The following is a 53960-nucleotide window of genomic DNA, read 5'->3' as shown; positions in this document are numbered from 1 at the left end:
AACCGGCCCCACAGTTTCCCCGCCGGCCCCCCCCCCCCCCCAACGACACCCCCCCCCCCCCCCCCCCCCCCCCCCCCCCCCCTGCCCCCCCCCCCCCCCCGGCTCAGCGGATCAGCGAGACGGAGACCCGGTCGAGGTACGCGATCCCGACGGTGAACGCCGCCAGCGCCACCAGCACGCCGAGCGCGATCGCCGGACCGGGCGACACCCCGCCCAACCCGGCGAGAAGCGTGGCGCCGAGCCCGATCAGCAGGGCGGTGACCACGCCGACCAGCGCGGCGGCGGTCAGCAGCAGGTGCCAGCGGCCGGGCCGGGCGCCCACCGCCGCCCAGGCCGCCCGCGCACCGCCCCCGGTGGTCATCGCGTCGGCAAAGAAGTCCTGGTCACCGGCGAACCGCCGGTGGTAGTAGGCGCGGATCCGCTGGATCCGCTGCAGGTCCAGCGAGTTCTCCACCATGTTCTGCGCCAGGCGGGCGAAGGTGAGCAGCCCGGTGACGATCAGGGTCGGCAGCACCGTGCCCAGGTACGGCCGCAGCAGGTGCCCGGTGCCGGAGACGAAGCCCAGCCCGATCAACGCGGCGGAGAGCAGCGACAGAAAGAGCGTGGCCCGCCCCACCGACTCGGCGATGGTGGCTCCGCGCGAGGTCTGGAGCACGAAGTGCTCAGTGGTGAGGGCGGTGAGCAGGGCCTGCTCCCGCGCGTCCTCGTCCATCCCGCGCCCCCTCCGGTCACCGTCACGATAGGGAGCCGGGCGGCGCGGGCGGGCCGGAAACAGGCCTCCATCGCCCGGTCGATCGACTCCAGCTGTCCGATCCCGCGCTGTCCCGGGCCGCCGGACACCGGCAGTACGCCGACCTGGAGTGGATCTTCGCGACCCGGTGCCGGACGCCGGTCGGCGACGGCCGAGAATGGGCCGGGGGCAGTGCGTGGCGGACGCCTGGCGACGGGGGGTGGGACGTGTCGGAGGCGGTGGAGCGGCGGCCGGTGGCCGGGACCGGTCACGAGTTGGCCGCCGACTGCTCGCGCTGCTTTGGGATCTGCTGCGTCGCGCCGGCGTTCGCCGCCTCCGCCGACTTCGCGATCGACAAGCCCGCGGGGCGGCCCTGCCCGAACCTGCGCACCGACTCGCGCTGCGGCATCCACCAGGACCTGCGGGTCCGCGGCTTCCCCGGCTGCACGGTCTTCGACTGCTTCGGCGCGGGCCAGCACCTGTCGCAGGACACCTTCGACGGGCGGGACTGGCGGGAGGACGCGACCACCGCGCAGCGGATGTTCGACACCTTCGCCGTGCTGCGGCCGCTGCACGAGCTGCTCTGGTATCTGACCGAGGCGCTCGCGCTGACCCCGGCCGGCCCGCTCCGGGACGACCTGGCCGCGGCCCTGGCCGAGACCGCGCGGCTCACCGACGGCACCCCGGACGAACTGCTCGCCGTCGACGTCGACGCGCACCGGGGTCGGGTCAACCCGCTGCTCTCCAGGGCCGGCGAGCAGGCCCGGGCCGGCCGGGCGGGCGTGGACCGGCGCGGAGCGGTGCTGATCGGGGTCGACCTGCGTACGGCCGGCCTGGCCGGGGCGAACCTGCGCGGCGCCTGCCTGATCGGCGCGGACCTGCGGGGCGTGGACCTGGGCGCGGCCGACCTGACCGGTGCGGACCTGCGCGGGGCGGACCTGCGCGGGGCCGACCTCGGCCGCTGCCTGTTCGTGCACCAGTCCCAGCTCGACGCGGCCCGCGGCGACCAACGGACCGTCCTGCCGCCCCGGCTGCGCCGCCCGACCCACTGGTCCCTCGCGGTCACCCCGGCCCGCTCCCCCGCCGTCCCGTCGCCGGGCGGCAGGCCGCACCACGCCCGGCCGACGCGCCGCCGCCGCTGACCCCACGCCGCTGTCCCGTCCCGCCGGGTGCTCCACTCCCCTCGAGGCGTCCCCCGGGGCATCGCGCGTCAATGATCGACTCCGGTTGCGGCAAGGCGCCGCGTCCGGGCGCGCCGAGAGCCCGACCTGCCGCAACCCGCCCGGGCCGGGCGCGGGCGACGTTTCGGGGCGGCGGGTCCGGGTAGGCGGCGACACCGCGCGGTGGCACGGACGGGAGGCGGACGGGTGGGATATCGGGCACGACAGAGCGAGCAGCCGCTGGATCCGGAGCACGCCGAGGACGAGGCCGGCCAGGCCCGGCTGGTGCAGGTCGAGGCCGGCACCGACGTGCCGGCGCCGGAGCCGGGCGCGCCGAAACCGGACGAGGTGACCGAGGACGACGGGTCGGGGCTGGCCGGCGGCGCGTCGGGCAGCAGCTCCGGCGGTTCGAGCATGCCGACGCACCCGGACGCCCCCCGCTGAGCGGGGCGTTTGCCCCCGGCGCAGCTGGGCAGGAGGGCCACATGACGAGTGAAGAATCCTTCGGCCGCGCGGCCACCGACGAGCCCGACGGCGCGACCGCGTACGAGGCGTCGCTGCGGCCGCCGGGCGAGTCGCTGCACACCACGGACGACACCGGCGACGACTTCGCCGACCTGCCGGCGGAGGACCGACGTTCGGCCCGCGACATCAGCCGCGCCGGATACGACGTCGACGCGGTCTCCGGCACCACGGACCCGCCGAACGAGCCGGAGGAGATCGAGGAGGGTCGGCCGGAGCGCTAGGCCCCTCCGGCCGGCACGCGCGCCGTCAGCCGGCGGTGGTGACGGCGGCACGCGCCTCCGTCATGCCCCGATTGGCCAGCGCGTCGGCCCGCTCGTTCTCCGGGTGACCGTTGTGGCCCTTCACCCAGAGCCAGGTCACCTCGTGCCGGGCGCAGGCGGCCTCGAGCTGCTGCCACAGGTCGGCGTTCTTGACCGGCTGCTTCGCCGCGGTCACCCAGCCGTTGCGCTTCCAGCCCGCGAGCCAGCCGGTGATGCCGTTGCGGACGTACGTGCTGTCGGTGTGCAGGCGCACGGTGACCGGCCGGGTGAGGCTCTCCAGCGCGCGGATCGCGGCGGTCAACTCCATCCGGTTGTTGGTGGTCGGGGTCGCCTCGCCGCCGCACAGCTCCCGCTCGTGCCCGCCCCAGCGCAGCACCGCGCCCCAGCCGCCGGGACCGGGGTTGCCGCTGCACGCCCCGTCGGTCCAGATCTCCACGACCCTGCCGCTCGCCGCCTCCACCATGCCGGCAACTTACCCGGTACGCCCGGCCGCGGCCCCGTCCCACCCCGCCGGCCGCACCCTCCGGCAGCGGCAGCCAGCCGATCCCCCGATATCCTGCCGGCATGATCAACTCGTATGCGGGCCTGGACGACGCAGGGGTCGCGGTGGCCGCGGCACGTGCCGGCGCGGACGTGGTGCGCGACATGTACGGCCAGCGACTCACCCGCATCGACAAGGGCGCCGGGGACTTCGCCACCGCCGCCGACGTGGCGGCGGAGCAGGCGATCCTCGATGTCATCCGGGCCGCCCGGCCCGACGACGCGGTGCTCGGCGAGGAAGGCGGGCAGCAGGGCGCCGCCGACGCCGGACGCCGGTGGTTGGTCGATCCCCTCTGCGGCACCCTGAACTACGCCGTCGGCAACATGCTGGTGGCCGTCAACGTGGCGCTGCGCGGAGGCGCGGCGGCGGTGGCGGACCCGTTCAGCGGCGAGGTCTTCTTCACCGACGGCGGGACCGCCTGGGTACGGCGCGACGGGACCGACGCCCGGCTGACGCCCACGCCCGACACCCGGCTGGTGGACGTCAACCTGGATCCGCCGTTTCCCGGCGCGCCCGGATTCCGGGCCGTGGACCTGCTGGCCCACCCCGGATTCGTCGCGCGGTTCCGGCCGCGGGTGGTGTCGACGACGCTGGCGCTGGCGTGGGTGGCGGCCGGCAAGCGCGCCGCGTACATCACCGATGGCGGCGACCTGTCCGGCAGCGTGCACTTCGCCGCCGGCATCGCCCTGTGCCGGGCCGCCGGCTGCGCGGTCACCGGGATCGACGGCGGCCCGATCGGGCCGACCGGCCGCGGGCTCGTGGTGGCCGCCGACGCCGAGACGCACGCACTGCTGATGGAGCTGATCCGAAGCCGGAGCTAGCGCGGTGACCGCGCCCGCGGTCTGGTCGGGCGGCGCCCCACCTCGCCCCAGGCGTCAAGGAACTACGCGCCCGGCTGCTCGCCGAGGCGAATTCGCGCGACATCCGGGTGCCGGACCGGCAGAGTGGCTGATCATGGACGAACGCTGGGACGGCCTGCGGGCCGAGGTGCGCGCCACGATCGACGACCTCGTCGCCTCCGGCCGGGAGACCGGCGTGCAGGTGGCCGCCTACCTGGACGGCGTGCCGATCGTCGAGGAGCAGGCAGGCCTGGCCGATCGCACCACCAGCCGGTCGCTCACCGCCGACACCCCGGTCCACGCGGTCTCCACGGGCAAGGGGCTGACCAGCACGGTGGTGCACGTGCTCGCCGAGCAGGGACGGCTCGACCCGGACCTGCGCATCGCCGAGGTGTGGCCGGAGTTCGCCCGGCACGGCAAGGACGGCATCACCCTGCGGCACGCGCTCACCCACACCGCCGGGCTGCCGGCTCTGCCCGCCGACATCACCCCGGAGGACTTCACCCACTGGGACCGGATGTGCGTGCTGCTCGCCGACGCCGAGCCGCTCTGGGCGCCCGGCGAGCGGTTGGCGTACCACGCGTGGACGTTCGGCTGGCTCGTCGGGGAGGTGGTCCGGCGGGTCACCGGCCGGCCGGTCTCGCAGGTCCTCGCAGAGGAGGTGGCGGGACCGCTCGGGGTGGCCGGGGAGCTGTTCCTCGGCGTGCCGGAGGCGAGCCTGCCCCGGCTGGCCCGGCTGGAGGACGCCGGCCTGGCCGCGCTGATGACCTGGGCCGGTGCGAACCTGCCGAACTTCGACGCGGTGGCCCCGCCCGCCGTGCGTCCCGACACGACCATCGGCAGCCACCCGGACGTGCTGCGGGCCGACGTCCGTGACGCGGTGGTCGCGGGACGAGCCTGAACGCACGGTCCCTACTGGAGTGGAGGCACGCCGCCTCCCCCGGGACGCGGGTGGCCGGATCGGCGCTCTCGGCATCCTTGTCGACCACCGGGACGGGCCGGCCGACCGGACGAGAGGTGCGGTCGCACCGATCGGGTGCCGTCCCGCGCCGAGCAGCCGTGTCCGCAATGGTCTGCTCGGATACCGAATCCGGCGGCGAACCGGCCGCCGCCGCACACCGTTCGGCGAGAAATGCCTCCTGAGCCGGAGGACGGGTACCGCGATATTCGTACGGACCGGCTCGTCCGAACGGCCACGCCTGGCTCCGCTGAATCAATTCACCGGCCGTTGCTGTCCGTGAACCCAAATGGCGGCACTGCGGTCGCCCCGCTCCGGCCGAAGCACTGCCTTGCGGCGTTACCCGCAAAGGTTTTCAGCCTGCTTTCAGGTTGACTCCGGGCCACCGGCGGCGGCCGGCCGCACGCCGGCTGAGAGATCACTCAGCGCAACGACGGTGTCGCAGGGGTCGCGCGAGGCGCAGGTGGGCGGGGTGTCGGAACGGCCAGGGTTACGGCACAGCCCTGTCGGTTTCTTGACTGTTCAACTGTTAGACACCTCGCGTTCGCTGTTCGTAAGGTCTGACACACCGCGGCCACCCGCCATTTCCGTCGCGTCCAGACCGACCCGGTCCGGCGCATTTAATTCCGTTCGACTGGCTTCCGTCGCCGTTTCTGAGTTGACCATTCGGCGGCTCGTCACTGTCCGGAACCGCCACTGCTGGAGGGTCGAATGACCGAAGTCGCAAAGGCACCGTCGACTGCCGGGGACGAGGAGGGCGTCGACAATCCGGACGGCGATCTCCAATCGCGCCGGAACGGCTGCGGCCCGCACCTGGCACCCCACTACCTGCGCCGGCCCGGATCGGATCAGCCGCCTCGGTTGAGCGTCGTCGTGCCGACCCGCAACGAGGCGGAGAACGTTCCCACGCTGCTGTCCCGGCTGGCGCCGGCACTCACCGCGCTTCGCGCCGAGATCATCGTGGTGGACGACAGCGACGACGACACGGTGGACGTCCTGACTCGACACGCGGTCGACGCCCCGGTCGCCGTACGCCTGCTGCACCGGCCGCCGAACGCCCGCGCCGGCGGCCTGGGCAGCGCCGTGATGCTCGGCGCGCGGCACGCCCGCGGCCAGTGGGTCCTGGTGATGGACGCGGACCTGCAGCACCCGCCGGAATCGGCCGGCCGACTGGCGGCCGTCGCGATGCGGCACGACGTCGACGTGGTGATCGGCACCCGATACGCCGGGGAGGGCTCCAGCGAGGGGCTGGGCGGCACCGCCCGTACGGCCACCTCGTCGTGGGCGACCCGGCTGGCGAAGAGCCTGTTCCCGCGCCGGCTGACCACCATCACCGACCCGATGAGCGGGCTGTTCGCCTTCCGCCGGGCCGCCGTCGACCTGGATCGGATGAACCCCATCGGTTTCAAGGTGCTGCTGGAGCTGCTCGTCCGCCACCCCGGCGCCCGGGTCGCCGAGGTTGCCTACGAGATGGCGCACCGGCACGCCGGGCGCTCCAAGGCGTCGGTACGGGAGGGACTGACCTTCCTGCGACACCTGTGGCGGCTGCGCAGTCAGCGGCTGGTCGGCCAGATGCGCGAGCGTCCCACCGGGACCCGCGACCGGCTGCGTGAGCTGCTCAGAATGGTCGCCTTCGGGCTGGTCGGGTTGTCCGGGATGGTGGTGAACACGGCCGCCCTGTGGGTCTTCTACGAGCCGGCCGGCCTGCACCACCTGCTGGGCGCCGCGCTGGCGACCCAGCTGTCGACCGCGTGGAACTTCGCTCTCGTGGACCTGCTCGTCTACCGGCGCAACCGGCAGGGCCCGTGGGCCGCACGTGCAGGCCGCTTCCTCCTGCTGAACAACGTGCTGCTCCTGTTGCGCCTACCGGCGCTCCAGGCCCTCATCTGGGCCGGCATCGGCATCCTGACGGCGAACGTCCTGACGCTGGTCGCACTCTTCCTCGTCCGGTTCCTGATCAGTGACCGGGTCATCTACTCCGCCGAACGCACCGGCCGGCGCGACCCGGTTCGCATGCTGGTCAACCTGCGCGCACCCGAAACCGCCGCCACCCCCTCCCGCAAGCGGTACCAGTACCTCGAGTACCGGTACGACGTGGCCGGCGTGGTCACCATCGGTTCCCAGATCATGCTGCCCGAGCTGGAGTTCTTCCGGGCCCAGTGGGTCGCGGACTCGGACGTCGACATCGCCGTGCGGGTCAGCGACGTGGGCAGCCGCGGACCTCGACGGCGGGCCGCCATGACGGAGTACGCCAACGAGTCGGTGCTGCGGTACGAGGAGCACCTGGGCCGGCTCGGCGCGAACTTCCGGGTCCAGCTCGGCTCGCCGATCGACATCCAGGTCGGGCCGCTGCTCGCGCGGTCGCCCCACGTCGTCTACACCAACATCATCGAGGCGCTGCTGCGGTTCGTGCTCGTCTCCCGGGGACACATGCTGCTGCACTCGGCGTGCGTCAACCTCGACGGCGTCGGGGTGATGCTCTCCGCCCTCACCGACACGGGCAAGACCGCCACCGTACTGCGCCTGCTGCGCGACCACGGCGGGCACTTCCTCTCCGACGACATGACCCTGATCAACCCGGACGGCGTCGCGATGTGCTTCCCGAAGCCGCTGACCATCAGCGCCCATACGCTGCGCGCCGTGCAGGCCCAGGATCTGACCCCGGCCGAATGGCGCCGGCTGCAGTTCCAGAGCCGGCTGCACTCCAAGGGCGGCCGCTCGCTGGCGCTCACCCTGAGCCGGTTCAACGTGCCGATCATGGGGATCAACGCCATCACCCAGCGGCTCATCCCGCCGCCCAAGTACAGCGTCGACCGGCTGGTTCCCTGCCGCATCGGCACCAGCACCCGGGTCGAGGAGCTGTTCATCATCGAGCGCGGCACGCCGCGGATCAGCGACCTCGGAAAGGACGAGACGCTGGAGCGGATGATCCAGAACACCGATGACGCGTACGGCTTCCCGCCCTTCCGCTACCTGGCGCCGGCGATCGCCATCGACGGCCAGGGGTACGCGCAGCTGCGCCAGCGGGAGCGGGAGATCCTCACCGGGTTCCTGTCCCACGTCCGCAGCCGCGTACTGGCCTCAGACCGGTTCGGCTGGGCCGACGAGATCCCGCGCCTGTTGCAGGACGAACGGGGCGACCTGTCGACCCCGGAGCAGGTGGTCCTCCCGGCCTGGCCGCGGTGGAGTGGGGCGTTGGCCCCGAGCGGAGCCCGTGCGTGAGTGTGACCCGATCCCCGATCGAGGAGATGGAGCACGACCGTCGAGCCGCGACGGTCGTGCTCCACCCCGTCGGTTCGTCGCCCGAGGCGGCCTCGGGCACCCGACAGGCCGGCCGGGAACGCGGGTGGCGCCGGTGGGCGGCACCCGCCGTCCTCGTCGGCATCGCGGCGCTGGCGTTGCTCCTGCGGGTATGGCGGTTGGACGCGCTCGGTTTCAACAGCGACGAGGCCGTCTACGCCGGACAGGCCGCCTCGCTCGCCGGGAATCCCAACTACACGCCGTTCTTCCCGGTGTTCCGCGCCCATCCGATGCTCTTCCAGACCCTCCTGTCGCCGTTCTTCCGTACCGGCGAGGTGGACGTGGCCGGGCGGGTGGTCGTCGCGGTGCTGGGCGTGGCGACGGTGCTCGCCGTTCACCTGCTGGGCGCCCGGCTGTACGGCCGGCGGGTGGGGCTGGTCGCGGCGCTGCTCGTCGCGGTCATGCCGTACCACGTGATCGTCACCCGTCAGGTGCTCCTCGACGGGCCGATGGTCCTGTTCGCGACGCTCACGCTGTACTGCCTGGTGCGGTTCGTCCAGGGCCAGCAGGTGCTCTGGTACGTCGCGACCGGCGCCATGCTGGGCGTGACGATGCTGACGAAGGAGACGAGCGTCGTCCTGGCCGGAGGCGTCTACGCCTTCCTGGCGTTGACACCGATGGTGCGCCGACCGGTACGGATGTCGCTGCTCGCCATGGCCGCGATGCTGGCGGTCTTCCTGACCCACCCGGTCTCGCAGGCGTTGGCCGGGCGCAGCCGGACCGGCAAGAGCTATCTGGTGTGGCAGCTGTTCCGGCGGCCCAACCACTCGATGGGGTTCTACGCCGAGACGGTGCCGGCGGCGATGGGGCTGCTCGTGGTGGCGGCGGCCGTCGGCGGCCTGTGGTGGCTGCGCAGGCACCGCTCCTGGCGGGAGACGCTGCTGCTGTCGTGGATCGCCGCACCGGTGGTGTTCTTCCAACTGTGGCCGGTCAAGGGGTTCCAGTACCTGCTGCCCGCCGCGGCGCCCGTCGCGGTGCTCGCCGCGCGGGCGCTGACCGGCATGCCGGTGCCGGACCGCGTTCGCCGCCTGCTCCGCCGGGTCGACCGGTCGGGGGACGCCGGGGCGGCCCGTGCCGTGCGTACCGTGCGGGCCGCGCTGATCGCGGTGGTCACCCTCAGCCTGCTCGTCCCCAGCTGGAACGCGGTCAACCGGTCCGACAACTCGACCTTCCTCGCCGGCTCCGGCGGCGTGCCGGGCGGCCGGGAGGCCGGCCGGTGGCTGGCCGTCAACACGCCGAAGGGGTCGGTGGTGCTCACCCTCGGCCCGTCGATGGCCAACATCATCCAGTACTACGGCCACCGCCGCAGCTACGGGCTCTCGGTCAGCCCGAACCCGCTGCGCCGCAACCCGTCTTACGAGCCGCTGCCCAACCCCGACCGGTGGCTGCGCAACAACGACCTGCAGTACGTCGTGTGGGACTCCTTCTCCGCCGGCCGCTCCACGTTCTTCGCCGAGCGCCTGATGGTCCTGATCCGCCGCTACCACGGCCGCGTCGTGCACACCGAATACGTCGACGGGACCGACCGCACCGGGGCTCGCGTCCCGGTGCCGGTGATCATCATCTACGAGGTGCGTCCATGACCAACCCCACTCCCCCGCGCCGCCGGATAGGTCGCGTGGTGGCCCGCGCGCTGCTGATCGCCGGCCTGCTGGCACTCGCGAATCCGGCCGCGGCCGCGCACGCCGCATCCCGGACGGCGGCCGCGCCGAGCCCCACCACACCGATCGACCACTTCGTCTTCCTGATGCAGGAGAACCACACCTTCGACAACTACTTCGGCACCCGGCCCGGGGTCGACGGGATTCCGGCGGGCACCTGCATGCCGGTCCGCCGGGGCCGGGCCCAACCCTGCGTCAAGCCGTTCCACCTCGGCGAGCTGGGCAGCCTCGACCTCGACCACTCCGCCGAGGCCTTCCGGGTGCAGTACAACAACGGCCGGATGGACGGCTTCGTCGAGGGGGTGAGCACGCAGGGCAAGAACGGCAAGCTCGCGATGGCCTACTACGACGACCGCGACCTGCCGTACTACTGGAACATCGCCGACGAGTACGTGCTATTCGACCGCTTCTTCAGCTCCTCCAACTCCGGCAGCATCCGCAACCACATGTACCGGGTGACCGGCAGCCCGGGCGCCACCGGATCGGCGGAGTCGATCCCGCCGGGGGGCTGGGGCGACATCCCGACCATCTTCGACCGGCTGGAGGCCGCCGGGATCAGCTGGAAGTTCTACGTGGAGAACTACGACCCGACGATCACCTTCCGCTCCCGCACCAGCGAGGAGGACGTCGACCGGGGGGCGCAGGTGATCTGGGTGCCGCTGCTGGCGTACGCGCGCTACGTCGACGACCCCCGGCTGTTCGGCAAGATCGTCGACCTGGACCAGTACTACGAGGACGCCGCCAAGGGCCAGTTGCCCGCCGTCTCCTTCATCGCCCCGGCAGGTGACAGTGAACACCCGCCCGGCAGTGTCCGGGCCGGCCAGACCCTCGTCCGTACGCTGCTGACGCAGCTGATGCGCTCGCCGGACTGGAACTCGTCGGCCTTCCTGTGGTCATACGACGACTGGGGCGGCTGGTACGACCACGTGCCACCGCCGCAGGTCGACAGGTACGGCTACGGCTTCCGGGTGCCCGCCCTGCTGGTCAGCCCGTACGCCAGGCGCGGCTACGTGGACTCCACCACCCTCGACTTCACCTCGGCGCTGAAGTTCATCGAGGTCAACTGGCGGCTGAAACCGTTGGCCGAACGGGACGGCAAGGCGCAGACGTTCCTCGACGCGTTCGACTTCGACCGACCACCACGGCCGGCGGTCTTCCTCGGCACCGAACGCACGCCACCGGTCGTCAGCAGACCGAACCCGGTGCCGGTGTACGCCTCGTACGCCGTCACGGGCAGCCTGGTGGTGGCGCTGGTCGGCGTCGCGGCGCTGCGGCGGCGGCGATGGACGTGACCCGCCGGATCGTGCGGGCCGCCCTGTTGTCCCTGGTCGCGGCCGTCCTGACGGTTATCGTGCTGCCGAGCGCCGCGAGCGCGCGGCCCGGGCTGGCGCGGGCGGGAACCCTGCACCTGCAGACGGTGCCGCCGCTCCCCGGCGTGGTGGTCAAGGTGGACGGGCAGGTGGCCCGCTCCGACGCCAAGGGGCGGATCGGGGTCCGGGTCCGCAACTTCGTCGGCCTGGCCGAGCGCCTCGTCGTGCCGGAGACCCGGATCAGCCCGGATCGCAAGGTCGTCTTCGACCGGTTCCGTGGCAACGTCGACGCCGGCGGGCGCGGCAAGGTCGTGGAGCTGGGGGTACGCACCATCCGGCTGGTGTCGTGGAGCTTCATCGACCGGTTCGGCGAGGCGGTGCCGGCGGACCGGGTCACCGCCATGCGGTTGCGCAGCAACACCGGTGAGATCCACGACCTGACGGGCGCCCAGCTGGCTCAGCCGCTCTGGGTCGCCGAGAGCCGCACCCAGCAGGGCCCGCAGGGGCTGGTGTCCAAACAGCTCTACTACGTGGTCGACAGTGCGATGGTCGACGGCACCTCCGTGGTCAACCGCGCGGGACAGAAGTTCCTGCCGTGGGAGCAGCAGGCCTGGGTGGTGCAGTTGCTCTTCTTCCGCGTGTCGTTCACCGCGACCGACATGTTCTTCACCCGGCGGGTCGGCGACGGCATCGAGCTCACCCGCGCCGACGGCGGCGTCCAGCGGCTACCGTTCGGCCGCGACGGCACGGCGGTGGTGCCCGACCTGCCGCGCGGCACGTACACGATCACGGTCTTCGGCGGTGGCGTGTCGTTCGGGCGTCCGGTCAGCATCAGCAAGGACCAGCAGGTGACGCTCACCGTGATCAGCGTGGCCGACCTGACCCTGGTGACGCTCGCGGTGCTGATCGTCGCGGTGGGTCTGGTGCTGTTCGGACGTCCGCACCTGCTCGCCGGACTGCACCCGGCCGGTCGCGTCCTGACGGCTTGGCGCTGGGCACGGCCGCGATCGAGGCACCGCCGGCGGTCACGGACGCCTCGGCCGGGCGTAGACCCGGAGGAGGTCCCGGCCGGGCAGGACCAACCGTCGACGGCGATCCGGGCCGGAATCACGCTGGTGCTGCTGCTCACCGCGCTGGCCGGCGCGCTGCTGCCGCCCGGCACGGCACGTGCCGACGTCGGCCGGCGGGACAGCCCGCACCCGTCGGCGGCTCCCGTCCCGGTCCTCGCCTACTACTACATCTGGTTCAATCCGACGTCCTGGAACCGCGCGAAGATCGACTACCCGCTGCTCGGGCGCTACTCCAGTGACGACGTCGAGATCATGCGACGGCACGTGCGGATGGCGAAGGCCGCCGGCATCAACGGGTTCCTGGTGTCGTGGAAGCACACCCCACAGCTCGACGAGCGCCTGGCCAAGCTGGTCGACGTGGCCCGGGAGGAGAACTTCCACCTGGGCATCGTCTATCAGGGCCTGGACTTCTCCCGTACCCCGCTGGCCTTCGACACCGTCCGCACGGACCTCATGTACTTCGCGACCCGGTACGCCACCGACCCCGTGTTCGACATCTTCGGCCGACCGGTGGTGGTCTGGACGGGCAGCGACCGGTTCACCGCAGCGCAGATCCAGGCCACGGTCGGCGGCGTACGCGGAAAGCTCCTGGTCCTCGGCAACGCGAAGAGCCTCGACGACGTCGAGTCGAGTCAGGGTGCGCTCGACGGCCAGGCCTACTACTGGTCCTCCGTGGATCCGGTGGCCGGCGCCAGCGCGAAGAAGCTGGCGCAGATGTCCCGGGCGGTGCACCGGCGAGGCGGGTTGTGGATCGCGCCGGTGACGCCCGGGTTCGACGCGCGCCTGGTCGGCGGCAAACGGCAGGTGCCGCGCCGCGCGGGTGACACCCTGCGGGCCTCATTCGCCGCAGCACGTCTCTCCGACCCGGACGCGATCGGGGTGATCAGCTGGAACGAGTTCAGCGAGAACACCCACATCGAGCCGAGCGAACGCTTCGGCGCGGCCGACATCAACGTGCTCGCCGACCTGCTCGGCGTCCAGGTCGACGTGGCGGTACCGGTAGACAGCAGCGAGCCGGGCGACGGCGGTCACTGGGGGCTGAACGCCTGGGGCGCGCTGCTCGTCACCGGCGCGGCGGTGGTGGTGTTGCCGCTGGGGATGCTCTTCCGACGCCGTCGCTCGCCCGCCGGTGTCCGAGACGGCCGGCCGGCCGATGTCGACGCGGACGACGACGTCGCCGACCGCTGATAGCCGATGCGCTCCTGGGGAGGCCGCGGCTCTGCTCCGAACCGTGGAACGACAAGCTGGAGGTCTACCCATGAACCTAGGCAATACGACCCGACCACGGGTCGCGTCGACGGTGGTCGCCGTGCTCGTCGCCGCCGGGCTGACGCTGGTGGCGAGCGGCCGGGCGACGAGCGCCTCCGCCACGTGCCAAACGTCGACCGCGTCGAGCGGGCTCTACACCGTGCTGGTCTGCGTCACCCAGCCGGCGAGCGGCGGCACGGTCGTGGGCGACACCGTCGTGACCGCGACCGTCAACGTGACGGTCGGCACGAGCCCCGGCGTGGCCAAGACGGAGTGGTCGCTGGACGGTCAGTACCTGATCACCGACTTCCAGTCGCCGCACCAGTTCGTTCTCTCCTCGGCCGACTTCGCCGACGGTGCGCACGCGATCGGCGTCTCGGCCAAGATGCGCGACGGATACGTCACGCCGGAGGCGATCATCAATGTCACCTTCGCCAACGGCAACGCCACCACCCCGCCGAACAGCCGGCAGTGGTCGGTTCCGGCCATCCAGACACGTGGCCCGCTGGAGCCCTTCGTCGTGGCGGCCGTCGGTGACGGGGCCGGCGGCGAGACCAACGCGGTGAACGTCACCAACGCGCTCGTCGGGTGGGATCCGGACCTGTTTCTGTACCTCGGCGACGTGTACGAGGACGGCACGCTCACCGAGTTCAAGAACTGGTACGGCGGCCCGACCGCGTTCTTCGGCCGGTTGCGCGACGTCACCACCCCGGTCGTCGGCAACCACGAGTACACCGGCAACCGGGCCGATGGCTACTTCCACTTCTGGGACAACATCCCGCACTACTACAGCTACGACGCCAACGGCTGGCACTTCATCGCCATCGACTCGACCAGCAACTACAACAAGGTCGCCCCGGGCACTCCGCAGTACGAATGGCTCGCGGCGGACCTCGCCGCCAACCGCAGCCCGTGCACGATGGTGTTCTGGCACCACCCCCTCTTCAGCGTCGGCTCTGAGGACCCCGCGCCGCGGATGCAGCCCATGTGGGACCTCATGGCCACCCACCACGTGACCCTGCTGGCCACCGCGCACGACCACAACTACCAGCGCTGGACGCCCATGGGGGCAGGTGGCGTACCCGCGGCCGACGGCATCGTCGAACTCGTGGTGGGCGGCGGTGGGCACTCGAGTCAGGGCTTCGCCAGCTCGGACCCCCGGGTGGTGAAGACCAACAAGAGTTACGGCGCGATGCGCATGGAGCTCTTCGGGGACCGTGCCGAGCTGAACTACCACGCGGCCGGCGCTGCCGGCACGACCCTGGTCGACTCGTCGACCGTCTCGTGCAAGGGCACGGACGGGCTCGCCCCGACCGTACCCACCGGTATGACCGCGACCGTGGACCCGACGCCGGCGGTGAGTCTCCACTGGACGCCGGCGACCGACAACTACGGAGTCACCGGCCACCGCGTCTACCGCGACGGCGCCGCCGTCGCCGACCTGCCGGCGACCGCGACCACCTGGACGGACACCACGGTCGCCGCGGCGACCCGGTATGAGTACACCGTCGATGCCGTCGACGCGGCCGGAAACCGATCCGCCCAGAGCCCACCGGTGACCGTGACGACTCCCGGCCCGGACACCACGCCCCCGACCAGTCCCGGCGGGCTCACCGCCGCGGCGTCCCCGGACGCGGTGACCCTCGGCTGGACCGCCGCCACGGACAACGTCGGCGTCACGGGCTACGAGGTGCTCCGCGACGGCGTGGTGGTGGCGACCGTGACAGCCACCACCTACGTCGACAGCGCCGTGCCGGCCAACGAGCCGCACAGCTGGACCGTGCGCGCGGTCGACGCGGCCGCCAACGTGAGCGCTCAATCCGACCCGGTCAGCGCGATCCGCGACACCCTGGCGCCGACCGCCCCGCCCAACCTGCGGGTCGCCAGCGTGACGCCCGGGGCGGTCGGCCTCGCCTGGGACGCGTCGACCGACAACGTCGGAATCGCGCGGTACCAGGTGGTCCGTGACGGCAGCCTGCTGGCGGAGACTTCGTCGGGCCGCACGTTCGTCGACGACACGGTCGGCGCCAACCGCACGTCGTACACATACCTTGTGACGGCGGTCGACGCCGCGGGGAACGTCTCCGCGGCGAGCAATCCGGTGACCGTGACCACCGTCGACGCCAACCCGCCCACGGCGCCCACCAACCTGGTGGCGTCGGCGCCCGGACCCAACCGGGTCGCCCTGTCGTGGGAGCCTGCGACGGACGACTTCGGGGTGGCGGGCTACCGCGTGTACCGCGACGGCGCGGCCTTCGCGACCACGACGGGCACCGCCTTCACCGACACCACCGCCCTGTCCGAGACCTCCTACTCGTACACGGTCTCCGCCTTCGACTCGTCGGGTAACTCTTCGGCCCCGAGCACGCCGGCCCTGGTCACCACGCCGGCGGTCAACCCGGTCGTGACGGTGGCCGACACCTACGTCAAGGCGTCCAGTCCCACCAGCAACTACGGGAGCACCCCGGTGGTGCGGGTCGACGCGGATCCGGTCACCAACGCCTACCTGAAGTTCACGGTGTCCGGCCAGACCGGCGTGGTGCTGCGCGCGCGCCTGAAGGTCTGGGTCGCGGCCGGCTCGTCCAGCGGGTTCGTGGTCCGCCCCGTCGCCGACTCCACGTGGTCGGAGTCGACGATGAACTGGAACAACGCGCCCGTCATCGGCAGCACGTCGATCGCCGCCAGCGGTCGGACGACCAGTGGCACCTGGATCACCCTCGACATCACGCCCCTGATCAGCGGGAACGGCACGTTCACCGTCGGGCTCACCTCGAGCGGGGCGTCGTCGAGCAGCTACGGCAGCCGCGAGTCCGGTACGCCCCCGCTGCTGCTGGTCGACACGGCGTCATGAGGGTCTCAATGGTCGTCGCCACCTACGAGCCGGCGTGATCCCCGGCCCGCGACCCGACCTCCGGCACCAGGGCGGGGGTCGGGTCGCGGTGCAGCCGGGCACGCAGCCGGTCCACGGCGTCGCCGAGAACCGCGCCGGTCATCGGCAGCAGCGGGCTGGACCGCATCACCGCCAGGTCCTCGACCGGGGAGGTGGTCCCGTCGAGGAAGCGCAGCACCCGCTCGGCCGGGTTGCGGTCGAAGAGCCGCGCGAAGAACTCCACCCCGCCGACGTGCCCCCGGTCCAGGGCCCGCAACGCCACCGCGTCCATCCACAGGTGACGGCGCGGGTAGGCGGGCGCCGGCACCGGCGGCCGGCCGGCGGCGAGCGCCCGGGCCACCTGGTCGGCCTGGCGCAGCATGGCGGAGAAGGTGAACCCGGTGGAGGGGCGGGTGGCGCCGCCGGCGGTGCCGAGCCGGACCACCCGGGCCGACGGGCGGCGCACGAACGGGCCGTCGGTCATCGGGATGATCCCGTTCTCCACCTCGCGCACCCGCAGCGCGGTCAGGTCCAGGCCGAGCAGGCCGGCGTACCCGCGCAGCGCCGCGTCGTACGCCGCGTCGGACAGCGGGGCGGGCGCGAACTCGGTGTACTCGACCAGGGCGTACCGGTCGCTGACCGGGAGCACGTAGCCGAACGAGACGCCCCGGGCCGGCTGCGGGGTGCGGAAGTCCATCAGCACCGCGCGGCCCGGGTCGAAGGTGGCCCGATCGGCCTCCAGCCACCAGCCCCGGAAGTGCTGCAGCCAACTGGTCCGCCCCGGTCGGCGGGGCGGGCGGGGGCGGGAGTCGAGCACCCAGCCGGCCCGGACCAGGGGCCGGCCGGCCGGGTCGTGGACGGTCACCCGGTGGCCGTCGTCGCGCAGCTCGCCGGCCGGGGCGCCGATCCGCACCGCGCCCAGCCGCTGCTCGGCCGCGGCAGCCCGGTCGTAGACCGGGGCGGAGCGGAGCATGGCGTACCGGAGGGGGGCGAGCGACAGCTCGCGGCGCTCGGCGGGCGTGACCACCTCGACCCGCGACCAGCTGGCGCTCACCAGCGGATCGAGGTCGGTGCCGGGCGGGCCCCAGAACGCCCAGGTGCGGTCCTGGCCGCGCTTGTGCACCGGGTCGACCACGGCGACCCGCAGGCCGGTCAGGTCGTGCCGGTCCAGCGCGGCCAACACCAGGGAGGCGGCGCCGCCGCCGCCCACCAGCGCGAGATCGACGTCGGCCGGGGATGCGTCCACCCGCCCACGCTGTCACACGCCCGGCGCTCGCCGGCTGGGACCCCGCCGCCTGAGACCGGCGCGCCGCGTAGGGTCGGGCGATCGGACGACGTCGGGGGGACGGCATGGCGCAGGCGCCGCTGCGGGTGGGGCTGCTGGGGTACGGGGTGGCCGGGCGGGTGTTCCACGCCCCGCTGATCGCCGCGACGCCGGGACTGCGGCTGGACGCGGTGGTGACCCGCGACCCGCAGCGCCGCGAGCAGGTGCACGCCGAGCACCCGGACGCCCGCGTGGTCGACGACGCCGACCAGCTGTGGCGGGCCGCGGACACCCTGGACCTGGTGGTGGTGGCCACGCCGAACCGGCAGCACGTGCCGATGGCCCGGGCGGCGGTGGCGGCCGGGCTGCCGGTGGTGGTGGACAAGCCGCTCGCGCCGACCGCGGCGCAGGGCCGGGCGCTGGTCGCGGAGGCGGCCGCCGCGGGCGTGCCGCTGACCGTGTTCCAGAACCGCCGCTGGGACGGTGACTTCCTGACCGTCCGCCGGCTGGTCGCGGCGGGTGAGCTGGGCCGGGTGGCCCGGTTCGAGTCGCGGTTCGAGCGGTGGCGGCCGGCGGTCAAGCCGGGCTGGCGGGAGAGCGGCGCGCCCGGGGAGGCCGGTGGGGCGCTGTTCGACCTGGGCGCGCACCTGATCGACCAGGCGGTCCAGCTGTTCGGCCCGGTGACCCGGGTGTACGCCGAGGTGGACCGGCGGCGGCCGGACGCCGAGGTGGACGACGACGCGTTCGTGGCGTTGACGCACGCCGGCGGGGTCCGCTCCCACCTGTGGCTGAGCGCGGTGGCGGCGCAGCTCGGGCCCCGGATGCGGGTGCTCGGCGACCGGGCCGCGTACGCCACGTACGGGTTGGATCCGCAGGAGGCGGCGCTGCGCGAGGGCGGCCGGCCGGGCGACCCTGGCTGGGGTGAGGTCGCCCCCGACCGGTACGGCCGGCTGGGCGCCGACGGCGAGCTGCGCGCGGTGCCCACCGAGGCGGGCCGCTACCAGGATTTCTACGCCCAGCTGGCGGCGGCGCTGCGGAACGGGGCGCCGCCGCCGGTGGACCCGGCCGACGCGGTGGCCGTGGTGGAGCTGATCGAGCTGGCCCACCGGGCGGCCGCCGAGGGTGTGACGCTGCTGCCGGTGCCGCCGCCGCGCTGACGCCGGTGCGGCATCGGGCTAATCAGGCGACGGGTGCGGGGGTTTCGGGCGCCTCGCGGTCGGGCGGGGCGGGCTCGGCGTAGGCGGCGGCGACGGTGGCCCGGTCGAAGACCCGCCAGGTCGCGGCGATGACGAGCAGGGCGACGACGAAGCCCACCCAGTACGGCGCGGTGATGCCGAACCGGTCGGCGACCACCCCGCCGAGCAGCGCGCCGACGCAGTTGCCGCCGGCGGCGAGGAACAGGTTGGTGCTGCCCACCCGGCCCAGCAGCGCGGGCGGGGTGAGCCGTTGCCGCAGCGAGTTCGCCACCATGTTCCACAGCGAGGAGTGCACCCCGAAGGCGAACAGCGCCACCCCGACCACCACCGCGCTGCGCGAGGCGGCCAGGGCCAGGTGCAGGCCGGCCTCGATCAGCAGGCCGATCCGGACGGTCCAGGTGGCGGTGATCGTGGCGACCAGCCGATCCCCGACGGCCGCGCCGAGCAGCCCGCCGACCGCCATGCAGGTGAACAGGGCGCCGTAGCCGACCGAGCCGAGGCCGAGCCGGTCGGTGGCCAGCAGCACCAGCACCGCGATGGCGGCGGTCAGGGTGACGTTGAGCAGGCCGATCAGCAGCGTCATGGTGCGCAGCAGCCGCTGGGACAGCAGGAACCGGAAGCCCTCGGCGACCTCCACGCGGACCGAGCGGCGTCCGCCCGGCTGCACCGCGCCCCGGTACGTCCCGGCGAGCAACCCGACCAGCACCGCGCTGAGCGCGTACGTGCCGGCGTTGACGGCGAACGGGATGGCGGCCGCCACTAGGAAGAGGAAACCGCCGAGCGGGCCGGCGACCAGGTTCTGCATGACCTGGGTGCCGCCGCCGAGCCAGCCGTTGGCCCGTTCGAGCCGGGACCGGGGCACCACCGCCGGCAGGACGGCCTGCGCGGCGACACGGAACACCACCTCGCCGGTGTTGACCACGAAGAGCACCGCGTACAGCAGGGCGATGCCGGCCCGGCCGGTGACCATCGCGGCGGCCAGCACCGCCAGCACCACCACCCGGGCCCAGTCGATGAGCACCATCAGCCGCCGCCGGTCGACCCGGTCCACCAGGACCCCGCCGGGCAGCGCGAAGAGCAACCAGGGCAGCCAGGACACCGCCGCGCCCGCCGAGACGAGCAGCGGATCGTCCGTGCGGGACGCCACGTACAGCGGCGCGGCCACGGTGGCCATGCCGCTGCCCAGCGCCGACATGGTGCTGGCCGTCCAGAGTCGGGCGAAGCGCCCGTCGAGCCGTTCCCCCGTCACGGCGAGCGAACCTACCAGGATTCGCCGGCCGCGCCGACCGGGTTACCAGCCGGCCACCTCAGCACGACCGGCGCGCGCGGTTCGGCCAGGTCGAGCAGGATGTCGGCCCGGTCCGCCGGGCGGGCCTCGGCGCGGTACAGCTCCTGGCCTGGCAGGTACCGCGCCTGGTACCGCTGCCGCACCACGTCGGCGGAGCCGAACAGCGACAGGTCGCGGGTCAGCGCACGGCGCAGCGTCTCCGCCGGCTCGACGTGCAGGTGGATCGTCACGTCCCAGTGGTCGCGCAGTTCCGGGCGGAGCAGGAACACTCCGTCCACGAGGAGCACGGCGTCGGCCGGAGCCTCCCGGGGTACGGCGTCCACGGCCGCGTCGGCCCGGAAGTCGTGCGCGGCCGGCAGGTAGCGCCGGTCACCGCCCGGGCCGAGCGGGCGCAGGACCCGGTCGCGGAGGGTGTCGTGGTCGAAGGCGTCCAGGTAGTAGCCCTCGGGTGAGAGCGGACCGCGCCGCAGGCGCACCTCGGCGGGCCGGTGGAAGGCGTCGACGCTGACCCGGATCACGTCCCGCCGGGCGGCCAGCATCCGGGCCAGGTCGTCGGCGAGGCGGGTCTTGCCGGCGGCGTCAGGACCGTCGATCGCCACCCGGAGCGGGTGCGGTGCGCGACGCCGGTTCAGGTGCTCGGCGAGGCGGACCAGCACCGCGGCGCGGGTCTCCGGTCGGGGCGTGCGCATGTCGCCGAGCGTAGGGCAGCGTCAGGGGCGGTCGTCGGTCCGCCAGCCGGGTCGCTGCCCGATCTCCGCCGCCCGGATGCCATGATCACGTATGCCCGTCACGAACCCCTGGCTCGCCGGCCCCTCCCCCACCGCCCGCCTGGACCGGGCCCGGCTGGAGGAACGGATCCTCAACCTGCTCTCCTCGCAGAACATGTGCGTGCTGGCCACCACCGGACCGGACGGCCCGCTCGCCACCCCGGTGCGCTACTTCCACCTCGACTTCACGCTGCTGTTCACCGCCGCGGCCGGGTCGCCGAAGATGCGCAACATCGCCGCCGACCCGCGGGTCTCCGTCGGGGTCTTCGCGCCGCTGGTCGGGCAGGCCAGCAGCCGAGGCGCGCAGGTGTTCGGCCGGGCCCGGGTGCTGCAGCCCGACGACCCGGAGTTCGCGCACCACTGGCCGGCGTACCGGTGGCAGTCCGACCACGTGGAGCGGTCCCGGTCGCTGGACGAGCCACCGACCGGGCCGCTCGTGGTGGTGCCGGCGGAGCGGATCGTCTACACCGAACACTGGCTGCGCCGCGAGGGGTACGCGCCGCGCCAGTTCTGGCGGGCCGATGGCGCTGACCGCGACGGTCAGCGCGGCCCCGGTGGCGTTGCCTGAGCGGGTGGCCGCGTGCCTAGGCGTGCCGACCACGAGCGTGGTCGACGCCGGTGAGGGTGACGGCCATCCGGTCGCCGCCGGTCCGCACCGCCGCGGCGGCCACCACCGGGGCCTGTCCGGTGAGGACCAGCGCCCGGTCGCGCCCGATCGGGATGACCCAGTGCGCCTGCCACCAGGCGGTGCCGTCGTGCGCGTACGCCAGTTCCACCACGTCGATGTCGTCGTCCAGCACGCGCCTGTCGACGACCCGCTGCCCGGGGGCGACCAGGGCATCCGGCCCGGCCAGCCGGGCCAGCGGCACCGGTCCCTGCGGGAAGATCATCGCTCGGTCCGGGCCGATCAGGTAGCACAGCGTCCCGTCCTCCGGATCAGTGGGTGACTCCACGGCGAAGCCCGCCGGCCAGCAGAGACTGAACGGCCCCAGCTCCAGCCGCCAGTCCCCGTCCGGACCCGCGTCGACGTCCACCACACCGGGCACCGACGCGGCGCCGGACCCGACGAGCGCCCGCCGCTCACCTCCGTCGGCGAAGACGGTGACCTCCACCGTCGACGATGCGGCGGACCCGGTGAACCGGTACGGCCAGTACGGGACCAGCCGGGCGCCGTGCCCGGCCAGCCTGACGAACACGTGCCCCACGCCGACCTCCTCGGAGAAGACGGCTCAGGGTACGCCTCACGATCGGGGTCGGAACTCGTGCCGGACCACGTACGCGGTGGTTTCCAGGCCGATCCGCGCCCCCTGCACGTCGGCGGTCCGGGTGTGGATGCCACCCCACACCCGGGCGTTGATCACCTCGGTGAGCGCCTGGGAGAAGCCGCTGAAGTACCGCCGGGTGCCGGAGTCGGCGCTGTAGGCGTTGAACGCGATGTCGTCCCGGCCGAAGAAGTACGCCAGCGCCGACATGGTGGCCCCGGTGTTGCAGGTGTGGCCGGACGTGTAGTCGGGGTGCGGCGGCGTGACCAGCAGCGGCGTCCAGGTCGGATCGGCGACGGTGACGGGGTTGCCGTCGGTGTCGCTGAGCCGGATCGCCGTGATCGGCCGCCACCGGTTCCACGCCGCCTTCTCGTTGAAGCAGGCGATGACCGCGTCCGCTTCGGCGAGGTCCACCAGGGCGAACATCCGGGCGGCCTGCAGGGCGTCGAGCCGCTGGGTCGTCACGAGCTGACGTTTGATCTCCCATTCGCCGAGCCGGCGGTCGTGCCACCAGATCGCCGCCTCGGTCTGGTCGGCGGTGCGGACCGTGCTGGTGGCCGAGCCCACCGCCTTGATCTCGTCGTAGTCCCGGGCGTACTGCGCGCTGGTGAGCGCCGGCGGGCCGGCGGTGCGGAAGATCGCGGCGTCGGGCAGCACGAACGGCCGCATGTGGCCGACCCAGCCGCCGTCGTTGGCGTAGGCCGGCGGGGTCGGGCGCCACTGGCCGGGCTCGGTCCCCACCGGGAAGGTCTGCGGTCCGAACGCCCCGTCGTCGCGGCGGGCGGCGGTCATCGCGGTGGCGGCCCGCGCGCCGACCTCGATCCCGCGCCGCTCGGCGCGGCCGTCGGGGATCGCGGCGAGCGACTCGGCGTACCGGGCGGTGAGCGCGTCGTGCTGGTCCGGGAAGATCGCGTCGAGCACCCGGTACGCGGCGGTGGCCACGGCGGCGTCGACGGACTCGGACCCGTCGGCGGGCGGCGCGACCAGGTACGGCTGATACGGCGTGCCGGCGATGGCGTTGACCGCGTCGTAGATGGCGCCGTGCACCATCGCGGCGCCGCGGGACTGGACCTGCGGTGCCTGGCGCGCGACGTCCCAGATCGCCGTCTCGGCGTGCAGGTCCCAGGTGAGGACGGACTCGGCGGACGCGGCGCCGGCGGACGCCTGGGCGGGCGACGGCGCGACCGCGAGTGGGGAGCCGGCGGCCAGGACGGCGACGACGGCCGCGCCCGCGGCACGGCGCATGGTGCGAACACTGCTTGTCATGAGGTCTCCTCGCTGCTTCCGACCCGTCGATTCACCCCGTGTCAGGAGGTCACAGCATTGAGCGAGCTGACTATAGGCGTTGACATTCGCGCGGGTCGATAGGCTGATCGGCGGTACCGTCCGGCATACTCCCGGGCATGCGCGTGCCGTTCCCGGAGCCCGGCCCCTCCTCGGACGTGCCGGCGCTGCTGCTCACCTACCTCGACTACTACCGGGACACGGTCGCCGACCGGCTCGCCGGCCTGAGCGACGCGCAGGCCCGCACCAGCCGGGTGCCCTCGGGCTGGACGCCCGTGGAGCTGGTGAAGCACCTGACCTTCATGGAGCGACGTTGGCTGGTCTGGGGCTTCCTCGGCGACGCGGTGCCGGACCCGTGGGGCGAGCAGGCCGACGACCGCTGGTACGTCGACCCGGACGAGACCGTGGCCGACCTGATGGCCGCCCTGCGCCGGGGCGGGGCGGAGACCCGCCGGGTCGTCGAGGCGACGCCGCTGGACACGCCCGCCGCGCTCGGCGGCCGGTTCACCGACCCGGCACGCCGGCCCACGCTCACCACGATCCTCTTCCACGTGCTGCAGGAGTACGCCCGGCACGCCGGCCACCTCGACATCGTCCGCGAGCTGGCCGACGGCCGGACCGGGGAGTGACTCAGCCGACGCCGGCGCGGCGCAGCTCGACCTTGCGGACCTTGCCGCTGACCGTCATCGGGAAGGCGTCCATCACCCGCACGTGGCGGGGCACCTTGTAGTGGGCGAGGCGGTCCCGGCAGAACTCGGCGACCTCCTCGACGGTCAGGGTGTCGTGCCCGTCGCGCAGGATCACGCAGGCCAGGATCTCCTCGCCGTACCGCTCGTCGGGGACGCCGACCACCTGCACGTCGGAGATCTTCGGGTGCCGGTAGAGGAACTCCTCGATCTCCCGCGGGTAGACATTCTCCCCACCCCGGATGATCATGTCCTTGATCCGGCCGACGATGGTCAGGTAGCCGTCCTCGCGCATCACCGCCAGGTCGCCGGTGTGCATCCAGCGCGCCGGGTCGATCGCCTCGGCGGTCTGCTCCGGCTGGTCCCAGTAGCCGAGCATCACCGAGTACCCGCGGGTGCACAGCTCCCCCGGCTCGCCCCGGGGCACGGTCACCCCGGTCGCCGGGTCGACCACCTTCACTTCCACGTGCGGCATCACCCGCCCCACCGTGGCGGTCCGCCGGTCCAGGTCGTCGTCGTACCGGGTCTGGGTGGACACCGGCGAGGTCTCGGTCATGCCGTAGCAGATCGCCACCTCGGCCATGTGCATCTCCGCGATGACCCGCTTCATCACCTCCACCGGGCACGGCGAGCCGGCCATGATGCCGGTGCGCAGCGAGGCCAGGTCGTGGGAGGCGAAGTCGGCCAACGCCAGCTCGGCGATGAACATCGTCGGCACCCCGTACAGCGAGGTGGCGCGCTCGGCGGCGACCGCGCGCAGCGTCGCGGCCGGGTCGAAGGTCGGCGCCGGGATGATCATGCAGGCGCCATGGCTGGTCGCCGCCAGGTTCCCCATCACCATGCCAAAGCAGTGGTAGAATGGCACCGGCAGGCAGATCCGGTCCTGCTCGCTGTAGCGGACCAGTTCCCCGACGAAGTAGCCGTTGTTGAGGATGTTGTGGTGCGACAGCGTGGCGCCCTTGGGAAAGCCCGTCGTGCCCGAGGTGTACTGGATGTTGATCGGGTCGTCGCAGCTCAGCTCCGCGGCCCGCGCGGCCAGCCGCTCGGCCGGCACCGACGCCCCGCCGGCCACGAGCTCGTCCCAGCTCGGCTCGCCGAGGTAGACGACGCCGCGCAGCGCCGGGCAGTCGGCGCGGACCGCCTCCACCATGCCCCGGTAGTCGCTGGTCTTGTAGCCGGGCGAGGAGACCAGCAGGCCCACCCCGGACTGGTTGAGCACGTACTCCAGCTCGTGCTGCCGGTAGGCCGGGTTGATGTTCACCATGATCGCACCGATGGTCGCGGTCGCGTACTGGACCAGCACCCACTCGGGACAGTTGGGCGCCCAGATGCCCACCCGGTCACCCTTGGCCACCCCCGCCGCGAGCAGGCCGCGGGCCAGCTCCGCGACCGCGGCGCCGAATTCGGCGTACGTCCACCGGCGGCCGCTCGGGCAGTCCACCAGCGCCTCCCGATCCGGGTACGCCTCGACCGCGCGGGCCAGGTTCGCGCCGATGGTGTCGCCCAGCAGCGGGGCGTCGGAGACCCCACTGGCGTACGAGGGGAGGCTCATCGGAAGTCCTCCTCGCGGTACTCGCCGGCCGGCCGCCCGTCGGCGTGCTTGTCCCGCTCGGCGGCGCGCAGCTCGGTCCGGCGGATCTTCCCGGAGATGGTCTTCGGCAGCTCGGCGAACTCCAACCGCCGCACCCGCAGGTACGGCGCCAGCCTTGCCCGCGAGTGCGCGAACACCGCCGCCGCCGTCTCCGCGGTCGGCTCCCACCCTGGGGCGAGCACCACGTACGCCTTCGGCACCGCCAGCCGCACCGGGTCCGGCGACGGCACCACCGCCGCCTCGGCCACCGCCTCGTGCTCCAGCAGCACGCTCTCCAGCTCGAACGGCGACACCCGGTAGTCCGACGCCTTGAACACGTCGTCGGTGCGCCCCACGTAGGTCAGGTAACCGTCGGCGTCCCGGGAGGCAATGTCCCCGGTGTGGTAGTAGCCGTCCCGCATCGCGGTGGCGGTCAGCTCCTCGTCACCGCGGTAGCCGACCATCAGCGCGGTCGGCCGGTGCGCCAGGTCCAGGCAGACCTCCCCGTCGTCGCCCGGCTCACCGGTCACCGGGTCGACCAGGGTCACCACGTACCCGGGCAGCGGGCGCCCCATCGAGCCGGGCTTCACTGGCGCCCCGGGCGGGTTGCCGATCTGCGCGGTGGTCTCGGTCTGCCCGTACCCGTCCCGGACCGTCACCCCCCACGCGGCCTCGACCTGCTCGATCACCTCCGGGTTCAACGGCTCCCCCGCGCCGACCACGCTGCGTGGCGGGCGCCGCAGCTGGCGCAGGTCGGCCTGGATGAGCATCCGCCACACCGTTGGCGGGGCACAGAAGCTGGTCACCCCGCACCGGTCCATCGCGGCCAGCAGCCCGGCCGGGTCGAAGCGGGAGTAGTTGTAGACGAAGACCGTGGCACCCGCGTTCCACGGCGCGAACACATTGCTCCAGGCGTGCTTCGCCCAGCCGGGCGAGGAGATGTTCAGGTGCACGTCGCCGGGGCGCAGCCCGATCCAGTACATGGTGGACAGGTGCCCCACCGGGTAGGAGGCGTGGGTGTGCTCCACCAGCTTCGGCCGGGCCGTGGTGCCGGAGGTGAAGTAGAGCAGCAGCGGGTCACCCGCCCGGGTCGGCCCGTCCGGGGTGAACCCACCGTCCTCGGCGTACGCGTCGGCGTAGGCGTGCCAGCCGTCGACCGGCGCGCCGACCGCGATCCGGGTGTAGTCGCCGGGCACCTCCGCGAACTTGCCGGTGTGCTCCGCCCCGACCACCACGTGCCGCGCCGCGCCGCGCTCCAGCCGGTCGGCCAGGTCCGCCGGACCCAGCAGCGGGGTGGCCGGAATGATCACCGCGCGCAGCTTGATCGCGGCGAGGATGGTCTCCCACAGTTCGAGCTGGTTGCCGAGCATCAAGATCAGCCGGTCCCCGGCCCGTACGCCCCGGGCACGCAGCCAGTTCGCCACCTGGTTCGAGCGGCGGGACAGCTCCGCGTACGACCAGCGACCCTCTCCCCCGTCCGCCTCGACGATCCACAGCGCCGGGGTGTCATTGCCCTCGGCGAGCACGTCGAACCAGTCCAGCGCCCAATTGAATTCGGTGAGCTGCGGCCAGCGGAACTTCTCGTACGCGATCTCGGGGTCCTCGCGGTGCGCGAGCAGGAAGTCGCGCGCCTCGCGGAAGGCCTGGGTGCCGGCGGTGGCCATGGGGGTGTCCTTCCTGTCACCAGGCGCGCGGCCAGGAGGGGACGGACCGCACGCAGTAGGCTGATCCTCGATCAGGTGACGCAGGTCTCACCACCCCCGGACGGGGGTGGCCGGCGGAAGGTGGGGACGGTGCCGAAGCTGTATCCGCGCGACGACGCCGACCAGCTCCGCAGCGCGCTGCTCACCCTGCGCCGCGGCACCGGACTGCCGGTCGCGTTCGGCGGCCTGGTCCAAGGTGGCGGGCCGCCCCGGATGACCATCACCGAACTGGCCGGCACCACAACCACGGCGCTGCGCGGGCTGGCCATCCACGCCGGCGCCGGGCTCGGCGGCAAGGCCCTCGCCCTCGGCCTGCCGCTACGGGTCAACGACTACCCCCTCGCCCGCTCGATCAGCCACGAGTACGACGCCCCGGTCGGCGCCGAGGGGCTGCGCTCGGTGGTCGCCGTGCCGGTGGTGGTGCACCGGGAGGTCCGCGCGGTCCTCTACGGCGCGGTACGCCAGCGGCTCAGCCTCGGCGACCGGCTGGTCGCCGCCGCCGTGGACGTGGCCCGCGACCTGGAGCGCCGCCTCGTCGACCGGGACGCCGCCCGGGCCGCGCTGACCGCCCTGAGGGCCACGCCGGTCCCCGCCGACCCGGCCGGACCGGAGTGGGAGCAGGTCCGCCAGGCGCACGCCGAGCTGCGCGGCCTGTTACGCCGGATCGACGACCCGGAGCTGCGGGACCGCCTCGACGCGGTCGCCGACCGGCTCGCCGGCGCGGTGGCCCGACCCGAGCGGCCACCGGCGGCGGCGACCCTGTCGCCCCGGGAGACCGACGTGCTGGCCTGCGTGGCGCTGGGCTGCACCAACGCCGACGTGGCCGGGCAGCTCGGGCTGCGCCCGGAGACGGTGAAGAGCTACCTGCGCTCCGCGATGCGCAAGCTCGGCGCGCACACCCGCCTCGAGGTCGTCGTGGCGGCCCGTCGAGCCGGACTACTTCCCTAGGCGGCGGCGATGACACTCGCAGCCGGCTGACACCGCGATCTGCGGCAACCCGCTCACCCGACTACCCGGAGATGCGGTCGCCGAGGTTGACCCGGTCGTACCGGCCCTTCGGCAGGCACAGCTTCCGCCGGTGGCCGTCGTCGGTGACGTAGGTGACCTGGCGGCAGGTCGTCAGCCGGCAGCCGTCCCGGCACTCGGTGATCTGAACCTCGCGCTTGTCCGACACGATGCCGCTGGTGTCCCCCGTGACCCAGGCGACCACGACACCGATCGCGGTGGCCACGGCGCAGGCCATCAGCGCCAGGATGATCCGGTCCCGCACGGTGAGCCGGACCCGGTCGGGCATCCAGATGTCCGCGTCGTACTCGTCGTCGGCCCGTCCGTGTCGATCGTCGGCGCGCATCGCCCCTCCCCCCGGAAGCTTGTCCTTCACGGTAGGCGGCCCGCACACCCCCTAGAGCGTCCTAGGAGGCTAGCTTCGCGGCGATCCGTCGGTGGCGGGCTGGACAGGCAGCCGCCCGGTTGCCTATGCTGACGACAGGCAGCCAAATGGTTGCCTGTCAAGAGGGCGGTGGCGGATGGACGAGGTGTTCCGGGCACTGGCCGACGCCAGCCGGCGCAGGCTGCTCGACAGCCTCAACGGCCGCAACGGACAGAGCCTGCGCGAACTCTGTGCCGGCCTGGACATGACCCGGCAGTCGGTGAGCAAGCACCTGGCGGTGCTGGAGGCGGCCGGGCTGGTGACCACCACGCGGCGGGGCCGGGAGAAGCTGCACCACCTCAACGCCGCCCCGATCAACGCGGTCGCCGACCGGTGGATCGGCCGGTACCACCTGGAACGGGCGCGCGCCCTCGCCGACCTGCGGAAAGCATTGGAGCTGGAGCCCATGGAGAACCCGACCTTCGTCTACACCACCTACATCCGGACCACGCCGGAACGGCTCTGGCGGGCGCTGATCGAGCCGGAGTTCACCCGACGCTACTGGGGCGGAGCCGCCTTGGTCTCCGACTGGCAGGTCGGGTCGCCGGTGCTCTGGCAGGACTCCCCCGACGGCGAGCCGAAGGACCTCGGGCAGCGAGTGCTGGAGGCGCAGCCGTACCGCCGGCTCGCCTACACGTGGCACGGCTTCCAGCCCGAGCACGCGGCCCACTTCGGCTGGTCCGACGAGGAGCTGGCGGCCCGGCTCACCGAGCGGCGGTCGAAGGTGACCTTCGACCTGGCGCCGCACGGCGAGGCGGTCCGGCTGAACGTGACCCACGACGACTTCTCCCCCGACAGCGAGATGCACCGGGCGATCAGCGGCCAGCTCGACGGCAGCGGCGGCTGGCCCGAGCTGCTGGCCAGCCTCAAGAGCCTGCTGGAGACGGGCGAGCCGCTGCCGGAGCCGGTCCCGGCGGGCTGACCGCGCCAGCAGGTAAGGCTTGGCGGGGTGGCGACGCGAGCCGCCCTGACGACCGGACGAGCGGGGCTCCGGAGCCGTCCGCCGGGACCGGGTGCGGCCGGGCGCCGAGCGTGGCCAGCCGCGTGCGGTGCACGCCCTCGCGCAACTCGTCGTCGCCCATCACCAGCCACACCAGGCCACAGTCCTGGGGGCCGGTCACGTCCACCTGGCACAGGGTGCACGGCTCTCCGGGGCGGATTGGGCAGGCCGCCGCCGGCCGGGCCGCTCGCGTCGTGGTGCTCACCTGTCCATCGTGTCTCGACGTGGCCGGTGGCGTTCAGGGCCGTTGGTCCCCACCTGGGAGACCGGCCCGATCTCCCCCGCCCGGAGGACCGGGCTCCCGACCGGTGGGGAGCCGCCGGCGGGTCCGCGTTCCTAGCGTCGGGCGCATGGACTCACATCCCGTGCCCGCGCGACTCGCGCCGCCCCTCGCCCTGGCCAGCGCCGTCATCGGCGCGGCCTGGCTGGCCCGGCCGGCCAGCTACCCGTTCGGCCCCGCCGACCGGGTCACCATGTCGGTCAGCCACGTCATCCCGTACCGGGTGGCCGGCGCGCTGTTGCTGGCCGCCGGGGCCCTCGGGCTGGTGGTGGCGGTGGTGGCCCGCCTATCGGCCGCCGATCGGCGGGCCACGCGGGTCGCCGCGGCCGGCGCGGGCCTCCTGGCGGTGTTCTTCGCGCTGGTGATGGCGGACGCGTCGGTGATCAGCCTGCTCGGCTACGCGTTCGCGCTCGGCGGGCCGGTCGCCGCGGCGGCGGTGGTCGTCCGGTCCGCGGCCCGCGGCGACCGGGGTGGCCGGATCGCCGGCGGGGTACTGCTGCTCGCGCTCCTCGCGGGGACGGCCGGGGGGCTGGTCGCCCCCGACACGCTGGCCCGGTTCGCCGGCAACGTGCTGCGCGGCTTCTCCGACTACGGTCCCCGGCTGGCCTGGGGCCTGGCGATGGCCGCCCTCGGGGCCGGCTGGGTCCGGGTGGCGTACCGGCTGCCGCGGGCCGACCCGGCCCGGGGACGACCACGCTGGGCCGATCCGGAGCGGGTGCGCCGCTGGGGCCGGGCGGTCACCGTCGGTGCGGCGCTCTGCCCGCTGCCGTACGCCGCCGTCCGGCTGACCTGGCTGACGCCGTGGACGATCGGGCTCGACGACCGGTACGACGACCCGGCGGTCCGGATCCAGGGCGCCGCGCTCGGCTGCGCGGCCGTGCTGGGCGCGGTCCTGACGCTGGGCCTGGTCAGCCACTGGGGTGAGGTCGCGCCCCGCTGGGTGCCGGTGGTGGGTGGGCGGCCGGTGCCGCCGCCGCTCGCGATCGTGCCGGGTGCGGTGGTGGCCACCGCGGTGTGCGTCGCCGCGCCGGGGCTGCTGCTGCACGCGCTGGAGACCGACGGATTCGGTGCGGGGACCCGCGGCGTCATGGTGAGCCTGCTCTTCTTTCCGTTCCCGGTGTGGGGGCCGCTGCTCGCCGCCGCGGTGCTGGCGTACCGGCTGCGGCGAACGGGGCCGCCGGCCGGGCCGGTGGGCTGACCCCGGGCGCCCCGGCGGGACGCCCGGGGTCGGCGGGTCAGGGCACCATCCAGTCGAGCACCGGCGAGCCCTGCAACGCGACCAGCACGCACATGAACAGCAGCAGCACCAGGCTCCAGCCGAACACCTTGCGGAAGATCTCCCCCTCCCGGCCGGCCATCCCGACCGCGGCGGCGGCGATCGCCAGGTTCTGCGGGCTGATCATCTTGCCGAGCACGCCGCCGGAGGAGTTGGCGGCGGCCAGCAGCACCGGGTCCAGCCCGGCCCGGGCCGCGGTCTGCACCTGCAGCGCCCCGAACAGCGCGTTCGCCGAGGTGTCGGAGCCGGTCACCGCCACCCCGATCCAGCCGAGGATCGCGGAGAGGAAGACGAACGCGCCGCCGGCAGCGGCGAGGAACGCGCCGAGGGTGTTGGTCTGGCCGGACTGGTTCATCACGTACGCCAGGGCGAGCACCGCCATCACGGTGACGATCGCGTAGCGCAGCTCGACGTAGGTGCGCCCGTACGCGCGCAGCGCCCGGCCGGCGGAGACCCGCAGCACCAGGGCGGTGAGGATGCCGGCGAGGATCATCAGCGTGCCGGCGGCGGGCAGCCAGTTCAGGGTGAACGTGGTCGAGGAGAGCGGCTTGCCGTTGCCGCCCAGGATGTCCAGCCCGGGCCAGCCGAACTTGACCGTCCACGGCTCCTTCGCCAGCGCGTTCTTCACCGGGCCGAGGTTCGCGATCGAGAAGATCACGATGATGATCAGGTACGGGGCGTACGCCCGGAACACCTCGGCGGGGGTGTCGGCGAGCCGGGGGCCGGCGGCGGCCGGCCGCTGGTCGACCGGCCGCGGTGCGACGTCCCCGTCCGAGCGGTGCCGGCCGACCAGGGCGGTCTCGTCGATCCGCGGGTCGCCCGGCGGGGTCTCGCCGCCGGTGCCGCCGAGACCGGGCGCGGCGGTGGTCGTACCCGAGCGGGAGCCGGCGGCGGCGCGGACGGTGCCTCCCTCGGCCAGCTCGGCCTCGGCGGGCCCCCGGGCGGCCGGCACGGTGGCCGGCTCGCGGCCCAGGTCGGCGGGGGTCTGCGGGTGCCACACGCGGACCAGCAGCACCACGGCGGCGGCCGACACCAGCGCGGCGACGATGTCGGTCAGCGGTACCGAGATGAAGTTGGCCGCCACGAACTGCGCCAGGCCGAAGCTCACCCCGGCGACCAGCGCGGCCGGCCAGGTCTGCCGGATCCCGCGCCGCCCGTCGACCAGGGCGACCAGCATCAGCGGTACGACCACCGCGAGGATCGGGGTCTGCCGGCCGACCATCGCGCCGAGGGTGTCCACGGTCAGCCCGGCGTCGTCGTTGGCGCCGCTGGTCACGCTGGCCAGGGTGACGATCGGGGTGGCGAGGGCGCCGAAGGCGACCGGCGCGGTGTTGGCCAGCAGCGCCACCGAGGCGGCGTGGATCGGCCGGAAACCCAGCGCCATCAGCATCACCACGGTGATCGCGACCGGGGTGCCGAAGCCGGCCAGGGCCTCCAGCAGCGCGCCGAAGCAGAACGCGATGATGATCGCCTGGATCCGCATGTCCGGGCTGACCCGTTCGAAGGAGCGGCGCAGCACGTCGAAGTGCCCGCTCTCGACAGTCAGGTTGTAGACCCAGATCGCGTTGATGACGATCCACAGGATCGGGAAGAAGCCGAACGCGGCGCCCTCGGTGGCGGACAGGACCGCCTGCCCGACCGGCATCGCGTAGACGGCGATCGCCACCACGAGGGCGACGGCGAGGGAGATGAGCCCGGCCAGCCAGGCCTTCACCTTCAGCACGCCGAGCAGGACGAAGAGGGTGAGCAGGGGCAGGACCGCGAAGATCGCCGAGAGCGCGACGGAGTCACCGACCGGGTCGGTGACGACGGTGAACTGATCGAACATGGGTCACCTCAACGCTTCTGGTGCAGCAACTCCTTGACGCCCAGTCCGCGGATCGACGCGTCGAGGACCTGGGCGGTGTGGGCCAGCGCGATGTCGCCGCCGGCGCGGGTCACCGAGGCGGCGACCTGCATGAGGCAACCGGGGTTGGCGGTGACGAGCAGCCGCGCCCCGGTGGCCAGTACGGTGCGGGCCTTGCGGTCGCCGAGTTCGGCGGCCGGCCCGGGGTGGAGCAGGTTCCAGATGCCCGCCGAGCCGCAGCACAGCTCCGGATCGGCGATCTCCCGCAACTCCAGCGCGGGAATGCCGCGCAACAGCCGGCGGGGCTGGTCGCGGACGCCCTGGGCGTGGCCGAGGTGGCAGGCGTCGTGGTAGGCGACGGTCACCGGCAGCGGATGCCGGATCGCGACCGGGCCCAGTTCGTCGAGGACCTCCGACAGGTCGCGGACCCGGGCGGCGAAGTCGGCGGCCAGGGCGGCGTAGCGGGGGTCGTCGCGGAGCAGGTCCCCGTACTCCTTCAGGGTGGAGCCGCAGCCGGCCGCGTTGACCACGAAGTAGTCGACGCCGGCGCCGGCGAAGGTGTCGAGCAGCCGCCGGGCGAACCGGCGCGCCTCCTCGTCGCGTCCGTTGTGCACGCTCAGCGCCCCGCAGCAGCCCTGCCGGTCGGGCAGGATCAGCACGTCGCAGCCCTCGGCGGCGAGCACCCGGGCGGTGGCCGCGTTGACCTCGGGGAAGAACGCGCCCTGCACGCAGCCGGTGAGCATGCCGACCACGGCCCGCCGGGGTCCGTCGGCCGGCAGCCGGGCGGGCAGCCGGGGCCGCCGGCGCAACCGCGGGGCGAGCGACTCCAGCGCCGCCAGGGTGGGGGCGAGCCGGTCCAGCAGTCCGGTCCGCCGGACCAGCCGGCCCAGCCCGCTGGCCTGGTACGCGCGCAGCGGCCCGCGCAGCAGCCGCAGCCGCCGCGGGTACGGGAAGAGCGCGAAGATGGCCGCCCGCAGCGCGCGGTCCCGGGCACCGCGCCGGTGCCGCCGCTCGACCTGCTGCCGGGTGTCCTCGATGAGCCGGTCGTAGCGCACGCCGGAGGGGCAGGCGGTGACGCAGGACATGCAGCCGAGACAGCGGTCGAAGTGGGTGGCCATCGAGTCGGTCAGGGGCTCGCCCTCGATGCCCTGCTTCATCAGGTAGATCCGTCCCCGGGGCGAGTCCATCTCCTCGCCCCAGAGCACGTACGTGGGACAGGTGGGCAGGCAGAAGCCGCAGTGCACGCAGTCGGCGATCAGCTCGGCGGCGGGCGGGTGGTGCGCGTCGAAGGCGGGTTCGCCGGGGCTGCGGGCGGCCGCGGCGAGCGCGTCGAACGGTCCGCTGGCCGGCCGGGTGCCGCCGGGCGAGGTGACCGGGCTGCGCCCGGGCTGCTGGGGGACGGTCATTCAGATCCCTCCCACGAACCGGCCGGGCGCCAGCCGGGCGTCCGGGTCGAAGCGTTGCTTGACCCGGCGCATCAGCGTCAGGCCGTCGACCGGTCCCCACAGGTCGACCCGGTCCCGCACCTCGGCGGGGGCGGTGAGGACCACGGTGTGCCCGCCGGCGGCGGTGGCCGCCGCGCGGACGCCGTCGACCAGGGCGGCGACCGGTTCCGGGTCGGCGGCGCCGGGCAGGCCGGCGTGGAGGACGCCGACGCCGGCCGAGCCGCGCAGCGCGAGCGGCAGGCGGTGCCGGTCGGCCGCCGCGCGGGCGGCGGCCAGCAGCCGGGGTACGCCGGAAAGCGGGCCGGTCAGCTTCAGCCCGGTGTCGCCGGCCCGCCACGGCAGCCGGCCCCAGCCGTCGGGCTCCCGATCGGCGACGGTGGCGTCGCCGCCGAGCAGCCGGCGCGCGGCGTCGGCCCGGGCGGTCACCCCGGCCGGGGTGCCCTCCAGCAGCACGGTGACCGTGGCCGGGCCGTCGGACGGGGCGGCCACCTCCAGGGCGGTCGGCACGAGCTGCGCGGCGCGGACGGTGGCGGCCAGGCGGGCGGCGCCGGCCGCGTCGTCGGCGGTGCGGGTGACGTACGCGACCGCCGCGGGGAGCGGGTGCAGCCGGAACGCCGCCTGGGTGACCACGCCCAACGTGCCGTACGCCCCGGCGACGAGCTTGGCCAGGTCGTAGCCGGCGACGTTCTTGACCACCTTGCCGCCGGCGTGCGCGACCACCCCGTCGGCGCGCACCAGGGTGATCCCGATCAGCAGGTCGCGGGGGGTGCCGTAGAGCATCCGGCGGGGCCCGGCGGTGTTGGTGGCGACCGCCCCGCCGACGGTGCCGCCGGGCAGCGGCGCGTCGAGGGCGAGCTGCTGCCGGGCGTCGGCGAGGGTGGCGGCGAGGGAGTCCAGGCGGGTGCCGGCCCGGACCACGGTGATCAGGTCACCGGCAGCGTGCTCGACGACCCCGGTCAGGGCGGTGGTGTCGAGGATCAGGTCGAGTCGGCGGGGCGGGCTCCCCCAGTCCTGTCTGGTGCCGCCGCCCCGGACGGTCACCGCGAGGTCGAGCTCGGCGGCGGCGCGCAGCACGGCGGCGACCTGGGCGGTGTCGCGCGGCACGGCGACGTACCGGGCCGGTATCCCGGCGATCGTGTCGTGCTCGTCGGCGCGCCGGACCGGCTCGGGATCGTCCGGTCCGGAGCCGGCGGTCCGTCCGGCCGCCGCCTGCGACGGCACACCGGGGCGGGGCGGATCGGTGGCGGCCTCCCGGGCCGCTGCCTGGAGGCGGTCGAGGACCCGGTCGGCGGTCATCAGAACACCTCCGCCAGGCCGGCTTCCTGCGCCGGGTGGACTCCCGTGCGCCGGCCCGGGATCTCGCCGCAGAGCCGGGGGGTCGGGAAGACCTTGCCCGGGTTGGCCAGCCCGGCCGGGTCGAAGGCGCAGCGCAGCAGGTGCATGGTGTCCAGGTCGTCGTCGGTGAACATGCGCGGCAGGTACTTCGCCTTGTCGACCCCCACGCCGTGCTCGCCGGTGATCGAGCCGCCGTGCCGTACGCAGAGGTCGAGGATGGCGCCGGAGACCTCCTCGGCGCGTTCGGCCTGCCCGGACACGGCGGCGTCGAAGAGGACGAGGGGGTGCAGGTTGCCGTCGCCGGCGTGGAAGACGTTGGCCACCCGGATGCCGCGTTCGGCCGACAGGTCGCCGATGCGGCGCAGCACCTCGGGCAGGGCGGTCCGCGGGATCACCCCGTCCTGGACGATGTAGTCGGGGCTGATCCGGCCGACGGCCGCGAACGCCGACTTGCGGCCCTTCCAGAACAATGCGCGTTCGGCGTCGTCGGCGGCGATCCGGATCTCGAACGCCCGGTTGTCCCGGCAGAGCGCCTCGACCTGGGCGAACTGGGCGTCGACCTCGGGCGCCGGGCCGTCCAGCTCGACGATGAGGACCGCCCCGGCGCCGGCCGGGTAGCCGCAGTGCACGGCCGCCTCGGCCGCGGAGATGGCGAGCGCGTCCATCATCTCCACGGCGGCGGGCACCACCCCGGCCGCGATGATCGCCGAAGTGGCCGCGCCGGCCTGGTCGGTGGTCTCGAACGCGGCGAGCAGGGTACGCACCGACTCGGGCAGCCGGGTCAGCCGGACGGTCACCTCGGTGGCGATGCCGAGGGTGCCCTCGGAGCCGATGAACGCGCCGAGCAGGTCGTAGCCGGGCGCGTCCGGGGCGCGGCCGCCGAGGCGTACCCGCTCCCCGTCGGGGGTGACCACCTCCAGGCCGGTGACGTGGTGAGTGGTGAAGCCGTACTTCAGGCAGTGGGCGCCGCCGGAGTTCTCCGCGACGTTGCCGCCGATCGAGCAGATCTGCTGGCTGGACGGGTCGGGCGCGTAGTAGTAGCCGTGCGGATGGGCCGCCCGGCTGACCGCCAGGTTGATCACGCCGGGCTGCACCACGGCCCGCTCGTCGTCGGGCGCGACCTCGACGATCGCCCGCATCCGGGAGGTGACGATCAGGACGCCGTCGGGGTGCGGCAGCGCCCCGCCGGACAGCCCGGTGCCGGAGCCGCGGGCGACGAACGGCGCGCCGGCGGCCACGCAAGCGCGGACCACGGCGGCGGTCTGCGCGGCGTCGTCGGGAAGCGCGACCAGCGCGGGGACGGTCTTGTACTGGGCCAGCCCGTCGCACTCGTAGGTGCGCAGCTGCTGGCGGTCGCTGATCACCCGGTCGGCGCCGATCGCGGCGCGCAGGGCGGCGGCGAGAGCCTCGATGTCCTTCGTGGTCGTGCTCATCGCCCACCTCCGCGTCGCCTGGTCGGTCAGGGCATCCGTTCGTACGCCGGGATGGTGAGGAAGTCGGCGAAGTCGTCGGCGACGGCGACCTCCATGAACAGCGCCCGCGCCTCGGCGTAGTCACCCGGTTCGCCGGGGAGCTTGCCGATCTCCTCGTCGGCAATCCGTTCGACGAGGTCGCGGGTGACCCGGTCGCCGGTGTCGTCGAGGGTGACGCCGTTGTGCAGCCACTGCCACACCTGGCTGCGGGAGATCTCCGCGGTGGCGGCGTCCTCCATCAGGTTGAAGATGGCCACCGCGCCGGTGCCGCGCAGCCAGGCGGCCAGGTACTGCACGCCGACGCTGACCGCGTTGCGCAGCCCCGCCTCGGTGTGCCCGCCGGGGGTGGACCGCACGTCGAGCAGCTCGGCGGCGGTCACCCGGACCTCGTCGCGGCTGCGGTCGAGCTGGTTCGGCCGGTCGCCGAGCACCCGGTCGAAGACCTCCCGGCAGATCGGCACCAGGTCGGGGTGGGCCACCCAGGAGCCGTCGAAGCCGTCGCCGGCCTCGCGGGTCTTGTCGTCCCGGACCTTCGCCAGGGCGGTCTCGTTGACCTGCGCGTCGCGCCGGCTGGGGATGAACGCCGCCATCCCGCCGATGGCGTGCGCGCCGCGCCGGTGGCAGGTCCGCACCAGCAGCTCGGTGTACGCGCGCATGAACGGCACGGTCATGGTGACCGCGTTCCGGTCGGGCAGCAGGAAGTCCCCGCCCCGGGTGCGGAACTTCTTGATCACGCTGAACATGTAGTCCCACCGGCCGGCGTTCAGGCCGGCGGAGTGCTCCCGCAGCTCGTGGAGGATCTCGTCCATCTCGAAGGCGGCCGGGAAGGTCTCGATCAGCACGGTGGCCCGGATCGTGCCGCGCGGGATGCCGAGCCGCTCCTGGGCGTGGACGAACACGTCGTTCCACAGTCGCGCCTCGAGATGGCTCTCCATCTTGGGCAGGTAGAAGTAGGGCCCGGCGCCGCGGTCGAGCTGCCGGCGGGCGCAGTGGAAGAAGTAGAGCCCGAAGTCGACCAGGCTGCCGGAGGTGCGTTCCCCGTCGACCAGGAGGTGCTTCTCGGAGAGATGCCAGCCCCGCGGGCGGACGACGATGGTGGCCAGGTCGGCGTCGTGCAGCGCGTACCGCTTGCCCTCGGGCGAGGTGAACTCCAGCTTGCCGTCGATCGCGTCGCGCAGGTTGAGCTGGCCGGAGACGACGTTCTCCCAGAGCGGGGTGTTGGCGTCCTCCAGGTCGGCCAGCCAGACCTTGGCACCCGAGTTGAGCGCGTTGATGGTCATCTTCGCGTCGGTGGGGCCGGTGATCTCCACCCGGCGGTCGACCAGACCGGGTGCCGGTTCGGCGACCCGCCACTCTGACTCGCGGACCTCGCGGGTCTCGGGCAGGAAGTCCAGGGTGGCGCCGGCGGCCAGGTCGGCGTCGCGGCGGCGCCGCCGGTCGAGCAGGTCCCGGCGGCGGGCGTCGAAGGTGCGGTGCAGGTCGGCCAGGAAGGCCAGCGCCTCGGGGGTGAGGATCTCGTCGTAGCGGGGGTGGCGGGCGCCGGTGACCTCGACGCCGTCCGGGTTGGTCATCGGCTCGCTCCTCACCGCGATATGAGTGGCGATCTATCCGGTGGTGCTCCTGCCGACTGTAGTTCTCCCTGCTCACGGCCGCGAGCTGAGTGACGGCACAGCCGCCGGGAATGGTCGGTCGGCTGCGGCGAGCGGTCCTTTCCGGACGACGAACGGCAGTTCGCCCCGGTGCGCCGGCATCGACGCGGGACCGGATCGGGAAGACCGTCCGGGCACCCAGGTGGACGGCGTGCACTTCGCAGAGGCGCAGGGCTTCGCCGAGCTGTCGCGACACCTGCCGGAGAGCGCGGACGGGCGCGTATCTGACCATGCGCCCCGACGGGGCCGGGCAGGGGACAAACCGGACAGCGCGGCCGGCTGGGCCCTCCCCCGGGCGCACCGCGCGCCCGGGCGCGAACTCCTGCACCCGGTTGGGCGCACTGGTCGGGCATGTCCGCCGCTCTCCGCCGCGACCGGGAACACGGGACGGCAACGAAGATTTCTCAATTACGCCGAGTCACCGCCCCAACCCTCCTAGTGTTGGCCACACCGGTGCTAGTCACGGAGTTGGCCACCCGAACGACGTCCCACGCAGACAGCGGACGAAAAGTGAGGGAAGACGCGGATGAAGGCACAGTCAATTCTCGGATCGGCGGCGGTCGGCGTGGGCCTCGGCACACTGCTGCTCCCCGCCGCCGCGCTCGCGGACACCACCGTCTCACCAGCCACCACCCCGGTCGGCGGGACCGTCGTCCTCACCACGACGGAATGCAACCCGAAGGCCGGTGATGCGATCTTCCACGTCACCGGCCCCAACCGGGACGAGAACGTCCGATCCACCACCGCCGCCGCCGGCGGCGGGCTCAGCGCGGAACTCTTCACCGCCGGGTTCACCCTCGGCACGTACACGGTGACGACCACCTGCGGCGACGGCAGCAGCGGCGGCTCGGCCACCTTCACCGTCACCCCGATCGGCGGCGCCCAGGCGGGTGCCGGCGGCAAGGACGGGGACACAGGCGTGCTGGTCGCCGGCGGTGCGCTGGCCGCCGCGGCGGTCGCCGGCGGCACGTACGTGATGGTGCGCCGCCGGCGGCGCGGCAGGGTCGTCGCCTGAACCGCCGCCACACCATCCCTTGGCGGAGGACGCCCGCGCCGGCTCAGCCGGCGCGGGCGCCGCACCCACATCGGACGGAGGTGGACACCTGTCGCCGCAGCACAGCCCCGCGCGTGGCCCGTCGCGGGCCCGCACCCGCACCGTCGTCGCCGCCGTCATCCTGGCCGGGGCGACCGGGGCCGGCCTGGTCGCCGCCGGCCTCGGCACCACCTCGGCGCGGCCCCCGCAGCCCGGGGCGTCGGTCGCGCCGACCGCCGAACGCACCGGCTCGCCCGGCCCGGTGCTCCCCCGCTCCCAACCGCTCCGGATCACCATCCCGCGCATCGGCGTCGACGCCGACATCGTCCCGGTCGCCACGGACAGCGACGGCGCCCTGGAGGTGCCGCCGCTGGACCACCCGGAGGTCGCCGGCTGGTACCGGCCCGGCCCCAGCCCGGGCGAGGCCGGCAACGCGGTGATGGTGGGGCACGTCGACTCGCAGAACGGGCCGGCGGTCTTCTTCGAGCTGGGCCGGCTCCGCCCCGGTGACAGCGTGCAGGTGACCCGCGCCGACGGCCGGGTCGCCCGGTTCATCGTGGACGGTGTCGGGGCGTACCCGAAGGAACGCTTCCCGACCGAGCGGGTGTACCGCGGCGACGCCGACGCCCGGCTGCGCCTGATCACCTGCGGCGGCCGGTTCAACCCGCGCACCGGCAACTACCCGGACAACATCGTGGTGTTCGCCACCGCGACCCGCTGACACCGGCCCGACACCGCCGGCTGGCGCCGACCCCGTACGGTAAGCCGTCGGCGTCCGGCGGGCGGCGGCTCCAGGTCGCGGCGCGGCACCAGACGTGCCGAGCTGAAGTTGCCGAAGGAGGTGCACAAGGTGGACCGGTCGGCGGTACGCGGCTCCGAAGGGCGACGCCTGCTGCCCGCCCTCGTCGCGCGGTTGCTCGGGCGCCCCGACGGCGAGGCGACGGTGCCCCGCCCGCGCCGGGCCAATCCGGACGCGGTGGTGGACTGCGCGGTGTACGCGGCGGGCCGGCGCGAGCCGGGCCGACCGCACTACGCCGACGCGTACGCCCGCGCCCGGCGGCACCGGCGGTCGTTCGTCTGGTTGGGGCTGCACGAGCCGGCCGCGGCGGTGATGGCGGCGGTCGGGCGGACCTTCGGGCTCGACGAGCTGAGCGTCGCGCAGGCCCTCGCCGACGGACACCGTCCGACGGTGCAGCGCCACGGCGGGGTGACGCTGCTGGTGCTGCGCACGGCGGGCTACGTCGAGCACGCCGAGCTGACCGACACCTCCGAGGTGATCGACACCGGCGACGTGATGGTGTTCCTCGGCGACCGGTTCGTCATCACCGTGCGGCACGGCGCGGCCGGCGCGCTGGCCCCGGTCCGGGCGGACATCCAGGGCCGTCCCGGCGTCCTGGCGGAGGGGCCGTGGGCGGTCGGGTACGCCGTCTGTGCCCGGATGGTCGACCTCTACCTGGAGGTCGCCGGACACCTGGAGAAGGACCTCGAACGGGTCGAGGAGAGCGTCTTCGCCCGCGACCGCAGCGCCGACATCCAGCACATCTACCAGCTCAAGCGGGAGGTGGTGGAGTTCAAGCGGGCGGTGCTGCCGTTGCAGACGCCGCTGCGCGCGCTGCTGGAGCAGCGCGGCGAGGGCCCGCCGCCGGCCCTGCACCGCTGGTTCGTCGACGTGGAGGGCCGACTCACCCGGGCGGTGGACCGGATCAACTCGTACGACGACCTGCTCAACTCGATCCTGCAGTCCCGGCTGGCGCAGCTCGCCGTCGACCAGAACAACGACATGCGCAAGATCGCGGCGTGGGCGGCGATCGCCGCGGTGCAGACCGCGGTGGCCGGCATCTACGGCATGAACTTCACCCACATGCCGGAGCTGGGCTGGCGGTACGGCTACGCCGGCGCGCTGCTGCTGATGGCGGCCGCCGCGTTCACCCTGCACCGGCTGTTCCGCCGCTCCGGGTGGTTGTAGACCGTCAGGGTTTGTCGAGGTCGGACAGCTCCTGGTCGAGCAGTTCGGCGAGGCGGGCCACCCGCCACGGGTCGGACGTGACGGTGATGCCGCGGCTGGGCATCTCCACCGTCATCAGCAGGTAGAGGTGCAGCCGGTACAGGCCGAGCCGGCGGCGGACCGCGTCGTCCAGCGGGAACGGCGCGATCGTCCGGTACGCCCGCACGAACGGGTCGTCCGGCTCGTCCTCGGTACGCCGGAACAGCAGCGGCGAGACCTGGTCCATCAGCGGGTCGCCCCAGAGGTGGCGCTCGCCGTCGACCAGGCCGCTGAGCCGGGGCGTGCCGTCCGGGCCGTCGACGGCGAGGACGTTGCCCGCCCAGCCGTCGAAGTGCAGCAGGGCCGGGCGGCGTACCGCGTCGAGGACAGTGGCGTGCCGGTCCACCAGGTCCCGGATCCGGGCGGCCGGCACCGGCAGCGGCACCCGCCAGTCCGCCGCGTCGGCGAACAGGTCCCCCAGCATGGCGGTGTACGCCGACCGCCAGGTGGCGCCGGAGGCGCGGCCACCGTCGTAGCCGTACCGGTCGCCGGTGACGCCGTGCAGCGCGGCCAGGGCGACACCGAACTGGGCCCGCACCTCGTCGGTGTCGCCACCGGCCTGGCTCAGCTGCCAGAGGCTGCGGCCGGGCAGCAGCCCGGTGAGCAGCCAGTCGCCCAGCTCCGGGTCGCTGCCATGGTGCAGCAGCGGCGGGACGGGCACCGCGGGCGCCCGCGCGGCGACCAGCCGCAGGTAGCGTGCCTCGGCGCCGATCATGTCGCGCTCGTAGCGCAGCAACGGCACCTGCGGCGGCGGACCCACCTTGAGCACCACGGGCCGCCCGTCGTCGAGGGTCACCCACCAGACCGCGGCGAAGCCACCTCCGGTCAACGGCCCGGAGTTGGTGACCCGGACGGTGGGGCCGAGGGACGCGGCGACGTAGCGGCCGACCTGGTCCGGGTCGAGGCGGCGCTGGGTGGGGCTCATCCGGCGCGCCCCGTCGGGCCGGTGAGTGTCCCCGTGGTCAGGTCCATCTTCCGTGCCAGGCTAGTGGGCCGGCCGGCCCCGCGATGTCCCGGACCGGGGCGCTCGTAAGGTGGCAACCGTGATGTGGCGGCGGTACGTGGCGATCGGTGACAGCACCACGGAAGGGCTGGACGACCCGGACGACGCCGGCGGCTACCGGGGCTGGGCGGACCGGTTCGCCCTCGCGGTGGCCCGCGCGCAGGGCGGCCTGGAGTACGCCAACCTCGCCATCCGGGGCCGCACCACCGGGCGGATCCGCGCCGAGCAGCTGCCGGTCGCCCTCGACCTGGCCCCCGACCTGGCCACCGTGGTGGCCGGGATGAACGACGTACTGCGGCCGTCGTTCGACGCCGACCGGGTGGCCGAGGACGTCGGCGCGATGCAGCGGGCGCTGGTCGGCCAGGGTGCGACGGTGCTCACCTTCACCCTGCCGGACCCGGCGCCGGTGATGCCGATCGCCCGCCCGTTGCGCGGCCGGGTGCTGGCGCTCAACGCCGCCGTCCGCGCGGTCACCACCGAGACCGGGGCCACCCTGCTGGACCTCGGCGCGCACCCGGTCGCCTCGGACCCGCGACTCTGGAGCGACGACCGGTTGCACGCCAACCCCGCCGGGCACGAACGGATCGCCGCCGCGCTCGCGTACACCGCCGGCCTGCCCGGGTACGACGACTCGTGGTCGCATCCGCTGCCGACGGCCGCCCGCCGGCCCCGCCACGAGGTGGTCCGGGCCGAGCTGGCCTGGACCCGCCGGCACCTGCTGCCCTGGCTGGGGCGGCACCTGCGCGGCCGGTCCTCCGGCGACGACCGGGTGGCGAAACGGCCCGTGCCGCTGCCGGTCGAACTGCCGCCGAACTGACCGGCCGGCGCCGGTCGGCCCGCTCCCGGCTCAGTGCTCGATCGGCCGGCGGGTACGCGCCCGCTTCAGCTCGAAGAAGCCGTCGGTGCCGGACACCAGCAGCACCCCGTCCCAGAGCCGGCCGGCGGCCTCACCCTGCGGGTACGGCGCCACCACCGGCCCGAAGAAGGCGTTCACCCGACCATCGGCGCCGGTGACGTGGATGGTCGGCGTGCCGAGGTCCTCGCCCACCGGTTCGAGGCCGGCGTGGTGGCTGGCCAGGAGCGCGGCGTCGTGGTCGGTGGTGTCGGCGGCGTCGGCCAGCTCCACGGACAGGCCCACCTCGGTCAGCGCCGCCGCGTACAGCTCCCGGCCGAGAGGGGCCCGCTCGTGGTGGATCCGGTTGCCCAGCGCGGTGTAGAGGTCGCCGAGTACCTCGGTGCCGTACTTCTGCTCGGCGGCCACGCAGACCCGGACCGGGCCCATACCCGGCTTCAGCCACTCCCGGTACCACTCCTCCAGCCCTTCGCGCCCCTCGTTGAGCACGGCCAGGCTCATCACGTGGAACCGGACCCGCACGTCGCGGACCCGTTCCACCTCCAGCAGCCAGCGGGAGGCGTTCCAGGCCCACGGGCAGCGCGGATCGAACCACATGTCGGCGGTCGTCATCGTCGTCTCGGTTCCCTTCGCGGAAGCGTTTGCGCCACCGACGTTAGGGCGTCGATCGGCCCATCTGGAGAGCCGACTCGCGCTCCGATCGTTGGGCCAATCCGCCTTCCGGGATGCCCCTCGGGCACCCGCCCGACGTGTTTGAGCAGCAGTGCGGTGGGAAGACACGCGCGCCGCGCGGGCCGACTCGGCCCGACGTCGCCGGACGGCGTCCACCACCGGTCCGGCCGCGGCGGGACCGCGAGGAGGAGCGATGGCCCAGGCGGCCACCAGACCGAGCAGCGCGAGGAAGGCCACCGGGGCGCGCAAGGCCCCGATGCCGAACAAGACCGCGGCGAAGAAGGTCGCGACCGCCACCAAGCGGGCGACCGGGGCGACCCTGGCCAAGACCCCGGGCGGGAAACCCACCCCGACGACCGCCCGGGCGGCGAAGAAGAAGGACACCGCGGCCACCACCGCGACGCCCACCCGGCGGGCGACCGCCAAGGCCACCGCGGCGAAGAAGGTGACCGCCGCGAAGAAGGCCCCGGCCACCAAGGCGGCGGCGAAGAAGGCGGCGGCGAAGAAGGCGCCCGCCACCCGGGCCACCGCCAAGAAGGCGCCCGCCACGCGGGCCACCGCCAAGAAGACCACCGCCAAGAAGGCGCCGGCGAAGAAGGGCACGGCCCGTAAGACCACGGCGAAGAAGGCCGCGGCGACCGCCCGGGCCCGGACCGTCGCCGCGACCCGGACACCGGCGAAGAAGGCGACGACCATGGAGTCGTTCGGCAACCGGCGTACGGCGCGCACGAGCGCCCGCTGACACCGGGACGGTGCGGCCGGAGCCGCCCTGTGACACTGTCGGGATGACGTCGGAGGAGACTGGCCGACCACTCACCGAGCACGAGTCGGGAGTGCTGGACGCCCTGCTGGCGGTGGACTTCCCCGGCGTCGCGGAGCTGCGGGCGCAGGCGCGGCAGCTGCGCGCCGAGCCGTCGTGCGGATGCGGCTGCGGCACGCTGTTGCTCTTCCCGGAGGACGCGTCGCTGCCGAGGTCCACGGCGCGCAGCCCGATACCTGCCGAGGCGACCATCGAGGACGAGCACGGGGTCAGCGTCGGCGGCGTGCTGGTCTTCCTGCACCAGGGCCGGCTGGCCGAGCTGGAGGCGTACTACTGGGCGGAGTCGCGCGGCATGCCGTCGCCGGACCGCATCACCGTCTATCTGCGGCGTTGACTCGTCAGGCCGCGGTGAGCAGCGCGACCCGCTCGATGGCGAGCGCGTCGAGGTGACGGGCCAGGTCCTTCGCCTCGCCGGCCAGCCGGTCCCGCAGCCGCGCGACCGCCGTCCCGGCCCGGTCGACCGCCTCCTGCGCCCGCCGGATCCGGCCGCGCACGGCGAGGTCGGTGAAGATGTTGTCGAGGAAGATGTCGGTGAAGCGGGTCAGCTCGCCCAGCTCCAGCTGCGGCGCGAGCCACTCCCCCGGCAGGTCGGCCAGCTCGGCCCGCAGCGCCGCCAGCCGCCGGTCGGCGGCCCGGGCCGCCGCGGCGGCGTCGTCCATCCGCCCGTGCTTCATCATGCTGCTGATCGCCCCGCCACCGAGGAAGGTGTCGTAGGTGGACCAGTCGTCCGCCTTGGCGAGGTGGTCGCGCACCTGTGCGAGGGCGTTGCGGGCGGCGACGGCGGCCCGGGTGGCCTCGTCGACGTGCCGGGCCCGCGCGGTGAGCCGGTCCCGTTCGGCGGCGAGCGCGGCGAGCCGGGCGACCCGGGGATCCCCGCCGGCGAGGAGTTGACGCTCCCGCTCGTCGAGCAGGGTCGCGTACGCCTCGGGCGCGCCGGCCAGCTCGGTGCGGCGGGCCTGGGCGTCCCGGTGGTCGCGGCGCAGCCCGGCGAGGTGGACCTCGGCGTCCGCCGCGCGCCGGGCGGCCAACTCGGCCTCGCCCCGCTCGCGGCGCAGGTCGTCCTCGCGGCTGCCGCGCAGGGCGGCGAGGAGCCGGCTCGCCGAGCGGCCCTCCAGCCGCGCGACGTCCGCCTGCTCCCGCTCGCGGTCGCGGCGCAGCCCGGTGAGCCGGCGCTCCGCCTCGGCCAGCCGCCGGCGCAGCAGCTCGACCTGCCCGGTCACCGTCTGGTACTCCCGAACCCGTTCGGCCGCCTCGGCGAGCCGCCGGACCATGTCCCCGTCCACGCCGTCATTGCAGCGCGGGCGCGCAAGGCCGGGGTGGCCGCCCGGACGCGGTCGGGCTCGGGCAGGATGGCGGTCGTGGCGAAACGCGGTGCCCGCGCGAGCGCGGCCGAGGAGACCGAGCCCTGCCCGTGCGGCAGCGGCCTGCCGTACGCGGACTGCTGCGGCCCGATCCATCGCGGCGCGTCGACGGCGGCGACCGCGGCGGCGCTGATGCGGTCGCGGTTCAGCGCCTTCGCCGTGGGCGACGCCGACTATCTGCTGCGCAGCTGGCACTCCTCGACCCGCCCGGCCCGGTTGCGGCTCGATCCCGGCACCCGGTGGACCCGGCTGGAGGTCCTCGGCACCGAGCGCGGCGGCCTCTTCGACACCACCGGCACGGTCACCTTCCGGGCCCACTACCGGGAGGCGGGCCGGCCGGGCACGCTCGACGAGCACAGCCGCTTCGTCCGGGAGGACGGCCGCTGGGTCTACCTGGACGCCCAGCCCGACTGAGCCCGGGCGCCGGCCCGCCGGCGCCCCGGTGCTCCCGGGGCGCCGGCCGGCCGCGTCGCCGGTCCGACGGTGCCGGTCGGACCGACGAGGTCGATGGGCGGTGGCGGGTGAGCCGGGTGGTCAGCGGCCGCCGACCGGCAGCCGCCGGGGCAGCCCGAGCCGGCTGACCGCCGTCGCCACCAGGTCGTCCGGCGCCGCCGCCACCTCCAGCACGATGCCGGACTCGTCCGGCTCCAGGGATTCCAGGATGGCCCGCTGCGAGTCGAGCAGGCTGGCCGGCATGTAGTGCCCGGCGCGCCGGCCCAGTCGGTCCCGGATCAGCTCCGCCGACCCGTCCAGGTGGACGAACTCGACGTCCGGCGGCCCCTGGCGCAGCACGTCCCGGTATGCGCGCTTCAGCGCCGAGCAGGTCAGCACCGTGGACACGCCCTCGGCGTGCCGGGCGGCCATCCAGGCGGCCAGGTCCCGCAGCCACGGCCAGCGGTCCGCGTCGGTCAGCGGGATGCCGGCGCGCATCCGGGCCACGTTCGCCGCCGAGTGGAACTCGTCCGCCTCGGCGAAGCGCAGCCCGGTCACCTCGGCGATGCCCCGGGCGACGGTCGTCTTGCCCGCCCCGGACACGCCCATCACCACGACGTGCCGGGTGGGCGGCCGCTCACCAGTCATGGACGGTGCCGTCCTTGAGCCGGTTGAACGGCAGGTACGCCGGCTGGTACGGGAACCGCGCGGCGGCCTCCTCGTCCAGCTCCACGCCCAGGCCCGGCTGCTCGCCCGGGTGCAGGTAGCCGTCGGTGAAGCTGAACGACTGCCGGAACACCTCGTTGGTCAGCGCGCCGTGCTGCATGTACTCCTGGATGCCGAAGTTGTGGATGGCCAGGTCCAGGTGGAGCGCGGCGGCCATGCCGACCGGCGAGATGTCGGTCGGGCCGTGGATGCCGGACTTGATCTGGTACTGGGCGGCGTAGTCGAGCAGCTTCCGCATGGCCGTGATGCCGCCGGTGTGGGTGACGGCGGACCGGACGTAGTCGATGAGCTGTTCCCGGATCAGCGTCTGGTAGTCCCAGACGGTGTTGAACACCTCGCCGATGGCCAGCGGCGTGGTGGTGTGCTGGCGGACCAGGCGCAGCGCCTCCTGGTTCTCGGCCGGCGTGCAGTCCTCCAGCCAGAACAGGTCGTACGGTTCGAGCGCCTTGCCGAGCTTGGCGGCCTGGATGGGGGTCATCCGGTGGTGGCCGTCGTGCAGCAGCGGCAGCTCGGGGCCGAACTCGTTGCGGACCGCCTCGAAGACGCCGGGCAGGTGGCGCAGGTAGGCGCGGGTGTCCCAGTCCTCCTCGGCGGGCAGCGGGGTGCGCTGGGCCGGCTCGTAGTCGTAGCGCTTGCCGTCGATGCTGGGCTGGGCGGCGACGCCGTAGACGGCGTTGATGCCGGGCACCGAGGTCTGCACCCGGATGGAGCGGAAGCCGAGTTCGAGGTGGCGGCGAATCGAGTCGAACAGCTCCGGCAGGTCCCGGCCGGAGGCGTGCCCGTACGCCATGATCCCGGTCCGTGAGGCGCCGCCGAGCAGCTGGTAGAGCGGCATCCCGGCGGCCTTGGCCTTGATGTCCCAGAGGGCGACGTCGACGGCCGCGATGGCGGCCATGGTGACCGGCCCGCGCCGCCAGTACGCCGACCGGTAGAGGAACTGCCAGGTGTCCTCGATGCGGTGCGGGTCCCGCCCGATCAGCAGCGGGACGACGTGGTCGGCCAGGTAGGACGCGACGGAGAGCTCGCGCCCGTTGAGGGTGCCGTCCCCCAGTCCGGTGATCCCCTCGTCTGTGGTGATCTTGAGGGTGACGAAGTTGCGGTCGGGGCTGGAGACGATGACGTCCGCTGCGACGATCTTCACGCGGGTGCCTTTCTCGGGGTGGTTTCAGCGGAGGGTGCTGCCGGGTTGCAGCCCGTCCAGGAGGGACAGCTCGTCCCGGCGCGGCAGGGGTTCCCAGTCGCCGTGACCGGCGACGGCGAACGCGCCGAGGGTCACCGCGCGGCGCAGCCGCCCGGCCAGGTCGAGGCCGTCCAGGTGGCCGGAGAGGTAGCCGGCGGTGAAGGCGTCCCCCGCGCCGACGGTGTCGACCGCCGTCACGGGCAGCGCCGCCGTCGCCACGCAACCCTCCCGGGTGTACGCGCGGGCGCCGTCACCGCCGAGCTTCACCAGCACCGTCGACACGCCCCGGTCCAGCAGTTCGGCCACCACGGTCGGCTCGTCGGCGCCGTGGTCGCCGACCAGGTCCAGCTCGTCGTGGGAGGCGACCACGACCGAGGCGTGGCCGGCGAGCGGGGTGAGCACCGCGCGGGCGGCGTCCCGGCTCCACAGCCTCGCCCGGTGGTTGACGTCGAGGCAGACCAGCGCGCCGGCCCGGGCGGCGGTCCCGGCGGCCCACTCGATGGCCGCCCGGGCGCTGTCGGACAGCGCCGGGGTGATCCCGGTCAGGTGCAGCACCCGGGTGCCGGCCGCGAGGGCGGCCCGCAGGTCGTCGACGGTCAGCGCCGAACCGGCCGAGCCGGCCCGCTGGTAGATCACCCGGGTCAGGTCGGCGGTCCGGCGTTCCAGGAACATCAGACCGGCGGGGCGGTCCGGGTCGCGGACCACGTGCCCGACGTCCACCCCCTCGGCGCGCAGCTGGCGCAGCAGGAACAGGCCGAGGTCGTCGGCGCTGACCCGGCCGGCGAACGCGGTGCGGTGGCCGAGCCGGGCCACCCCGATCGCCACGTTGGACTCCGCGCCGGCCAGGTGCGGGGTGAGCGGGCCGCCGGCGGTGAGCGGGCCGGCCGAGCGCAGCGAGACCAGCGCCTCGCCGACGGTCAGCAGGTCGACGCCGGTCATGCGACCGCGGCGAGGTAGGCGCGGGCCCGCTCACGCAGGGCGTCGAGGTCGCCGCCGGAGGCCGCGTCGCCGACCAGCGGGCCGCCGACGCCCACCGCGATCGCCCCGGCGGCGAGGTAGCCGGGCAGCTCGGCCATGCCGACCCCGCCGACCGCGACGAACGGGATGTCCGGGAACGGGTCGCGCAGCGCCTTCAGGTACGCGGGCCCGCCCAGCGACGCCGGGAACAGCTTCACCGCGGCGGCCCCGGCGCGGACGGCGGCGTACGCCTCGGTCGGGGTGAGCGCCCCGGCGGCCACCGGCAGCCCCCGGCGGACCGCCTCCGGGATGGAGTCGACGACGGCCGGGGTCACGACGAACTGGGCGCCGGCCGCGGCCACGTCGGCGACCGCGGCCGGGGTGAGCACCGTGCCCGCGCCGACCAGGGCGTCCGCCGGCGCGGCGGCCCGGATCGCGGCGATGGCGTCGCACGCGCCGGGGGTGGTCAGTGCCACCTCGACCACCCGTACGCCCGCGGTGATCAGGGCGGCGCCGGTGGCCACGGCGGCGGCGGTGTCGGTGCCGCGGATGACCGCCAGCAGGCGGGTGGCGGCGAGTTCGGCGGTCAGGTCGAGGGTCATCTGGTCACCATTCCGCGTAGGAGCCGTCGGGGTGCCGGAACATCGGGCTGCGCCAGGCGTGGCCGCGCTTGTCCGCCGACCGGACCGCCTGCTCGTCGATCTCGATGCCGAGGCCGGGCGCGGTGAGCCGCTCGACATGACCGTCCACGAAGGTCAGCGGCTCCTTGTCGAGGCAGTAGTCGAGCACCTCGGCGCCGAGGTTGTAGTGGATGCCGATGCTCTGCTCCTGGATCAGGTAGTTCGGCGTGGCGAAGCCGACCTGGAGGCAGGCCGCGAGGGCGATCGGGCCGAGCGGGCAGTGCGGGGCGAGCTGGACGTCGTACACCTCGGCCAGCGCGGCGATCTTGCGGACCTCGGTGATGCCGCCGGCGTGCGACAGGTCCGGCTGGGCCACCGCGATGCCGGCCTGGAAGACCGGCAGGAACTCCTGCCGGCTGTACAGCCGCTCCCCGGTGGACACCGGGGTGGTGGTGGACCGGACGAAGTCGCCGATCAGGTGGGAGTTCTCCGGGACGACCGGCTCCTCCAGGAACAGCGGCCGGTACGGCTCCAGCAGCGGCGCGACCCGGCGGGCGTTGGCCAGGGTGAACCGGCCGTGGAAGTCCACCGCCACGTCCCGGTGCTCGCCGAGCACCTCGCGGGCGGCGGCCACCCGGGCCACCACGCCGTCCAGCTCGGCGACCGAGGCGATCGGGCTCATCCGGCCGGAGGCGTTCATCTTGACCGCGGTCAGGCCCGCCTCGACCTGGGCGGCGATGTGGTCGCGGACCTCGCTGGGCTCGTCGCCGCCGACCCAGCCGTACACCCGGATCCGGTCGCGGACCGGGCCGCCGAGCAGCTGGTGCACCGGGGCGCCGTAATGCTTGCCGGCGATGTCCCAGAGCGCCTGGTCGAGGCCGGCCACGGCGCTGGCCAGGATCGGCCCGCCCCGGTAGAAGGACCCCTTGGTCATGACCTGCCAGTGGTCCTCGATGCGCAGCGCGTCCCGGCCGATCAGCAGCTCGGCGAGCTGGTCGACGGCGGCGCGGACGGTCTCGGAGCGGCCCTCGCAGGTGGCCTCGCCCCAGCCGACGATCCCGGATTCGGTCTCCACCCGGACGAAGAGCCAGCGGGGGGCGACGAGGAAGGTCTCGATGCGCGCGATGGTGGTCATGCGTCAGCCCTTCGTCGCGCCGGCGGTGAGGCCGGAGACCACGTACTTCTGCACGAACAGGGCGATCACCATGATCGGCAGAGTGACCACGGTGGCCGCGGCCATCAGACCGCCCCAGTCGATGCTGGCGTACCCGACGAAGTCGAAGATCGCCACCGGCAGCGTCTTGGTGTCCGCGCCGGAGAGCACCAGGGCGAACATGAAGTTGTTCCAGGAGAAGATGAAGGAGAGGATCCCGGCGGTCGCGATGCCCGGCACGGACAGCGGCAGGGTGATCCGGCGGAACGCGCCGATGTGGGTGAGCCCGTCGACCAGCGCCGCCTCCTCCAGCTCGTCGGGCAGGCCGTCGAAGAAGCCCATCATGATGTAGACGATCAGCGGCAGCGAGACGAACATGTGGCTGAGGATCAGCACGGTGAAGCCGCCGACCAGCTGCAGGTTCGAGAAGACGTAGTACCAGGGCACCAGCAGCGAGACGCCGGGGATGACCCGGGCCATCAGCACCACCAGGGCCGACTTCTTCATGTTGAACCGGCTCATCGAGTACGCGGCCGGCACGCCGAGGATCAGCGACAGCACCGTGGCGGCGAAGGCCACCCAGAGGCTGTTGCCGATGAACTGGACGTAGTGCGACTGCTTGAGGACGTTGGCGTAGTTGTCCAGGGTGGGCGAGAAGACCAGCGCCTTGCCGGTGTCGTAGATGTCGACGTTGGTCTTGAACGACGCGGCGATCATCCAGAGCAGCGGCGCGATCAGCGACAGCACCACGACGGTGAGCGCGACCACCCGGAACAGCCGGTACGCGGGACTGGCCTTCATCGCTTGGCCTCCTTGCGCCGCGCGGCCAGGGCCCACATCGACCCGATGATGATCAGGAAGAACAGGATGAGGACGGTGGAGGAGACGCCGTACTCGTTGTAGTCGAAGCTCAGCCCGTAGGCGTACACGTTGAGGGTCTCCACCTCGTGGAAGGAACCGCCGCCCTTGCCCTTGGTGGCGTAGAGGATGTCGAAGGTCTTCAGGGCGTCGATGCCGCGCAGCAGGATCGCCACGATGACCGTGGGCATCAGCAGCGGCAGGGTGACGTGCCGGAACCGCTGCCAGGTGCTGGCGCCGTCGATCCGGGCCGCCTCCTGGGGTTCGTCGGACAGCGAGGTCAGGCCGGCGAGCAGGATCAGCACCACCATCGGGGTCCACTGCCACACGTCGATGAAGATGGTGGTGTACAGGGCGGAGTGCTGGCCGGCGAGCCAGGGCTGCGGGCCGATGCCGAACCAGCCGAGCACCTGGTTGGCCAGGCCGATGTTGGGGTCGAAGATGAGCCGCCACATCATGCCGACCGCCACCGGGGTGGCGACCAGCGGCATGAGGATGGCCACCCGGACCCACTTCTGGCCCTTGAACGGCCGCCAGAGCAGCAGCGCGACGGCCATTCCGAGGACCACCTCGAGGGCCAGCGCGACCAGGGTGAAGGTGGCGGTGCGGCCGACCGCCGGCCAGAACCGGTCGGTGTCCGACAGCACGTCGAGGTAGTTCTGGAAGCCCACGAACTCGCTCTCGGCGCGGACGGACCCCTCGGCGTCGGTGAGGCTGAGCCAGGCGGTCCAGCCCAGCGGGATCACGATCAGCGCGGCGACGAAGGCCATCGCGGGGGTGGCGAAGAGCCACTTGCGGTGGTCGTTGGCCCAGCGCGCCCAGCCGGGCGTGTCGGGCATGACGCCGGCGCCGCCGGGCGCGCGGCGGGGGGAGGTGACGGTTGCCATGAGATCTCCGGGGTGGGCGGACCGACAGGGGTACGCGGGTGGGGGGGGGGGGGGGGCCCCCCCCCCCCCCCCCCCTTCTCCCCCCCCCCCCCCCCCCCCCCCCCCCAGCCAACCCCCCCCCCCCCGCCCCTCCCTCCC

General features: G+C 73.8%; 49 protein-coding genes. 23 read left to right on the top strand and 26 right to left on the bottom strand.

Features of this window, described 5'->3' with window-relative positions:
* Positions 1–103: 103 nt before the first annotated feature.
* Positions 104–712 (bottom strand): hypothetical protein, encoded by a 609-nt coding sequence (locus tag ACZ6S5_RS28060; protein ID WP_466005154.1) that lies wholly within the window; start codon positions 710–712, stop codon positions 104–106.
* A 272-nt stretch (positions 713–984) separates the two neighbouring features.
* On the opposite strand from ACZ6S5_RS28060, the gene ACZ6S5_RS28055 reads away from it, so the two are divergent.
* From ACZ6S5_RS28055 to ACZ6S5_RS28045, 3 genes are all read left to right on the top strand, one after another.
* On the top strand, positions 985–1872 hold the full coding sequence (locus ACZ6S5_RS28055; RefSeq protein ID WP_466005170.1) for a pentapeptide repeat-containing protein: 888 nt from the start codon (positions 985–987) through the stop codon (positions 1870–1872).
* 225 nt (positions 1873–2097) lie between these two features.
* Positions 2098–2334 carry a preprotein translocase YidC gene (locus tag ACZ6S5_RS28050; protein WP_466005152.1) on the top strand — a complete coding sequence of 79 codons (237 nt, stop codon included), beginning with the start codon at positions 2098–2100 and terminating at the stop codon, positions 2332–2334.
* Positions 2335–2375: 41 nt separating this feature from the next.
* Positions 2376–2636, top strand: coding sequence for a hypothetical protein (locus tag ACZ6S5_RS28045; protein WP_466005150.1), 261 nt, complete (start codon positions 2376–2378; stop codon positions 2634–2636).
* Positions 2637–2661: 25 nt separating this feature from the next.
* Here the strand turns inward: ACZ6S5_RS28045 and rnhA are convergent, their stop codons facing one another.
* Entirely contained in the window at positions 2662–3138 is a 477-nt protein-coding gene (gene rnhA, locus ACZ6S5_RS28040) for a ribonuclease HI (protein WP_466005148.1), read from the bottom strand.
* A 101-nt stretch (positions 3139–3239) separates the two neighbouring features.
* Here rnhA and ACZ6S5_RS28035 point away from each other — a divergent pair, with 101 nt between their 5' ends.
* The 7 genes from ACZ6S5_RS28035 to ACZ6S5_RS28005 all read left to right on the top strand — a co-directional run bounded on the left by ACZ6S5_RS28035 (position 3240) and on the right by ACZ6S5_RS28005 (position 16453).
* Entirely contained in the window at positions 3240–4037 is a 798-nt protein-coding gene (locus ACZ6S5_RS28035) for an inositol monophosphatase family protein (RefSeq protein ID WP_466005146.1), read from the top strand.
* A 133-nt stretch (positions 4038–4170) separates the two neighbouring features.
* Complete coding sequence (locus ACZ6S5_RS28030) at positions 4171–4956, top strand: serine hydrolase domain-containing protein (protein ID WP_466005144.1); 786 nt, start codon at positions 4171–4173, stop codon at positions 4954–4956.
* Positions 4957–5724: 768 nt separating this feature from the next.
* Positions 5725–8235 (top strand): glycosyltransferase, encoded by a 2511-nt coding sequence (locus ACZ6S5_RS28025; RefSeq protein WP_466005142.1) that lies wholly within the window; start codon positions 5725–5727, stop codon positions 8233–8235.
* Complete coding sequence (locus ACZ6S5_RS28020; RefSeq protein WP_466005141.1) at positions 8232–9896, top strand: glycosyltransferase family 39 protein; 1665 nt, start codon at positions 8232–8234, stop codon at positions 9894–9896. The genes ACZ6S5_RS28025 and ACZ6S5_RS28020 overlap by 4 nt, the downstream gene beginning before the upstream one ends.
* Entirely contained in the window at positions 9893–11266 is a 1374-nt protein-coding gene (locus ACZ6S5_RS28015) for an alkaline phosphatase family protein (RefSeq protein WP_466005139.1), read from the top strand. Before ACZ6S5_RS28020 ends, ACZ6S5_RS28015 begins: the two co-directional genes overlap by 4 nt.
* On the top strand, positions 11257–13542 hold the full coding sequence (locus ACZ6S5_RS28010; protein ID WP_466005137.1) for an endo-1,3-alpha-glucanase family glycosylhydrolase: 2286 nt from the start codon (positions 11257–11259) through the stop codon (positions 13540–13542). Before ACZ6S5_RS28015 ends, ACZ6S5_RS28010 begins: the two co-directional genes overlap by 10 nt.
* Before the next feature lie 70 nt (positions 13543–13612).
* Complete coding sequence (locus tag ACZ6S5_RS28005) at positions 13613–16453, top strand: CBM96 family carbohydrate-binding protein (RefSeq protein WP_466005135.1); 2841 nt, start codon at positions 13613–13615, stop codon at positions 16451–16453.
* Positions 16454–16475: 22 nt separating this feature from the next.
* Here the strand turns inward: ACZ6S5_RS28005 and ACZ6S5_RS28000 are convergent, their stop codons facing one another.
* A complete protein-coding gene (locus ACZ6S5_RS28000; RefSeq protein ID WP_466005133.1) occupies positions 16476–17717 on the bottom strand; it encodes a lycopene cyclase family protein in 1242 nt (413 codons plus the stop codon).
* 104 nt (positions 17718–17821) lie between these two features.
* On the opposite strand from ACZ6S5_RS28000, the gene ACZ6S5_RS27995 reads away from it, so the two are divergent.
* A complete protein-coding gene (locus ACZ6S5_RS27995) occupies positions 17822–18892 on the top strand; it encodes a Gfo/Idh/MocA family protein (protein WP_466005132.1) in 1071 nt (356 codons plus the stop codon).
* A gap of 22 nt (positions 18893–18914) precedes the next feature.
* Here ACZ6S5_RS27995 and ACZ6S5_RS27990 read toward each other — a convergent pair whose 3' ends face one another.
* Positions 18915–20180 (bottom strand): MFS transporter, encoded by a 1266-nt coding sequence (locus ACZ6S5_RS27990; protein WP_466005130.1) that lies wholly within the window; start codon positions 20178–20180, stop codon positions 18915–18917.
* Between the two features lie 11 nt (positions 20181–20191).
* The gene (locus tag ACZ6S5_RS27985) at positions 20192–20908 is read right to left on the bottom strand and encodes a nucleoside/nucleotide kinase family protein (protein ID WP_466005128.1); all 717 of its coding nucleotides are present in this window, start codon (positions 20906–20908) and stop codon (positions 20192–20194) included.
* Positions 20909–20999: 91 nt separating this feature from the next.
* Here ACZ6S5_RS27985 and ACZ6S5_RS27980 point away from each other — a divergent pair, with 91 nt between their 5' ends.
* Positions 21000–21554: a pyridoxamine 5'-phosphate oxidase family protein gene (locus tag ACZ6S5_RS27980; RefSeq protein WP_466005126.1), complete on the top strand. Its 555-nt coding sequence runs from the start codon at positions 21000–21002 to the stop codon at positions 21552–21554.
* Between the two features lie 16 nt (positions 21555–21570).
* Here ACZ6S5_RS27980 and ACZ6S5_RS27975 read toward each other — a convergent pair whose 3' ends face one another.
* Both ACZ6S5_RS27975 and ACZ6S5_RS27970 read right to left on the bottom strand, forming a co-directional pair.
* Positions 21571–22191, bottom strand: a complete 621-nt coding sequence (locus ACZ6S5_RS27975; RefSeq protein ID WP_466005124.1) for a hypothetical protein — start codon at positions 22189–22191, stop codon at positions 21571–21573.
* Between the two features lie 36 nt (positions 22192–22227).
* Positions 22228–23514, bottom strand: coding sequence for a vanadium-dependent haloperoxidase (locus tag ACZ6S5_RS27970; RefSeq protein WP_466005123.1), 1287 nt, complete (start codon positions 23512–23514; stop codon positions 22228–22230).
* Positions 23515–23651: 137 nt separating this feature from the next.
* On the opposite strand from ACZ6S5_RS27970, the gene ACZ6S5_RS27965 reads away from it, so the two are divergent.
* Positions 23652–24161, top strand: a complete 510-nt coding sequence (locus tag ACZ6S5_RS27965; RefSeq protein ID WP_466005121.1) for a DinB family protein — start codon at positions 23652–23654, stop codon at positions 24159–24161.
* 1 nt (position 24162) lies between these two features.
* Here ACZ6S5_RS27965 and ACZ6S5_RS27960 read toward each other — a convergent pair whose 3' ends face one another.
* Both ACZ6S5_RS27960 and ACZ6S5_RS27955 read right to left on the bottom strand, forming a co-directional pair.
* A complete protein-coding gene (locus ACZ6S5_RS27960; RefSeq protein WP_466005119.1) occupies positions 24163–25770 on the bottom strand; it encodes an AMP-binding protein in 1608 nt (535 codons plus the stop codon).
* Positions 25767–27452 (bottom strand): AMP-binding protein, encoded by a 1686-nt coding sequence (locus ACZ6S5_RS27955; protein ID WP_466005117.1) that lies wholly within the window; start codon positions 27450–27452, stop codon positions 25767–25769. The genes ACZ6S5_RS27960 and ACZ6S5_RS27955 overlap by 4 nt, the downstream gene beginning before the upstream one ends.
* A gap of 129 nt (positions 27453–27581) precedes the next feature.
* Between ACZ6S5_RS27955 and ACZ6S5_RS27950 the strand changes: the two genes are divergently transcribed.
* Positions 27582–28439 (top strand): helix-turn-helix transcriptional regulator, encoded by an 858-nt coding sequence (locus ACZ6S5_RS27950; RefSeq protein WP_466005115.1) that lies wholly within the window; start codon positions 27582–27584, stop codon positions 28437–28439.
* Between the two features lie 61 nt (positions 28440–28500).
* Here ACZ6S5_RS27950 and ACZ6S5_RS27945 read toward each other — a convergent pair whose 3' ends face one another.
* Positions 28501–28842, bottom strand: a complete 342-nt coding sequence (locus tag ACZ6S5_RS27945; protein WP_466005113.1) for a hypothetical protein — start codon at positions 28840–28842, stop codon at positions 28501–28503.
* A gap of 175 nt (positions 28843–29017) precedes the next feature.
* Between ACZ6S5_RS27945 and ACZ6S5_RS27940 the strand changes: the two genes are divergently transcribed.
* Complete coding sequence (locus tag ACZ6S5_RS27940) at positions 29018–29842, top strand: ArsR/SmtB family transcription factor (protein WP_466005111.1); 825 nt, start codon at positions 29018–29020, stop codon at positions 29840–29842.
* Here ACZ6S5_RS27940 and ACZ6S5_RS27935 read toward each other — a convergent pair.
* Complete coding sequence (locus ACZ6S5_RS27935) at positions 29787–30125, bottom strand: DUF6767 domain-containing protein (protein ID WP_466005109.1); 339 nt, start codon at positions 30123–30125, stop codon at positions 29787–29789. The two genes, ACZ6S5_RS27940 and ACZ6S5_RS27935, sit on opposite strands and share 56 nt — an antisense overlap.
* A gap of 145 nt (positions 30126–30270) precedes the next feature.
* Here ACZ6S5_RS27935 and ACZ6S5_RS27930 point away from each other — a divergent pair, with 145 nt between their 5' ends.
* Positions 30271–31398 (top strand): hypothetical protein, encoded by a 1128-nt coding sequence (locus tag ACZ6S5_RS27930; RefSeq protein ID WP_466005107.1) that lies wholly within the window; start codon positions 30271–30273, stop codon positions 31396–31398.
* Positions 31399–31435: 37 nt separating this feature from the next.
* On the opposite strand, the gene ACZ6S5_RS27925 is transcribed toward ACZ6S5_RS27930, so the two are convergent.
* Genes ACZ6S5_RS27925 through aceB form a run of 5 tightly spaced genes read right to left on the bottom strand, consistent with a single transcriptional unit; the run spans position 31436 to position 39145 of the window.
* Complete coding sequence (locus ACZ6S5_RS27925) at positions 31436–33304, bottom strand: L-lactate permease (RefSeq protein WP_466005105.1); 1869 nt, start codon at positions 33302–33304, stop codon at positions 31436–31438.
* A gap of 8 nt (positions 33305–33312) precedes the next feature.
* Positions 33313–34728, bottom strand: a complete 1416-nt coding sequence (locus tag ACZ6S5_RS27920; protein ID WP_466005103.1) for a (Fe-S)-binding protein — start codon at positions 34726–34728, stop codon at positions 33313–33315.
* Complete coding sequence (locus tag ACZ6S5_RS27915; RefSeq protein WP_466005101.1) at positions 34729–36063, bottom strand: FAD-binding oxidoreductase; 1335 nt, start codon at positions 36061–36063, stop codon at positions 34729–34731. It abuts the gene before it with no gap.
* The gene (locus ACZ6S5_RS27910) at positions 36063–37535 is read right to left on the bottom strand and encodes an FAD-linked oxidase C-terminal domain-containing protein (RefSeq protein ID WP_466005099.1); all 1473 of its coding nucleotides are present in this window, start codon (positions 37533–37535) and stop codon (positions 36063–36065) included. The genes ACZ6S5_RS27915 and ACZ6S5_RS27910 overlap by 1 nt, the downstream gene beginning before the upstream one ends.
* A gap of 26 nt (positions 37536–37561) precedes the next feature.
* Complete coding sequence (gene aceB, locus ACZ6S5_RS27905; RefSeq protein WP_466005097.1) at positions 37562–39145, bottom strand: malate synthase A; 1584 nt, start codon at positions 39143–39145, stop codon at positions 37562–37564.
* Positions 39146–39749: 604 nt separating this feature from the next.
* Here aceB and ACZ6S5_RS27900 point away from each other — a divergent pair.
* The 3 genes from ACZ6S5_RS27900 to ACZ6S5_RS27890 all read left to right on the top strand — a co-directional run bounded on the left by ACZ6S5_RS27900 (position 39750) and on the right by ACZ6S5_RS27890 (position 42222).
* Positions 39750–40238, top strand: coding sequence for a hypothetical protein (locus tag ACZ6S5_RS27900; RefSeq protein ID WP_466005095.1), 489 nt, complete (start codon positions 39750–39752; stop codon positions 40236–40238).
* An 88-nt stretch (positions 40239–40326) separates the two neighbouring features.
* Entirely contained in the window at positions 40327–40977 is a 651-nt protein-coding gene (locus ACZ6S5_RS27895; protein WP_466005168.1) for a class F sortase, read from the top strand.
* Between the two features lie 129 nt (positions 40978–41106).
* The gene (locus tag ACZ6S5_RS27890; RefSeq protein ID WP_466005094.1) at positions 41107–42222 is read left to right on the top strand and encodes a magnesium and cobalt transport protein CorA; all 1116 of its coding nucleotides are present in this window, start codon (positions 41107–41109) and stop codon (positions 42220–42222) included.
* Between the two features lie 4 nt (positions 42223–42226).
* Here ACZ6S5_RS27890 and ACZ6S5_RS27885 read toward each other — a convergent pair whose 3' ends face one another.
* Positions 42227–43225 (bottom strand): phosphotransferase, encoded by a 999-nt coding sequence (locus tag ACZ6S5_RS27885; protein ID WP_466005092.1) that lies wholly within the window; start codon positions 43223–43225, stop codon positions 42227–42229.
* Between the two features lie 121 nt (positions 43226–43346).
* On the opposite strand from ACZ6S5_RS27885, the gene ACZ6S5_RS27880 reads away from it, so the two are divergent.
* Positions 43347–44120 carry an SGNH/GDSL hydrolase family protein gene (locus tag ACZ6S5_RS27880; protein WP_466005166.1) on the top strand — a complete coding sequence of 258 codons (774 nt, stop codon included), beginning with the start codon at positions 43347–43349 and terminating at the stop codon, positions 44118–44120.
* 30 nt (positions 44121–44150) lie between these two features.
* On the opposite strand, the gene ACZ6S5_RS27875 is transcribed toward ACZ6S5_RS27880, so the two are convergent.
* Positions 44151–44768 (bottom strand): mycothiol-dependent nitroreductase Rv2466c family protein, encoded by a 618-nt coding sequence (locus ACZ6S5_RS27875; RefSeq protein ID WP_466005090.1) that lies wholly within the window; start codon positions 44766–44768, stop codon positions 44151–44153.
* 253 nt (positions 44769–45021) lie between these two features.
* On the opposite strand from ACZ6S5_RS27875, the gene ACZ6S5_RS27870 reads away from it, so the two are divergent.
* Positions 45022–45570, top strand: coding sequence for a histone H1 (locus ACZ6S5_RS27870; protein ID WP_466005088.1), 549 nt, complete (start codon positions 45022–45024; stop codon positions 45568–45570).
* Positions 45571–45613: 43 nt separating this feature from the next.
* Positions 45614–45982 carry a DUF6984 family protein gene (locus ACZ6S5_RS27865; RefSeq protein ID WP_466005086.1) on the top strand — a complete coding sequence of 123 codons (369 nt, stop codon included), beginning with the start codon at positions 45614–45616 and terminating at the stop codon, positions 45980–45982.
* 4 nt (positions 45983–45986) lie between these two features.
* On the opposite strand, the gene ACZ6S5_RS27860 is transcribed toward ACZ6S5_RS27865, so the two are convergent.
* A complete protein-coding gene (locus ACZ6S5_RS27860; RefSeq protein ID WP_466005084.1) occupies positions 45987–46931 on the bottom strand; it encodes a hypothetical protein in 945 nt (314 codons plus the stop codon).
* Between the two features lie 75 nt (positions 46932–47006).
* Between ACZ6S5_RS27860 and ACZ6S5_RS27855 the strand changes: the two genes are divergently transcribed.
* The gene (locus tag ACZ6S5_RS27855; RefSeq protein ID WP_466005082.1) at positions 47007–47423 is read left to right on the top strand and encodes a YchJ family protein; all 417 of its coding nucleotides are present in this window, start codon (positions 47007–47009) and stop codon (positions 47421–47423) included.
* A gap of 120 nt (positions 47424–47543) precedes the next feature.
* On the opposite strand, the gene ACZ6S5_RS27850 is transcribed toward ACZ6S5_RS27855, so the two are convergent.
* Genes ACZ6S5_RS27850 through ACZ6S5_RS27820 form a run of 7 tightly spaced genes read right to left on the bottom strand, consistent with a single transcriptional unit; the run spans position 47544 to position 53822 of the window.
* Complete coding sequence (locus ACZ6S5_RS27850; RefSeq protein ID WP_466005080.1) at positions 47544–48089, bottom strand: gluconokinase; 546 nt, start codon at positions 48087–48089, stop codon at positions 47544–47546.
* The gene (manD, locus tag ACZ6S5_RS27845) at positions 48079–49308 is read right to left on the bottom strand and encodes a D-mannonate dehydratase ManD (protein WP_466005078.1); all 1230 of its coding nucleotides are present in this window, start codon (positions 49306–49308) and stop codon (positions 48079–48081) included. The genes ACZ6S5_RS27850 and manD overlap by 11 nt, the downstream gene beginning before the upstream one ends.
* Positions 49309–49332: 24 nt before the next feature.
* Complete coding sequence (locus tag ACZ6S5_RS27840) at positions 49333–50286, bottom strand: sugar kinase (RefSeq protein ID WP_466005076.1); 954 nt, start codon at positions 50284–50286, stop codon at positions 49333–49335.
* Complete coding sequence (locus ACZ6S5_RS27835; protein ID WP_466005074.1) at positions 50283–50906, bottom strand: bifunctional 4-hydroxy-2-oxoglutarate aldolase/2-dehydro-3-deoxy-phosphogluconate aldolase; 624 nt, start codon at positions 50904–50906, stop codon at positions 50283–50285. Before ACZ6S5_RS27835 ends, ACZ6S5_RS27840 begins: the two co-directional genes overlap by 4 nt.
* 4 nt (positions 50907–50910) lie before the next feature.
* The gene (gene dgoD / locus ACZ6S5_RS27830; protein ID WP_466005072.1) at positions 50911–52059 is read right to left on the bottom strand and encodes a galactonate dehydratase; all 1149 of its coding nucleotides are present in this window, start codon (positions 52057–52059) and stop codon (positions 50911–50913) included.
* 3 nt (positions 52060–52062) lie between these two features.
* Positions 52063–52878 carry a carbohydrate ABC transporter permease gene (locus ACZ6S5_RS27825; protein ID WP_466005070.1) on the bottom strand — a complete coding sequence of 272 codons (816 nt, stop codon included), beginning with the start codon at positions 52876–52878 and terminating at the stop codon, positions 52063–52065.
* Positions 52875–53822 (bottom strand): carbohydrate ABC transporter permease, encoded by a 948-nt coding sequence (locus ACZ6S5_RS27820; RefSeq protein WP_466005068.1) that lies wholly within the window; start codon positions 53820–53822, stop codon positions 52875–52877. The genes ACZ6S5_RS27825 and ACZ6S5_RS27820 overlap by 4 nt, the downstream gene beginning before the upstream one ends.
* Positions 53823–53960: the final 138 nt, after the last annotated feature.

The sequence above is a fragment of the Micromonospora sp. NPDC051924 genome (assembly GCF_055586005.1).
Note: the sequence above shows the minus strand (reverse complement) of the source record. Positions and strands in the feature narration are given on the sequence as shown.

What these genes read in the sequence shown, in the direction of transcription:
- rnhA (WP_466005148.1), bottom strand. Translation starts at nt 3,138, where the DNA reads ATGGTGGAGGCGGCGAGCGGCAGGGTCGTGGAGATCTGGACCGACGGG.
- ACZ6S5_RS27835 (WP_466005074.1), bottom strand. Translation starts at nt 50,906, where the DNA reads ATGACCCTCGACCTGACCGCCGAACTCGCCGCCACCCGCCTGCTGGCG.
- ACZ6S5_RS27955 (WP_466005117.1), bottom strand. Translation starts at nt 27,452, where the DNA reads ATGGCCACCGCCGGCACCCAGGCCTTCCGCGAGGCGCGCGACTTCCTG.
- aceB (WP_466005097.1), bottom strand. Translation starts at nt 39,145, where the DNA reads ATGACCAACCCGGACGGCGTCGAGGTCACCGGCGCCCGCCACCCCCGC.
- ACZ6S5_RS27965 (WP_466005121.1), top strand. Translation starts at nt 23,652, where the DNA reads ATGCGCGTGCCGTTCCCGGAGCCCGGCCCCTCCTCGGACGTGCCGGCG.
- ACZ6S5_RS27875 (WP_466005090.1), bottom strand. Translation starts at nt 44,768, where the DNA reads ATGACGACCGCCGACATGTGGTTCGATCCGCGCTGCCCGTGGGCCTGG.
- ACZ6S5_RS28010 (WP_466005137.1), top strand. Translation starts at nt 11,257, where the DNA reads ATGGACGTGACCCGCCGGATCGTGCGGGCCGCCCTGTTGTCCCTGGTC.
- ACZ6S5_RS28025 (WP_466005142.1), top strand. Translation starts at nt 5,725, where the DNA reads ATGACCGAAGTCGCAAAGGCACCGTCGACTGCCGGGGACGAGGAGGGC.
- ACZ6S5_RS27980 (WP_466005126.1), top strand. Translation starts at nt 21,000, where the DNA reads ATGCCCGTCACGAACCCCTGGCTCGCCGGCCCCTCCCCCACCGCCCGC.
- ACZ6S5_RS27985 (WP_466005128.1), bottom strand. Translation starts at nt 20,908, where the DNA reads ATGCGCACGCCCCGACCGGAGACCCGCGCCGCGGTGCTGGTCCGCCTC.
- ACZ6S5_RS27840 (WP_466005076.1), bottom strand. Translation starts at nt 50,286, where the DNA reads ATGACCGGCGTCGACCTGCTGACCGTCGGCGAGGCGCTGGTCTCGCTG.
- ACZ6S5_RS27920 (WP_466005103.1), bottom strand. Translation starts at nt 34,728, where the DNA reads ATGACCGTCCCCCAGCAGCCCGGGCGCAGCCCGGTCACCTCGCCCGGC.
- ACZ6S5_RS27940 (WP_466005111.1), top strand. Translation starts at nt 29,018, where the DNA reads ATGGACGAGGTGTTCCGGGCACTGGCCGACGCCAGCCGGCGCAGGCTG.
- ACZ6S5_RS27870 (WP_466005088.1), top strand. Translation starts at nt 45,022, where the DNA reads ATGGCCCAGGCGGCCACCAGACCGAGCAGCGCGAGGAAGGCCACCGGG.
- ACZ6S5_RS27930 (WP_466005107.1), top strand. Translation starts at nt 30,271, where the DNA reads ATGGACTCACATCCCGTGCCCGCGCGACTCGCGCCGCCCCTCGCCCTG.
- ACZ6S5_RS27885 (WP_466005092.1), bottom strand. Translation starts at nt 43,225, where the DNA reads ATGAGCCCCACCCAGCGCCGCCTCGACCCGGACCAGGTCGGCCGCTAC.
- ACZ6S5_RS27945 (WP_466005113.1), bottom strand. Translation starts at nt 28,842, where the DNA reads ATGCGCGCCGACGATCGACACGGACGGGCCGACGACGAGTACGACGCG.
- ACZ6S5_RS27960 (WP_466005119.1), bottom strand. Translation starts at nt 25,770, where the DNA reads ATGAGCCTCCCCTCGTACGCCAGTGGGGTCTCCGACGCCCCGCTGCTG.
- ACZ6S5_RS27825 (WP_466005070.1), bottom strand. Translation starts at nt 52,878, where the DNA reads ATGAAGGCCAGTCCCGCGTACCGGCTGTTCCGGGTGGTCGCGCTCACC.
- ACZ6S5_RS27820 (WP_466005068.1), bottom strand. Translation starts at nt 53,822, where the DNA reads ATGGCAACCGTCACCTCCCCCCGCCGCGCGCCCGGCGGCGCCGGCGTC.
- ACZ6S5_RS28015 (WP_466005139.1), top strand. Translation starts at nt 9,893, where the DNA reads ATGACCAACCCCACTCCCCCGCGCCGCCGGATAGGTCGCGTGGTGGCC.
- ACZ6S5_RS28030 (WP_466005144.1), top strand. Translation starts at nt 4,171, where the DNA reads ATGGACGAACGCTGGGACGGCCTGCGGGCCGAGGTGCGCGCCACGATC.
- ACZ6S5_RS27925 (WP_466005105.1), bottom strand. Translation starts at nt 33,304, where the DNA reads ATGTTCGATCAGTTCACCGTCGTCACCGACCCGGTCGGTGACTCCGTC.
- ACZ6S5_RS27910 (WP_466005099.1), bottom strand. Translation starts at nt 37,535, where the DNA reads ATGAGCACGACCACGAAGGACATCGAGGCTCTCGCCGCCGCCCTGCGC.
- ACZ6S5_RS27865 (WP_466005086.1), top strand. Translation starts at nt 45,614, where the DNA reads ATGACGTCGGAGGAGACTGGCCGACCACTCACCGAGCACGAGTCGGGA.
- ACZ6S5_RS27900 (WP_466005095.1), top strand. Translation starts at nt 39,750, where the DNA reads ATGAAGGCACAGTCAATTCTCGGATCGGCGGCGGTCGGCGTGGGCCTC.
- ACZ6S5_RS28045 (WP_466005150.1), top strand. Translation starts at nt 2,376, where the DNA reads ATGACGAGTGAAGAATCCTTCGGCCGCGCGGCCACCGACGAGCCCGAC.
- ACZ6S5_RS28060 (WP_466005154.1), bottom strand. Translation starts at nt 712, where the DNA reads ATGGACGAGGACGCGCGGGAGCAGGCCCTGCTCACCGCCCTCACCACT.
- dgoD (WP_466005072.1), bottom strand. Translation starts at nt 52,059, where the DNA reads ATGACCACCATCGCGCGCATCGAGACCTTCCTCGTCGCCCCCCGCTGG.
- ACZ6S5_RS27915 (WP_466005101.1), bottom strand. Translation starts at nt 36,063, where the DNA reads ATGACCGCCGACCGGGTCCTCGACCGCCTCCAGGCAGCGGCCCGGGAG.
- ACZ6S5_RS27880 (WP_466005166.1), top strand. Translation starts at nt 43,347, where the DNA reads ATGTGGCGGCGGTACGTGGCGATCGGTGACAGCACCACGGAAGGGCTG.
- ACZ6S5_RS28005 (WP_466005135.1), top strand. Translation starts at nt 13,613, where the DNA reads ATGAACCTAGGCAATACGACCCGACCACGGGTCGCGTCGACGGTGGTC.
- ACZ6S5_RS28035 (WP_466005146.1), top strand. Translation starts at nt 3,240, where the DNA reads ATGATCAACTCGTATGCGGGCCTGGACGACGCAGGGGTCGCGGTGGCC.
- ACZ6S5_RS27995 (WP_466005132.1), top strand. Translation starts at nt 17,822, where the DNA reads ATGGCGCAGGCGCCGCTGCGGGTGGGGCTGCTGGGGTACGGGGTGGCC.
- ACZ6S5_RS27970 (WP_466005123.1), bottom strand. Translation starts at nt 23,514, where the DNA reads ATGACAAGCAGTGTTCGCACCATGCGCCGTGCCGCGGGCGCGGCCGTC.
- ACZ6S5_RS27850 (WP_466005080.1), bottom strand. Translation starts at nt 48,089, where the DNA reads ATGACTGGTGAGCGGCCGCCCACCCGGCACGTCGTGGTGATGGGCGTG.